This window comes from Kordia jejudonensis, assembly GCF_001005315.1.
Taxonomy (GTDB): Bacteria; Bacteroidota; Bacteroidia; order Flavobacteriales; family Flavobacteriaceae; genus Kordia; species Kordia jejudonensis.
Window position 1 is genome coordinate 115,344 of the sequence record NZ_LBMG01000007.1, and the last position, 43,274, is coordinate 158,617.

The following is a 43,274-nucleotide window of genomic DNA, read 5'->3' on the forward strand; positions in this document are numbered from 1 at the left end:
TTGGCAATCGTTTGATAAATTTATGGCCGCCGCAGGAGATTCACCAGATATTGTTACTGCTGCACAAGGTTTTAAAATGGACTTTCTAGGAAAAACAGTAGCAACACCTACAATTTTCCTTGTCATGGCGGGATTAATTATGGTTGTAACACTATGGTTTTCAAGCAAAGCAAAAGCTGTTGTGAAAACTTCACTTGACTTATCAAGTCAGGAACAAACTAAAGAACGTTTTCAGCCAAATTTCTTATCTAGAGGTTTTGTACGTATGGCCATTGGAATTTCGCAATGGACTTCCGCCATTGTGCCTGCATCTTGGCAAGTTAAGATTGACAAACAATTTGAAGTGCCTGCGCTAAAAGCATATAAAAACAAAGAAGATATTCCTGCTTTCGATATGGTTCGTGCCGCAGTAAATCTTATGGTTGCTAGTGTATTAATTTCTCTTGCCACTTCATTAGGATTGCCATTATCTACAACATATGTAACATTTATGGTTGCTATGGGAACGTCTTTAGCCGATAGAGCTTGGGGCGCAGAAAGTGCTGTATATAGAGTTGCTGGAGTATTAAATGTAATTGGCGGATGGTTTTTTACTGCCTTTATTGCCTTTCTTGCCGCAGCAATCATAGCTTTCTTATTAAATATTCACTTACCAATAATGCTTGGTGTTTTACTAACTGTAGCTTCCTTTTTATTGATTCGCAATTATGTGAACCACAATAAAAAAGCAAAAGAAGCAAAAGTTGAAGACAGTTTGCAAAAAGCCGAAAGTAGTTCTGTACAAGGCGTAATTCACGAAAGTGCAAACAATATTGCAAATGTAGTCAAGCGTGGTAATCGAATTTACACAAGTGCTATCAACGGACTGGCCAAACAAGATTTGGCAATGCTCAAGAAGAACAAAAAGAACATCGTAAAACTTTCTACAGAAATTGACGAATTGCGTGATAATATCTTTTATTTCATCAAAAATCTTGACGAATCAAGTATTGGCGCAAGTAACTTCTACATTAATATTTTAGGCTATTTACAAGATATGACTCAATCATTAGAATACATTTCTAAAGTAAGTCACAAGCATGTAAACAACAATCATAAGAAGTTAAAATTCAACCAAATAAAAGAATTAAAACAAGTTGATGAAGCCTTAGAAAACTTATTTAATAATACCAAAGTTGCCTTCGATTCAAGATCATTTGAACGAATTGGCGATATTTTAGATAACAAAAAGCAAACTTTCGATTTGGTTTCTCAAAAAATTCAAGCGCAAGTTGCACGAACTAGAACTGAAGAATCAAGTCCGAAAAACACAACGCTTTACTTTAGTTTACTATTAGAAACAAAAGATTTATTAAATGCTACGATGAATCTTTTAGAAGAATACCATAACGCACACGATGGTTCCGTAAAACCTGCAACAATTACTATTGGAAACACTACGATTGAAATGCAGCCTGAAGACAAATCTGAAGCTAAAAAAGCTGCTCCAAACGTAGCTGAAACAAAACCTACGGAAGAGTCAGATACTAATGGAGACGAAGCTTCTGATACAGAAAAATAATACCATCTTTATATAATTTAGGAAAAACACAATCGTAATGGTTGTGTTTTTTATTTTCATCTCATTCAAAATTTCTATCTTAGGCAAACCAATTTTAAAACAAAACTCATGTTCAAGTCGTTTTTTACCTATGTTCTTTTACTTTTTTCTGCTTTCGCGACAGGACAAGAACTCACAGGACCGCAATTGCTTGAAAAGGCCATTCAATACCATGATCCTAGTGGAAATTGGAACACGTTCAATGGAATCCTAAACATTACCATGGAAACGCCTAAAAATCCTGATCGGGTAAGTACTATCAAAATAAATTTACCACAAGAATACTTTTATGTAAAAGCTACACGTGGCGAAAAAACAACAGAATATACGGTTGAAAAAGACAATTGTTCTATTGGTTTTAATGGAAAAACTGAACTTTCTGATGCTCTTAAAAAAGAACACAATTTGAGTTGTGAACGCGCCAATTTATATAAAAATTATTATACGTATTTATATGGTTTACCTATGAAATTGAAAGATGAAGGTACCATCATTGATCCGAAAGTGACAAAAAAGACTTTTAAAGGCAAAGAATATTTGGTATTAAAAGCCACCTACACGGAAGATGTTGGTAAAGATACTTGGTATTTTTATTTTGATCCAACAACCTACGCTATGGAAGTATATCAGTTTTTTAAAGACGAATCTAAAAATGATGGCGAGTATATTCTGCTAACGGAAGAAGCTGTGATTAACGATATTAAAATGCCAAAAAAACGTGCTTGGTATTATAATAAAGACAACGGATATTTGGGAACGGATATTTTGAAGTAGATTGCTGCGCTTTTAGAAAGCTAGATTGTCGGATGCTTTGCTGTTAGATAATTAGATCAATCGCCAGCGCGAGTTTGCAACTCGTGATTTTGTAAAAAAAGATCGTTTATACTATTGGATTTTTAGATCGTTAGATCGCTACGCTGTTAGAAAGTCAGATTGTCAGATTCGTCATGCTCAACTTGATGCAGATCACATAAAATAGCTTTTCAAATAGTACTTCCATGTACTTCTCGATACTAATTTGCTCCACAAATTCACTCGAAGTAACGTTTGTAACTTCCTTGCTTGTCATTCCGCACTTGATGCGGAATCCAATTTAAAACACAATGGATTACTGCCTACACAGAAATGACCGTTTTATAACGATATTCGTCGTATTGCCAGATTCGTCATGCTCAACTTGATGCAGATCACATAAAATAGCTATCACAAATAGTGCTTCCATGCACTTCTCGATACTAATTTATTGCACAAATTCACTCGAAGTGACGTTTGTAACTTCCTTGCTTGTCATTCCGCACTTGATGCGGAATCCAATTTAAAACATAATGGATTCCTGCCTACGCAGGAATGACAGTTTTGTAACGATATTCATCGCATTGCCAGCGCGAGTTTGCAACTCGTGATTTTGTAAAAAAGATCGTTTATACTATTAGATTATTAGATTGTTAGATCGCTACGCTGTTAGAAAGTTAGATTGCCAGATTCGTCATGCTGAACTTGATTCAGCATCACATAAAATAGCTTTTCAAATGGTACTTCCATGTACTTCTCGATACTAATTTGTTGCACAAATTCACTTGAAGTAACGTTTGTAACTTCCTTGCTTGTCATTCCGCACTTGATGCGGAATCCAATTTAAAACACAATGGATTCCTGCCTACGCAGGAATGACAGTTCCGTAACAATATTCATCAATCGCCAGCGCGAGTTTGCAACTCGTGATTTTGTAAAAAAGATCGTTTATACTATTGGATTATTAGATTGTTAGATCGCTACGCTGTTAGAAAGTTAGATTGCCAGATTCGTCATGCTGAACTTGATTCTGCATCACGTAAAATAGCTTTTCAAATAGTGCTTTCATGTACTTCTCGATACTAATTTGCTCCACAAATTCACTTGAAGTAACGTTTGTAACTTCCTTGCTTGTCATTCCGCACTTGATGCGGAATCCAATTTAAAACACAATGGATTACTGCCTACACAGAAATGACCGTTTTATAACGATATTCGTCGTATTGCCAGATTCGTCATGCTCAACTTGATGCAGATCACATAAAATAGCTTTTCAAATAGTACTTCCATGTACTTCTCGATACTAATTTGCTCCACAAATTCACTTGAAGTAACGTTTGTAACTTCCTTGCTTGTCATTCCGCACTTGATGCGGAATCCAATTTAAAACACAATGGATTACTGCCTACACAGAAATGACCGTTTTATAACGATATTCGTCGTATTGCCAGATTCGTCATGCTCAACTTGATGCAGATCACATAAAATAGCTATCACAAATAGTGCTTCCATGCACTTCTCGATACTAATTTATTGCACAAATTCACTCGAAGTGACGTTTGTAACTTCCTTGCTTGTCATTCCGCACTTGATGCGGAATCCAATTTAAAACATAATGGATTCCTGCCTACGCAGGAATGACAGTTCCGTAACAATATTCATCAATCGCCAGCGCGAGTTTGCAACTCGTGATTTTGTAAAAAAGATCGTTTATACTATTGGATTATTAGATTGTTAGATCGCTACGCTGTTAGAAAGTTAGATTGCCAGATTCGTCATGCTGAACTTGATTCTGCATCACGTAAAATAGCTTTTCAAATAGTGCTTTCATGTACTTCTCGATACTAATTTGCTCCACAAATTCACTTGAAGTAACGTTTGTAACTTCCTTGCTTGTCATTCCGCACTTGATGCGGAATCCAATTTAAAACACAATGGATTACTGCCTACACAGAAATGACCGTTTTATAACGATATTCGTCGTATTGCCAGATTCGTCATGCTCAACTTGATGCAGATCACATAAAATAGCTATCACAAATAGTGCTTCCATGCACTTCTCGATACTAATTTATTGCACAAATTCACTCGAAGTGACGTTTGTAACTTCCTTGCTTGTCATTCCGCACTTGATGCGGAATCCAATTTAAAACATAATGGATTCCTGCCTACGCAGGAATGACAGTTTTGTAACGATATTCATCGCATTGCCAGCGCGAGTTTGCAACTCGTGATTTTGTAAAAAAGATCGTTTATACTATTAGATTATTAGATTGTTAGATCGCTACGCTGTTAGAAAGTTAGATTGCCAGATTCGTCATGCTGAACTTGATTCAGCATCACATAAAATAGCTTTTCAAATGGTACTTCCATGTACTTCTCGATACTAATTTGTTGCACAAATTCACTTGAAGTAACGTTTGTAACTTCCTTGCTTGTCATTCCGCACTTGATGCGGAATCCAATTTAAAACACAATGGATTACTGCCTACACAGAAATGACCGTTTTATAACGATATTCATCAATCGCTAGCGCGAGTTTGCAACTCGTGCTTTCAATCTTAAAAACAAAAAAAAGGAACGTCATGCAACGTTCCTTTTCTATTTTTAGTCGGTTTTTTATCTATACTTTATGAACCACACATTAAGCAATCATCATCTTCATTCTCTTTGGCTCTTGCAATCATTTCTTTCATTTCTTGCGGTGTTAACGGCTCTACGGCAATTGGAGTTGGCTTCGCGCCTACGGCTCCTGCGGCAACTTCAACAACTTCCGCTGCTACTGGTGCTTTTTTCACTGCTTTCTTTACCGTAAATTTAATCGCATCAACTGCCGATTTCGTACGTAAGTAATACATTCCCGTTTTTAACCCAGATTTCCAAGCGTAGAAATGCATTGACGTTAATTTTGCCATTGTTGCACCTTCCATAAACAAGTTCAGTGATTGCGATTGATCAATGAAATATCCTCTGTGACGCGACATATCAATGATATCTTTCATACTCAATTCCCAAACTGTTTTATACAATTCTTTGATGTCTTGTGGAATTTCATCAATATGCTGAATAGATCCATTAGCACGCATCAATTCTTGCTTTAAATCTTCTGTCCAAAGGTTTAAGCTTACTAAATCTTCTAGTAAATGCTTATTTACCACAATGAATTCTCCTGAAAGTACTCTACGTGTGTAAATGTTTGAAGTATAAGGCTCAAAACATTCGTTGTTTCCAAGAATCTGAGACGTAGAAGCTGTTGGCATTGGCGCTACTAATAATGAGTTTCGCACACCATTTTTGGCAACTTGCTTGCGCAGTTTTCCCCAGTCCCAACGACCGCTTAATTCTTCATCTTTAATTCCCCATAAATTGTGCTGAAATTCTCCTTGTGATATTGGCGAACCTTCATATGTTTGGTATGGACCTTCTACTTTTGCCAATTCCATCGAAGCGGTTACTGCGGCAAAATAAAGCGTTTCAAAAATTTCTTGATTCAGTTTTTTAGCTTCATCCGATGTAAATGGCATACGTAATTTAATGAACGTATCTGCCAATCCTTGTACACCTAATCCAATTGGACGGTGACGGAAGTTAGAGTTTTCTGCTTCCTTTACAGGATAGTAATTACGATCAATTACGGTATTTAAGTTCTTTGTTACACGTTTTGTAACACGGAATAATTCTTTATGATCAAACTCTTTTCCTTTGACAAACATTGGCAATGCAATAGACGCCAAGTTACACACAGCTACTTCATCAGGAGATGTATACTCCATGATTTCTGTACATAAGTTTGAAGAACGAATTGTTCCCAAGTTCTTTTGGTTCGATTTACGGTTTGCCGCATCTTTATACAACATGTACGGCGTTCCTGTTTCAATTTGCGATTCTAGGATTTTTTCCCATAATTCACGCGCTTTGATCGTTTTTCTTCCTTTTCCTAATGATTCGTATTTTAAGTACATTTCATCAAACTCATCACTGTGTACGTTGAATAAGTTTGGACATTCATTAGGACACATTAACGTCCATGGACCGTTTTCTTCCACACGTTTCATGAATAAATCTGGAATCCACATCGCATAGAACAAATCACGCGCACGCATTTCTTCTTTACCGTGGTTTTTCTTTAGGTCTAAGAAATCAAAAATATCGGCATGCCAAGGTTCTATATATATTGCGAACGAGCCTTTACGTTTTCCACCACCTTGATCTACATAACGAGCCGTATCATTGTACACTTGTAACATTGGTACAATTCCGTTACTTGTACCATTGGTACCTGCAATGTATGATCCTGTAGCACGAACATTGTGAATAGACAAGCCAATTCCTCCTGCTGATTGTGATATTTTCGCCGTTTGTTTTAGTGTATCGTAAATTCCGTCAATACTATCATCTTTCATTGCTAATAAGAAACATGATGACATTTGTGGTTTTGGTGTTCCCGAATTGAACAACGTTGGTGTTGCGTGCGTAAAGTACTTTTTAGACATTAACTCATACGTTTCAAGTGCCGCATCTAAGTCGTTTAAATGAATTCCGACAGAAACACGCATTAACATATGTTGTGGACGTTCGGCAATTTTACCATTTAATTTTAGTAAGTACGAACGTTCTAAGGTTTTGAACCCAAAGTAATCATATCCAAAGTCACGATTATAGATAATGGTAGAATCTAACCGATCTGCATTTTCCATAATTACATTATATACCTCATCGGATAATAATGGTGCTTTCTTTCCTGTTCTTGGATTTACATATTCGTACAAATCCACCATGGTTTCAGAAAATGATTTTTTGGTGTTTTTATGTAAGTTTGATACAGAAATACGCGCAGCTAATCGAGCATAATCAGGATGCGTAGTGGTCATTGTGGCGGCAATTTCTGCTGCCAAATTATCTAATTCTGATGTGGTAACTCCATCGTATAATCCTTCAATTACACGCATGGCAACTTTTACAGGATCTACCAAATCGTTTAAGCCATAACATAACTTTCTCACTCGTGAAGTGATCTTGTCAAACATCATTGGCTCTTTTCTTCCATCTCTTTTTACTACAAACATATGCTCGTCTATTTTTTTAGTTCTTCTGACTTTCGTTCAGAAAAGGGGTTAGTTATTTTACCAATCTTTCGGCGAAAAAATTGGTATTTCGGGTATTTTTATGTGTTTTTAAGTTTTAACTGCACGCAATTAAAAACTTATGGATTTTTAACTAGAAATCAGCGTCAAAGCTAAATTTGTCTGACTCTTCTTCTTTATTTAAGACACCTGCTTTTTGATATTCAGATACTCTTTTTTCGAAGAAGTTTGTTTTACCTTGAAGGGAAATCATATCCATAAAATCGAATGGATTTGATACATTATACTCTTTTTCACAACCCAATTCTTGTAAAAGTCTGTCGGTAACAAACTCCAAGTATTGTGTCATTAATTTAGCGTTCATTCCTATAAGACTTACAGGTAATGATTCTGTAATGAATTCACGTTCGATGTTTAATGCATCGACAATAATACCACGAATACGTTCTTTAGGAACTTTATTTACGAGGTGATTATTGTGTAAGTGTACTGCAAAATCACAGTGAACACCTTCATCACGAGAGATTAACTCGTTAGAAAACGTTAATCCTGGCATGATTCCTCTTTTCTTTAACCAATAAATAGAACAAAATGCACCTGAGAAGAAAATACCTTCTACGGCTGCAAACGCTATTAAACGTTCTGCAAAACTTGGTGAATCAATCCATTGTAAAGCCCAATCTGCCTTCTTTTTGATGGCTGGGAAGTTTTCAATTGCCTTGAATAATTTATCTTTTTCTTTTTCATCTTTCACATACGTATCAATTAATAATGAGTATGTTTCTGAGTGAATGTTTTCCATCATAATTTGGAAACCGTAGAAAAATTTAGCTTCAGAATATTGTACTTCGTTTACAAAGTTTTCTGCTAAATTTTCATTTACAATTCCGTCTGATGCTGCAAAAAATGCTAAGATATGTTTGATAAAGTAACGCTCGTCATCATTCAATTTTGTTGACCAATCTGTCAAATCTTGGTGAAGGTCTATTTCTTCCGCTGTCCAAAAACTAGCTTCAGACTTCTTATACCATTCCCAAATATCTGCATGTTTGATTGGAAAAATCACAAATCTGTCTTTGTTTTCTTGTAAGATGGGTTCTATTGCTGATGACATAAAATTATTGAGTTTTTAATGTAAAATTTGGTAAAAAGACTATTGTTTGATTTGGGAATAACAAAGATTGAAAAATGTATGCGAAAATGAAAGCCTAACTTATTCACAATGTTCGTGAGTTTTTAACAACAGTACAGTTTTTTCTTACTTTTTGACGTTTTTTCAAAATGGCATTTTTTACTGATTATCAGGTATTTACAAGAATCAATTCTTTGGTAGCAGTGATAAAACCAGCGTTTTTAAAAAAAAATGAGAAAATGAAATTTTAACTATTTAGCGACCTAATTTTTGTGCAGTCTTTTCCAATTCGGCATACCAATCTTCGCCAAATTTTCGAACTAGGGCATCTTTTACAAATTTGTAAACTGGCACTTGCAATTCTTTCCCCAAAGTACAAGCATCATCACATATTTGCCATTTGTGATAGTTGACGGCTGCAAAATCACTGTATTCTTCAATTCGAACTGGATATAAGTGACAAGAAATTGGTTTTTTCCAATCAATGAGTCCTTTATTATAAGCTTCTTCTATGCCGCACAAAGCCGTTTGCTTGTCATCAAAAATAACATACGCACATTCGGCACCATTTACTAACGGAGTTTCCAAGTCGCCATTGTCTCTTACAATATAGGTTCCTTGTGCTTCAATAGCTTCTATTCCTTCTTTTCTAAGGAAAGGTTTTACCGTATCATAAATACGATCTAGTTTTTTTATTTCATCATGATCTAATGGTGCGCCTGCATCACCTTCAACACAACAAATTCCTTTGCATGCTTTTAAGTTGCACACAAAATCCTTCTCAATAATATCTTCCGAAACGATGGTTTTTCCTAATTGAAACATGCTGCAAATATACTTTTTCTAGACTTTTTTATTCTGCTAAATTCACGATTTTTTTGAGCGTACAAAATTTACTTTAATTTAATCTAAAAAATATATGCATTTCCTTTGGTAATTAGTGGAATAATGTACTTTTGCCGCGAATTTAAAAACGTATCGAAATGGAGTTAAATTTTAAACACATTTTAACAGCAAGTATGGTACTTTTTGCTGTTATTGATATTATTGGTAACATTCCAATTATCATTGATTTACGCCGTAAAACGGGACACATTCAATCAGGGAAAGCTACGATTATTGCAGGGATTATTTTGACCGTGTTTTTATTCGTGGGACAAAGTGTATTAAGCTTAATTGGAATTACCGTAAGTCAGTTTGCTATTGCAGGTTCATTTGTCCTATTTTTTCTTGCCCTAGAAATGATTTTAGGAATCACATTATTCAAAGAAGATGATGAAGGCGCATTGAGTGATGCTTCTGTGTTTCCTATTGCATTTCCATTGGTAGCAGGTCCAGGAAGTTTAACATCAATTTTATCACTGCGTGCCGAATTTACAGTAATAAATATTGTCATTGCCATTCTAATCAACATGATTATCATGTATATTGTACTGAAAGCTTCCGCTAAAATTGAACGCTTGTTAGGACAAAATGGAATTCGAATTTTACGAAAAGTATTTGGTGTCATTTTATTAGCGATTGCTGTTAAGATTTTTACAACAGGTATTCAAAAAATATTTGCGTAATTTTGCAAACAGAATACGTATTGCGCACATCGTTGTACAAATTGATGTGCGCAGTACTCTTTTGATCCTAAATTCACACAAAATGAAACTATTTACATACATATTTATTGCAATTGCCACGTTACTTTGTATTTACAATGCAACAAAACTTGATTTTTCAAATTTGCTACAAGGCGACAGTTTGGTTGCTTTAATTAGTATTGTAGCATCACTTTGCGCAATTCTAATTTTATTAATTTTTATGACTTCAAAGAAAATTGAAGATAAAGTTAAGAAGAATAAGTAATGTTTGATGTGCTCATTATTGGTGGCGGCGTTTCAGGAATGCAATGCGCGCTTGTATTAGGTTCTGCAAAGACAAAACCTTTTGCAGTAGACAAAAAAATGGGGATTATTTTACATCAAAGGTCTTCACATTTACAAAATGCTTTGTTTAATAATGTACTCGGTTTACCAGAAGGAAAAACAGGTGCAGAAATTTTACAAGAAGGACGCGCACATTTACAAGATGTATATCCGCATGTACTTCAAATTGAGAAAGAAAAAGTAATAGAAATTTCGGGGGAAGCTGGCAATTTTCAAATTACAACAAACAAGAATACGTATCAAAGTAAAATTGTTGTCATTGCACTAAATTATGCAAAGCCGTTTACAATTGAAGGTTTAGAAGAATTTATTGCGCCGCATCCAAGAGCTGCTGCCAAAAAAGATCGGATTTATCTGAAAAACGAAGATCATTTGGTCACAAAAGGCTTGTACGTTTGTGGTACCATTGCAGGTTGGCGAAGTCAGTTTGCTATTGCCGCAGGAAGTGGTGCGCAAGTTGCAACAGATATTTTAACGCTTTGGAATGATGGAAATCATACGAAAGTACATGATAAGATATAGTTAGGGTTTAAGAATCAAAAGTAAAGAAACAAGAACATAGAAAATAGAGGCAAGACTGTTTTTGAGTACGTTTTTAACTTGATGATTCTGATCTAAATAGTTTATGGGTTTATGATTCAATTATATATTGAAAAACACTCATCTGACAAAAAAAGAAGCTTTCTAAAGAAACAAGAATATAGAAAATAGAGGTAAGACTGTTTTTGAGTACGATTTAACTTTATGATTCTGATCTAAATAGTTTATGGGTTTGTGAGTCAATAGTATATTGAAAATCACTCATCTGACAAAAAAAGAAGCTTTCCAAAGAAACAAGAACATAGAAAATAGAGGCAAGACTGTTTTTGAATACGTTTTAACTTGATGATTCTGATCTAAATAATTTATGGGTTTATGATTCAATTATATATTGAAAAACACTCATCTGACAAAAAAAGAAGCTTTCTAAAGAAACAAGAATATAGAAAATAGAGGTAAGACTGTTTTTGAGTACGATTTATATAAAGAAACAATCTTGAATTCGAAGTAAACTATAGGTTTTACAACAAAGTAGAAATGTACATCTTCATCATTTGATGCAATGCCGAATCATATGTAGCGTCACAAATTCAAAATCTACAAAAAACAAACGCTAATTATCTGAAAGTGACCAAAAAGCTTAGCTCCTAAAACGACTCAATAAAATCATAAAAAAATCCCAAACGCAATCTCATAAAAAGAATAATCCGTATTTTTAGTATTTCAAAACCAAACCAACCTAAAAATGCGATTTTTATCCTTAATTGCTGTGCTATTCCTTACTCTTGGAAGTGCCTTTGAAGCACAAGCACAAACTTTTGACGAAGCTTATTACAAAAATGTAGAATACCGACTTATCGGACCATTCCGTGGTGGACGAAGTGCCGCCGTAACTGGCGTTCCCAACAAACCAAATCTTTTCTATTTTGGCGCTACAGGTGGCGGAATCTGGAAAACAACCAATGGTGGACGAAGCTGGGAAAACATCTCTGATGGCTATTTTGGCGGAAGTATCGGCTCCATTACAGTTTCAAATAGCGATCCAAATGTTATCTATGTTGGCGGTGGCGAAAAAACCGTGCGTGGAAATGTATCTTCAGGATACGGCGTTTGGAAAAGTGTTGATGCTGGAAAAACATGGACAGCTTCCGGCTTAAAAAATTCACGACATATTCCAAGAATGGCAGTACATCCTACAAATCCTGATATTGTATATGCTGGCGTCATGGGAAATATCTACAAATCAACACAAGAACGCGGTGTATACAAAAGTACAGATGGCGGAAAAACATGGCGAAAAACACTTTTTGCTAACGCAGATGCTGGTGTTGTCGATTTACGCATCGATCCTACAAATCCAAGAATACTATACGCTTCAACATGGCGCGTCCGCAGAACACCTTACAGCTTAAGTTCAGGTGGCGACGGTTCTGCCTTGTGGAAAAGTACCGATAGTGGCGAAACGTGGACAGAAATATCAAAACACAAAGGATTTCCAACTGGTATTTTAGGAATCATTGGTGTCACGGTGTCTCCGCTAAATAATCAACGTGTATGGGCAATTGTAGAAAATAAAGACAAAGGTGGTTTGTACCGAAGTGAAGATGGTGGCGAAACGTGGAAACAAGTCAATAGTGAACGTAAATTACGTCAACGTGCTTGGTATTATACACGTTTATATGCAGATACGGAAAACGAAGATGTTGTGTACGTTTTAAATGTTCGTTACCACAAAAGTATGGACGGTGGAAAAACATTTAGTACGTACAATGCACCACATGGCGATCATCACGACTTGTGGATTGCTCCCGAAAATCCAAAACGCATGATTATTGGAGACGATGGTGGCGCGCAAATTACGTACGATGGTGGCGAAACATGGAGCACATATCACAATCAACCTACATCACAGTTTTACAGAGTGACTACTGATAATAGTTTTCCATACAGAATTTATGTGGCACAACAAGACAATTCTACCATACGAATTCCACACCGAACAGACGGACGTTCCATTTCGGATGATGATTGGGAAAGCACAGCTGGCGGCGAATCGGCTCATATTGCAGTTGATCCAAAAGACAATGACATTGTATATGGAGGAAGTTATGATGGTTTCTTAACTAGAAAAAATCACAGAACAGGAACCGTTAGAGCCATCAATGTGTGGCCAGACAATCCTATGGGACACGGCGCAGAAGGTATGAAATATCGCTTTCAGTGGAATTTTCCAATTATATTTTCAAGACACAATCCTAACAGATTATACACCTTTTCAAATCATGTACATGTTACTGAAAATGAGGGACAATCGTGGGATATTATCAGTCCAGACTTAACCCGAAATGATCCAGAAAAATTAAAATCGTCAGGTGGACCAATTACTCAGGACAATACTTCCGTAGAATACTACTGTACTATTTTTGCTGCGCAAGAATCGCCTTTAAAAGAAGGGTTATTGTGGGTTGGAAGCGATGACGGATTGATTCACGTAACGCAAGATGGTGGAAAATCGTGGGACAATGTTACGCCAAACGGAATGCCCGATTGGATGATGATTAACAGCATTGAACCCAGTGCGTTTGACGCAGGAACCTGTTATGTAGCAGGAACAAAATACAAAACGGGCGATTTTAAACCATACATTTACAAAACTACAGATTATGGAAAATCGTGGACAAAAATTACCAACGGAATCAACGCGGAACATTTTACACGTGTAGTACGCGAAGATCCAAAACGAAAAGGATTATTGTACGCAGGAACCGAAACGGGCATGTACATTTCTTTCAATGATGGAAAAAATTGGCAGTCGTTTCAGTTGAATCTTCCAATCGTTCCTATTACTGACTTAACTATAAAAGACAACAACTTAGTTGTAGCAACACAAGGAAGAAGCGTTTGGATTATTGACGATTTAACGGTTATTCATCAGCAATACAACATTACGAAAAATGCTAACATTCTCTACACACCAAAAGATTCATACAGAATGCGTGGCGGTTCGCGTAAAGGAAGCAAAACGGAAGGAACAAATCATCCAAATGGTGTGCTAACCTATTTCTATCTACACGATTATGACGAAAAAGACGAAGTAACGTTAACGTATATGGAAGCCAATGGCGATGTGATTAAAACATTCAGCACGAAAAATAAAAAGAAAGACAAGCTTGAAGTGAAAGATGGCGCCAATCAATTTGTGTGGAATATGACCTATAAAGGCACTGAAAAGCTGAAAGGAATGATTTTATGGTGGGCAAGTCTCAACGGACCAAAAGCAGTACCCGGACAATACAAAGTAAAGCTGACGGTAAAGAAAGAAGGTTCAGACGCTGTTGAAATCACAAAACCATTTACCATTTTAGCCGATAAAAGAGCCGAAAGTACGTTGGCAGACATGCAAAAGCAATTTGATTTTATCAAAGATGTTAATGCAACAATGGACAACGCACACAAATCGATCAAAAAAATACGAAAGATTAATGCAAAATTGACGTCTTTTGCAACGCAATATAAAGATGATGACAATGTGAAAGATTTGGTGGAAAAAGCCAAAGAACTCAAAAAACAATTTACTGAAATTGAAGAAGCATTGTATCAAACAAAAAACCGTAGCGGACAAGATCCGTTAAATTTCCCAATTCGTCTTACCAACAAATTAGGACATTTAAACTCATTGGTAAGTATGGGCGATTTTGCACCAACGGAACAAGATATTGCCGTGAAAAACGAATTATCGCAGAAAATCAATGCAGAATTGAACACCTTTAACAACTTGGTCGATACTGAAATTAAAGCGTTTAATGATGCGTTTAACGCGAAAAAACTAAACTATTTATTTATAGAAGACTAAATGGAATACAATTATATAAAATCATTACACCTGATATTTGTAGTGACATGGTTCGCGGGATTATTTTACATTCCGCGACTTTTTGTATATCAAATAGAAGCTTTTCATAAACCATCTCCTGAAAAGGAAATTTTAGGAAAACAGCTCAAACTTATGGCAAAACGTTTATGGTTTATCATTAGTTGGCCTTCTGCAATTTTGGCAACAATTTTTGCCATTTGGTTACTAATTTTAATGCCAGGTTGGTTGCAACAAGGTTGGATGCACGTAAAACTCGCATTTGTAGTTTTGTTATTTCTATACCATCTAAAAACACATCAAATGTACAAGCAATTGCAACGAGATGATGTACGTTACAGTTCTAACTTTATGCGCATTTGGAATGAAGGTGCCACATTTATCCTGTTTGCCGTCGTTTTCTTAGTAATTCTAAAAAGTGCCATCAATTGGATTTTTGGTGTTATCGGAATTGTAGTTTTGGGAATTCTATTAATGATAGGATTCAAACTATACAAACGGATTCGCGCTAAAAACCCTGACGCGTAACTTGGCTTGATTATTGTGATATCGATCAAGAAAAATACACATTCATGAGACCAGCAAGACTTTCATTACGTTCACGAATATTTGCCTACATGATACTACTCATCTTAGTAGCTTCTATTCTAATTGCATTGGTTAGTATTTACCAATACAGCGAACAATCGAACGATTATCATGAAAAACGCCTAGAACGTAAAGAAGATCAGGTTCGATCTAATGTAAATTACGTTATCAACAAAGAAACTACATATGTCATTAGTGAAGAAAATTTGCGCCTTATTTTTAAAGATGCCATTTATAAAATTGCGGATATTCATAATGTTGATTTTAACTTATACGATTTAAGCGGAACACTCATTAATACTTCTGACACTTCTATTGCAAGTAATGAAGTAGAAGTTCCAACCTGTTTGCCCGTTGATGTTTTAAACAAAATAAATACATTGGTTGACAAACATTATGTAGAAGAAATAAAAACTGAAAAAGGAGAATTTCAATCTTCATACACCATCATTACCGATGCAAAATCGAAACCTTTAGGAATTTTAAATCTACAATACGAACGTGACGATTCATTCAGTAACAACGAACTGAAAGAATTTTTGCTTCGCTTAGGATATGCATACATAGTAATGTTGTTAGTAGCTATTGTTTTTGCCTACTTTATTTCAAGATACATTACGCGTTCGCTGAAAAGTATTGGCGAAAAATTAGATCAAACTCGATTCAATCAACGCAATGAAAAAATCATCGTAGAAGATGCAGGAGAAGAAATATTCAACCTAATTTCGGCTTATAACGGAATGATTGACGAGCTCGAAGAAAGTGCCGTAAAACTTGCCATGAGCGAACGTGAACAAGCTTGGCGCGAAATGGCAAAGCAAGTAGCGCACGAAATTAAAAATCCGTTGACACCAATGCGCTTAAGTGTGCAAAGTTTTCAACGAAAATTTGATCCGAAAGATCCAAAGATCCTTCAAAAAGTAGATGAATATTCCAAAACTTTAATTCAGCAAATTGATACCATGAGTAGTATTGCGTCCGCGTTTTCAAACTTTGCCAAAATGCCTGCGCAGCAAAACGAAATGCTCAATGTGGTTGAAATTACGCGCTTGGCAATGGATATTTTCAATGAAGATTATATTACAGTATACTTTGAACGGGAAGAAATTATCGTGAAGTTTGATCGTACCCAACTGATCCGCGTTATTACGAATTTGGTCAAAAATGCCATTCAAGCTATTGCTAACGATCGCGCACCATTGATCGATGTACGTGTTTTTGAACGTGACGGAAACGCAATCATTACGGTAGAAGACAATGGTATCGGAATTTCCAAAGAAAACACACCAAAAATATTTGAACCAAAATTTACTACAAAAACCAGCGGAATGGGACTTGGTTTAGGAATGGTAAAAAATATTGTGGAAACTTATAACGGAAGTATTACTTTTACATCAGAAGAACACAAAGGAACCACATTCACAGTGACCATTCCGAAAAACTAATAAGCATGAACTACGAAAATATACTTGTACAGCAAGAAAATGGTATTGCAACCATTACCATCAACAGACCAAAAAAATTAAACGCGTTAAACCGTGATACCATTCAAGAGTTGCACGATGCTTTTGAAGCATTAGATACAGATTCGGATGCAAAAGTAATTGTCTTAACAGGAAGCGGAGAAAAAGCATTTGTTGCTGGTGCTGATATTAGCGAATTTGCACACTTTTCAGTAGATGAAGGTGGAAAATTAGCCGCAAAAGGACAAGAATTACTATTTGATTTTGTTCAAAATTTAGGAACGCCCGTAATTGCTGCCGTAAACGGATTTGCGCTCGGTGGCGGATTGGAATTGGCAATGGCTGCACACTTTAGAATTGCCAGCGACAATGCAAAAATGGGCTTGCCAGAAGTATCGCTTGGCGTGATTCCTGGATATGGCGGAACACAACGTTTGCCACAATTGGTTGGTAAAGGAAAAGCTATGGAAATGGTTATGACCGCGGGAATGATTGGCGCAGAAGAAGCACAACAATGTGGATTGGTAAACCATGTAACCACACAAGACGAATTGTTACCATTGGCATACAAATTGGCTAGTAAAATAATGCGAAACTCGTTAGTTGCCATTCGTGGTGCCATCAAAGCGGTAAATGCAAACTATGAAGCTGGCGTAAATGGTTATGAAACTGAAATTACCGAATTTGGAAACTGTTTTGGAACGGAAGATTTTAAGGAAGGAACAACGGCTTTCTTAGAAAAACGAAAAGCTGATTTTCCTGGGAAATAAACTTCATTTCACGATAAATATGTAATCGTGATTTATGAATAAAGACTTTTAAAAATTGAATTCTATACGTTAAAGCAGTACTTTTAGCATAGAATTTATTTTTTTATATGAGACTTATTTCTACAATTACCTTACTATTTGGATGTATATACTTTACATTTTCTCAATGCGCAATTGATCCATTCATTCAACAGAATTATGAGTTTGATGCTAAATTAATGGTGTTAAAACAGATCAGATATAATACAAATGATGCTGATTATGACAATCCATTTTTAACACAATCTCGAGTAGATTATCATTTAGAGAAGCTTTCTGCGATGTATGCAAACCCGCAAAACTCCATTGAGATAGACTCTTTATTTAATGAATTCCAATTTCATGTAAATCCAAGTGATGTGCAATATAAAAAAATGCGCTTTCGCGTAAATACGAGCGTAAGTTGGGTACAAACACTAAAAGACACTGGAACATCAGGAATAACCGATCTTGATAACTTTCTTTCGCAATATCAGTTTTCAGTTTCAAACTTTAATGATTCTTCGAGTACAGGAAAAACCTTTTTTGAGTTGACAACGGCATATGATTTTTTAAATATGTATGCACTTTTAGATGATTTACAAAATGCTTCAGCAGCTATAGAAATTATTAATGGAAATGGTTACTATGATGATAATGTATGTAATTATACAGGAGTTGATTATAGCATACCTGATGGTTCATTAATTCCAAGCTTTTATTCAGTATCAATGTGTAATATAGGAGAAAACACAAACAACAATTACTGGTTTTTTAGTTTTCTAGCTCCATGCGTAACAGTTGCGGTTACAGAATATCGTTATGTAACAGTTTCTAACGATTGTAGCACAGTTAATTTTTCAAGAACCTTATCTACAGAAGATACTGAATTGACAACGGTTGCCATCTATCCAAATCCAACTACAGACTTCGTACAAGTTCAAGGAATTACAACTATTAAAAATGTTGAAGCGTATACTATACAAGGAAAAAAGGTGCAAATTTATGTAGACAATACTTCAAGAATCAATGTGAGTTCTTTACAAAGCGGTATTTATTTTTTAAAAATAATGGATGCTCAAAATCGTGTTGCGATTCGAAAATTCATCAAAAAATAAGCATAACATAGGTATTTACTCGTGTTTTTATGAACCGTCAATAGTAAATTTTTGTTTTTAAAACATTATTATGTTCCTTTGAATTGAGTCTAAATGTTTGATTTTTATAATTTTAAAAACAATCAACGTGTTTATGCTCTCTGTACCAAAAACGAACGCTATGAAAAAACTATTACTTGCCAGCTTATTTTGCTTCTTTCTATTTTGTGTAAATGCACAATGTACTATTGCTCCTTTTATTCAACAAAATTATGATATTGATGCCAGAATTCTTGCTTTACGAGAAATACGAAGTGATGTAAATGACATTGATTATGACAACCCATTTGTTCCTGAAGCAAGAGTAAATCCATACTTAGAGCAGTTATCGGCTATTTATAACAATCCACAAAATTCACCTGAAATAGATTCTTTATTTAATGAATTTCAGTTTCGAGTTAATCCTGTTTACAGTTATGTTGATTACACAGAGTATAAAAGTCTCGTTTTCACTGTAAATACTACTGTTTCATGGGTGCAAACTTTTAAAGATACAGGCGTATCGGGAATTACAGAGTTAGACAACTTAATGAGTCAATATCAGCTAACCATCAGTAGTTTTTACGACTTTAATAGTTCAGGAAGCACGGCATTTTTTCTAACAACAGGTTTCGATTTTTTAAACATAAGAGCTTTGATAGATGATTTCGAGATTATTCCCAATATCATTTATGCAGAACCGTATAATACGTATGCGAATCCGTTAGGTCTTAATTACACAGGAGTTCCTTACAGTATTGTTTTACCTGTACTTCCTAGTGGTACACAAAATTATTCGGTTGCTGTTTGTGATATTACAGTGAACGGAAATGGTATCTATGAATTTTGGCTTTATGGTGGCGATTGTTTTTCTGGTTGCCAAGCTTCAGAAGCTCGTTATGTTTCCATTTCGAATGATTGTAACACAGTAAATTTTTCAAGAACTTTATCAACCGAAGAAGTTGAACTGACAACTGTTTCCATCTATCCAAATCCAACTACAGACTTCCTACAAGTTCAAGGAATTACCAACATTAAAAATTTAGAAGTATATACTATTCAAGGGAAAAATATAAATATTTCTTTCACAAATACCGACAAAATTGATGTGAGTTCGTTGCAAAGTGGCATCTACTTTTTAAAAGTAATGGATGCACAAAATCGTATTGCGATTCGAAAATTTATTAAACAATAATCATGAAATAAAAAAATCCTGCTCGTTTTGAGCAGGATTTTCTTTTTTTATCTTAAGAAGTCAATTACTTCTTAATTGTCAATTCTTTAATAATATTATCTGCTCCTGATAGTTTATCAACTAGCCACATAACATAACGAATATCGACGTTAATAGTACGTTGTAATTTATCATCAAAAATTACATCTCCAGCCATTGCCTCAATATTTCCATCAAAAGCCAAACCGATTAACTCGCCATTTCCGTTTAATACAGGCGATCCTGAATTTCCTCCAGTAATATCATTGTTTGTTAAGAAATTTACAGGCATGTATCCGTTTTTATCTGCATACTGACCAAAATCTTTCTTTTCATATAAATCTAATACTTCCTTAGGAAGATCAAACTCATCATCATTTGGCTTATACTTCGCAACCATACCTTTCATGGTCGTATAATTGTTAATTTTTGCATCATTACGAGAATCTTTAGGCAATGCAACTACTTTTCCATAGGTTAAACGTAAAGTAGAGTTTGCATCTGGGTACTTTACAGTACTTAATTTAGACTCACGCAATCCTTGAACAAGTTTTCTGTATGCTTTATCATAAGCTTCCTTTGCACTTGCAATTGCTTCTGGCTCTTCTCTGTATTTTGTAATTAAATCAGAAGATAATAAGAATAACGGATCGTTTTCAAGAAGTACTTTATTTGGATACATTAAATATGCTTCCAAACGCTCTTTTGATGTAAAAATACTCAAGTCAAACATAGCATCAATGTAGCTATCAAAATCGCCATCTATTTCTTCGTTGATTTCTTTTACCAATGTAGGTAATTCGTATCCAGATTTTTCAACGTATAACTTTAATTGTGCCGCCAAAACATCTTTTTCCAAAGGCATATATGCATTTTTGAATGTATCATCAATTAATTGTTGTAATCTAGGTCGTAATTCCTCACGTTTTGCTTTATTCTGCTCTGTGTAATAACTTAAATTCCTTCCTAATCTCCATGGTGCAACAGCAAAACTACTTCCGCGTAATATTCCAATTAAATAATTATCATGACGCGATTTTTCATTAGTCAATGCATAATATTTATTGATATCCGCTATCACATTACCATACGTTTCTTTATTGCGTTTTTTATTTGCCCATTTATTGAACTTTGTTTCTAATTTTCGCTTTTTATCGGCAGTTCCATGTTTGGTCAATGCATCAATCATTCCTTGTCTATTTTTCCAATAATTGGCAATTCCAGCATAGCCAGAAGCGTATTTCAGATTTACATCTTCACTTTGGTTCATATGTTTTTTCATGGCATCCATACTTGTTTTAGAAGATTCAACCCAAGCAGGATATGCATAGTTTACATTTTGAGCTATTCCTTCGGCTGGCATCCAACGATTTGTTCGTCCTGGATATCCTAAAATCATTGCAAAATCATTTTCTTTTACACCTCCTAAGTTTACAGATAAGTGTCTTTTGGGATTCATAGGAATGTTATCCTCAGCGTATTTTGCAGCGTTTCCATCTTTGTCAGTATACACTCTAAACAAAGAAAAATCTCCGGTATGACGTGGCCATTCCCAGTTGTCAGTGTCTCCACCAAATTTACCAATACTTTCAGTAGGAGTTCCTACCAAGCGAACATCTTCATAATCTTCATAAACAAAATAATAGAATTCATTTCCTTGAAAAAAGGAACGCACAGAAACGGTATATTTTCCATCTTCGTTATTTTCTTTTTCAATAACAGCAATTTCTTTGTTAATAGCAGCTTGTCTTTCCTTTTCAGTCATACTATCATTTACTTTTGCTAAAATTCGTTCACTTACATCATCCATTCTAACGAAAAAACGAACATATAAACTCTCAGGTTTCAACTCTTCTTCAAAACTTTTTGCCCAAAAACCATTTTTTAAATGATTCTTTTCTTCTGTAGATAATGCTGCAATAGCATCATATCCGCAGTGATGATTGGTGAGTACTAAACCTTTGTCAGAAATAATACTAGCAGTACAACCACCATTGAATTGTACAATAGCGTCTTTTAAACTGTTGTTATTGATACTATAAATTTCTTCTGCGGTTAATTGTAACCCCATTTTTTGCATATCTCTGTGGTTCAACCTGTCTATAAACATTAAAAACCACATACCTTCATTGGCATTAGAACTTGTAGGCATCATAAAAATGCTTACAATCATAAATAGAAAAACTTTTTTCATGTATTAATTTTTTTTGAAGGCTAAAGATATTAATAATAGTTTTAAAATAATTTTCTTTTTTGAATGTGATGATTCAAGGTAAGGAATGAAATTCCCGTAGTTGCACTCAAAACTTTGCTTTTTGGCTACAATTCACTTTGGTGAGAATTACTTTTGAAAAAAGAAATCATCAACTTGAATCATTCAACCAACATAAAAGGAAGAGGCGCGCAAAAAAATGTACACAATCGTTTTTTACAAGATGTACACGAAACACGTGCCGATTTTTTGGAATATTGTCATAAAGAAGGAGAACTCGCCGACAAAAATAAAACTACGTATATACAAACGTTTCCAAAAACAATTATCAACAAAGTAACGAGTCCTGATGTGGGAATGGAATTTTCTCTAAATCCATATCAAGGTTGCGAACATGGTTGTATTTATTGCTACGCACGCAATAGTCATGAATTTTGGGGATTTAGTGCAGGATTGGATTTTGAACGAAAAATATTAGTCAAGAAAAATGCTGCGGAACTATTAGAAGCAAAAATAAAAAAGAAAAGCTGGAAAGCCTGTCCTATAGTACTTTCAGGAAATACAGATTGTTACCAACCTGCGGAAAAACAATTTGAAATTACACGAAATTTGTTAAAAGTATTTCTAAAATACAAACATCCCGTGGCAATCATCACAAAAAATGCGTTAATTCTTCGCGATTTGAATATTTTAAAAGCGCTTGCAAAAGACAATCTTGTTAGTGTAAATATTTCTATCACTTCATTATCAGAAGAAACACGTCGTGTGTTAGAACCAAGAACAACCACCATTAAAAAACGATTGGAAACCGTACAAACGTTAGCTGAAAATGGAATTCCCGTAAATGTGATGTTGGCACCAATTATTCCATCTATCAACAGTCATGAAATACTGCCATTGGCAAAAAAAGTATCCGAATTGGGCGCAACTTCCATTGCATTTACGATTGTTAGACTCAATGGCGCTATTGGTGAAATATTCTCCGATTGGATTCATAAAACCATGCCCGACAAAGCTGCCAAAGTGTTACATCAAATTGAAAGTTGCCATGGCGGAAATTTAAACGATAGTCGCTACGGACATCGCATGCGAGGCGAAGGAAAAATAGCAGAACAAATTCGGAACTTAATCAAATTGGCTCGCCTGAAGTACTTTAAAGATAAAAAAATGCCAAGACTTAACAGAACGCTCCACGAAAAGTATAAAAACGGACAATATTCGCTGTTTTAATAACGCTTACAAAAAAAATGCTACGCTTATAAAATACATAAGACTTTTCATTCAAGATTGCTATACATTTAATCTTAGATAATCAAAAATGATTACTAAAAACATGTATAATTTAAATTCATAACAATGAAAAAAGTATTTTTATGTATCATGACGTTGGTCATGTTATCGTGTTCATCAGATGATGATAGTTCTTCTTTGCAAAACGCCATAAGTTTTAATCTTGATGGAGTCGAGTATTCCATAACGGATTATAATGTAATGCTAAATCCTACTAACACTATTTATAGAGATGTAGAGGCTTCATTTGATAATAATACTAAAAAAATCAAATTTTCTGTCTTGGTTGGAGAAGCGAATGAAATATATGAATTTGCTTTAATTATTGATGATGTATACTATCTATCCTATCCTAATTTTACTGGAGGCGAAAGAGAAACTTCCATCACAACACATACAGATTCAAAAATGGAAGGTGCTTTTGATATCACTATCGTAGATACCAATTGGGAACCTCTATATGTGTTTACAAACGGAGTTATCAATATTGACTACTAAAACTACTTTAATACAAGTTCAGTATGTAAGTGGAAGGAATTCGTAGAAATGTTTAAAAAAGCCTAACATAGTTTAAATATTGATTCTCCATCAACACTTACAAAATACACACGTTTTTTCACTCACAATTGCTATGCAGCTTCGTTCGTCAGAATTGATTACTAAAAAACAGGTTTAATTTAAAGAAATAATAATGAAAAAAGCACTTTTATGCATCATCGCATTAGTTATACTGTCCTGTTCGTCAGATGATGAACCTATTAGAACAGAAAGCGCCATAAATTTTACTCTTAATGGAATTAATTACTTTGTGACAGAATTTACCGAAACCTTAGAAACTACAGACGAGAATTGGCGAAGAATTGAAGCTTCATTTGACGACAATACCAAAACACTAGTATTTTATGTGTTAGAGGAAGAAACCAATCAAATAGGCGAGTTTTTTTTGATTGAAGATGATGTGTATTACAGCTCAGATGTAAATTTTGGCAACCGAGAAACTTCTATCACAACACATACCGATTCAAAAATGGAAGGAACCTTCAGAGTTACTATCGAAAATACGAGGAATCAGCCTATATACACATTTACAAATGGCGTGATCAATATTGAATACTAAGCATAAAAAAAGCGTAGTAATGTATACAAAATACTACGCTTTTTAGTTAGTTGAATCGCTGGTTATTTAAAAATTAATCTTCTCCGTAAACGCTCTACCTTGTGTAGTAAATATTACGGTATATTTTCCTTTTTTCTCTTTTGAAAGTTCGTAAATTCTAGAAATTATTTTCGTATTTTCAATCTCTTCAGAAAATAACAATGCTTTGTTGTTTGCAAGCGAACCTGTATAAAATAGTTCAATTTTCATTGGTTGCGCTTCAAGCGAAAGTCTGGAAACACACAACTTATTCCCCAAAAGTCTAACCGTTGGTTTATAGAGTATAGTTTCTTTTTCTTTGTCAAATTTTACAGTATTGTCAGTCACGGAAAACGGAATCGTGACAATTTTTACATCTTTTTCTAACTCAAAATAGTACGATCCATCAGGTAAATTCGTTAAATCGAAACCTTTAGAATAATCGCCGTTTTGCGTAATAGCTTCTCGGTAAAGAACTAAAAAGTTGGTGTCTTTAATCAACAATTGATGTCCTTTCTTGACATTCGGTAATGTTAAAACAGTACTTCCTTTTTTTGTGTGTAAAGAATAGTCACTGTTTGCGTAGCTTGCCATACTAACAATCATTAGTAGTATAGATACAATGTTTTTAATGCTTTTTTTCATGACTTTTATTTTTAATAGTTCACATAGCAAAACTAAGCGCGATTTCGGTAATAGAAAACAGCTATTTTGATGAATTTGTGTGTTATTTTAACCATTAAATAATTGTGAATTTTTATTTAAGTTAATATAGCATACAATTTGGGTAAAAGAACATACAATTTGAGCAGTATAAATGGTAAATTTGTACAACGCATTGCGCTACATAATGAACAATAAACCTACATACGAAAAAATAACGCCCGAATTTGGTAATTCTATTTTGGTAGCACAGAATACGAAAAAACGGAAACGTGGATTGGCATTTTGGCATTTTCATCCAGAAGTAGAATTGGTGTATGTAAACAAGGGAAAAGGAAAGTGTCACATCGGAAATCACTTGTCATATTTCAATAATAGTCAGTTAATTTTGATAGGTTCCAACTTGCCACACAATGGTTTTGCAGATCGTTTGACTTCTAAAGGAAAGGAAACGCTGATTCAATTTAAAACAGATTTTTTAGGGAAAGAATTTTATAATTTACCTGAAATGCAACATATTTCTTTGCTATTAGAAAAAGCAAAAAGAGGCATTCGTTTTAAACCCGATACTAAGAAAATTATTGGTCCTAAAATTGAAAAATTACCCAAATATGAAGGTTTTAAGCGGGTTATAAAGTTATTAGAAATTCTACATATACTTTCTTTAGCCGAAGATTATGAATTGCTAAATGTAGATGGATTTGCTTTTGAAACGCAACCGCAAGACAGCGTAAAAATTGATACGATTTTTAAATACATCAACAATAACTTTCAACGACATATCTCGCTTGACGAAATTGCCGAAGAAGTAAATATGACTGTTCCTGCGTTTTGTCGCTATTTTAAAAAAGTAACAGGGAAAACTTTTACCAAACTCGTTAACGAATACAGAGTTGTGTTTGCGACAAAGCTATTGTTGGAAAGTCAAAGTAGTATTACGGATATTTGCTATGAAAGTGGATTTAATAATTTTTCACATTTCAACAAGCTTTTTAAGGAAATTACAGGGAAAAGTGCTTCTAAATATAGAAGTGAAATGAAGTTAATGATTCAGTAAGTTTAAAATACCTTGATTACGTCATTCTGAGCTTGACTCAGAATCTCATAAACTTGCTCACTCAGATGCGATGCTGAATCAAGTCCAGCATGACGAATATGAAAAATCTATCTTTCTCCTTGCCATTCTGCATAAAATTGCTCTAAAAACTGTTCCATAAACGCATGCCTTTGTTCTGCAATTTTTCGTCCAGTTTTCGTATTCATTTTATCTTTTAACAACAGTAATTTTTCATAGAAATGATTGATTGTCGGCGCAGTAGTTTTTTTATATTCGGCTTTAGTCATGTTAAGATTTACAGGAACTGCTGGATCGTATAATTTTCGATTTTTAAAACCTCCATAATTGAAACAACGTGCAATTCCGATAGCGCCAATGGCATCCAAACGATCTGCATCTTGAATCACATTTAACTCTGGAGAAGTAAACTTTTGATCAAAATTTCCACCTTTAAACGAAATATTAGAAATGATATTTTCTACATGAATAATCACGGCTTCTTCAACCTGTATACTTTCTAAAAACGCACGCGCTACTTTTGGGCCAACAGTTTCATCTCCATTGTGAAATTTAGCATCAGCAATGTCGTGTAACAACGCACCCAAACTCACAATAAATGTATCTACAGTTTCGTCTTTTGCTATTAATAGAGCATTTTTATATACACGTTCAATGTGAAACCAATCGTGTCCGCCTTCAGCATTTTTGAGGGTTTCTTGTACAAAAGAAATCGTTTTTTCAATAAGTTGATTTTCCTGCATATTTTTAGTCTACAACGATATGATCTGTAATTGTTTTTTCGATACGTTCGAGCAATTCGGCGCGTTTATTTCGTGGATAATCACTCAGTTGAATTGGTGTATGCACATCAAGTGTAATTTTTGAACCCAATCCGTATGGAAACTTCCCGTATTTGGTTGTTTTCCAAGAATTATTAATCGTTACGGGCACAATTAATGCATTCGGAATATATTTAAACAATACTTCTAATCCTTTAGTTTTAAAAGGTTTTGGATGTCCATCTCTACTGCGTGTTCCTTCTGGAAAAATAACGGCAGATTGGTTGTTTTCATGAATTCGTTTGGCAAATTTGATAATTTCTGTAATCGCTTGTTTCGGATCATGTCTATCAATCAAAGCAGCACCTCCATGACGTAAATTGAACGAAATACTTGGAATTCCCTTTCCGAGTTCTTTCTTGCTAATAAACTTTGGATAATGTTTTTTAAAAGTCCAAATCAACGGAGAAATATCATTCATACTTTGATGATTGGATACGATAATTAAAGGTTGATCTGTGGATATTTGATGTGGATTTCTAAGAATATGGCGTGTTCCTAAAAGATTGTGACAGCGCATGAGCCAAAACTGGAGCATATTTACGCTTCTATTGTGCCACTTTTGTCCGCCTAATTTTAAAAAAATCCATTGAATGGCATGAAAAATAACTAACAACAAGCCAAAAAACAGCATGTAAATGGAAGATAGTATATACGATAAGAATTTCACTACTTGGTATTTTATAATGTGGTAAAATTATAAAACAAAACCACGTAAAAACGTGGTTTTATAGTATTTTTTTTTGATACGAATGTATTAACAATTTTCGTTGTAAGCATCTTTTAAGTTCTCAGCAATCATTTCTGCTGGTCTTCCTTCAATGTGATGACGCTCTAACATGTGTACTAATTGTCCATCTTTAAACAATGCCATACTTGGAGAAGAAGGAGGAAAAGGAATCATATAACTTCTCGCCTTATCTGTTGCTTCTCTATCAACTCCTGCAAAAACAGTTACTAAGTTGTCTGGTTTTTTATCATTATCTAAAGACATTCTTGCGCCAGGTCTTGCATTGGCAGCTGCACAACCACAAACAGAATTTACAACCACTAACGTTGTCCCTTCTTTTGCTATTGCAGTATCAACCGCTTCAACCGTATGTAATTCTTCAAAACCAACTGCTGTTAAATCTTCGCGCATTGGTTTAACCAATTCTGGTGGATACATAATCTTTTAAATTAATTTATTAATAATTGTGCAAAGATACGGATTAAATTAGTGAAACTCAATTTTGATAACGCTTTATAGAAAACGTATCATAGCAACCTAAAATAACCTTCAAAAAGCAAAAAACCTTGTCACTATTTTTTCAAATACTACCTCATAAAAGTATGATACTTTCTTTGTAGTTTGATAAAATAAGAACAAGGTTTTCTATGTGTGATAAGCTCTAAAAGCTATTATGCACAACATACTTTTACTGAATCACAGTACGTACCTGAAACATCACGTGCTTGTCTGCGAATACCACCGGCACTTTTTTCTGCTTGTAAATACGTAATGGTTTTTTTGTTGAGTTTTAATGAGGTAAGACTTCTTTTTTTCATGGTATAAATTTTAAAATTAGCACAGAAAATTACGGAAAATAAATCTATAAAAGACGAAAAGGAATGTTAAATAATGTTTTAAACTACAGCTTTTCCAGATCAAAATTAAACTCAGGTTGATGCTTTTCGCTATTGTAATTATCTTTTTCGACAATCATTTTGATGATTTCGTCAATAATTTGAATCAGCGCGCCTGTACTTTGGGTTCTTCCAAGTGTTTTACTTCGTAATGGAATTCGTCGTAGTTCTTCAAGTTTTTGCATTTCATATGAAGTGAGTTCTTCATCTGATATTTCAGAACCTTTGGAACGTAATAGTTCTTTTGTTTTTTTGAGAACTTCTATAAAAAGATCTTCATGTTGTGTGGTTTCTAAGTATTCATAAATTGCCAAATCAATTGCCCCAGGCATCAGTCCAACTCTAATCAAGTCTAGTTGATCATCGGATAATTCTAATAACCATTCAGGGTAGTGTTCTCTATGTTTTTCCACAACTTGTCGGATATATTCTGCGACTAATTCCATGAACCAATCGTTGATCCAAAAACCTTTGTCCATGTCGTCTTCCATGTAATGTATAAAACTTGTTGCCATGAATTATTTAAGTTTTATTTTCTTCTAAAAAATCAATTCCTTTTTGGGTGATTGAGTATCCAAATTCACTATTAAATTCAATAAGCTCATTTTCTTTAGATTTATTTAATAGATTCAAAAAATCTTTACCTAAGACATAATTTATTTTTTCATTATCACCTAAGAGTAATTTTGAATTATATAAAATTTCTAATCTTTTATAATCCATTTTAGATTTAGCGTCAAAACTAATTTTCAAAAATTTTAATATTCTATCAACTCCTTCAATCTTTTTCATATCTACTGGTTTAAAATTTTTATTTCTTCTAAAGTGAAAAAATCTATTTCTTCTTTTGATATTATAGTATTTCTCCATTCTAAATTTAAAATAGGTTCACCCGCATTATCTTGATCAAAAATTCGATCACTATATTTCCCAATTATTGTTAGAGTTAGTATTACGATTATTTAATGACTTGTTGAATGTATTCAGCAACTAACTTGATGAGCCAATCGTTTATCCAAAAGCCTTAATTCATCTTTATCTCTACATAATTTATTAAACTTGTTGCCATGAATTATTTAATTTTTATTTTCTTCTAAAAAATCAATTCCTTTTTGGGTAATTGAGTATTGTTTTAAATTCTTAAAAATATAGCCGTCATCAAATAATTCTTCTAATTTATTAGCTAATTTTTTACCTATAAATTCTCGTTCTCCTTTTCTTCCAAGCAAATGGTCAATATTGTTAATAGTAAGTCCTTGACTTCCTAATGTATTATTATAATTTAATATACTAAGTATTACTATTTTTATTTTCATGATTTTTGTTTTTAAGGAATATGAAAATCTATATCGTTAATATCAGGATGATATAAATTATCTATTCCGTTTTGATTGAATTCAGAAAGTTTAAAATCTTCTAATGTGGCTGTATGTGTATTATTCCAAACTTCCTCAGGGATGTCCACATTTTTAGTTTTTTCATATCCTAAATTTTTATACCGATCGTATTCTCTAATTTCGTGTGTATAGAAACGTTTGTCCCAATCGGTAATTTCGATGTCTCCGCGTTCTACACTTTCTAACCGATTAATCATTTTGGTATTAGCTGCTGTTTTATCAAATCTACTCAAATGTTTTTTCACAATAACTATTCCTTCTTTTGTTATTACTGTATTTTTCCAATTTAAATCCAATATTGGTCCACCAGCATTATCTGGGTCGAAAGTTCTTCGACTATATTTTCCAACAATCTGGCTAGATTTATTGATTGGATCTTTTACTTCATCGAGATCATCAATGTCATCTATAAAATCATCATTTTCGATATCTTCCGGTATGTCATCAAGTAATTCATCATTATCAAAATCATCTAATAAATTATCGCTTTCATCTGTTTTATCAAGAATATCATCAATTACAATATCCTCTTCTATATCATCTAAAATTTTTTGTTTTTCAGATGAAGGTAGTTCATCTAATGATCTCATTTTTTTTGGACTATAGCGTCTAAAATACCTAAAACTACGTCTCGTAAATCTAACAAAATTTTGAATGCTAACCGCAGTTCCGTATAATCCAATCAAGATAGAAATCAGATTAATTACATCAATTGCCATAAAGTAAAATAATGCTTCGGGCGATTTAGCGTTTTTATAATCTTTACCAAGTGCTTCAAGTATGGTTTCAATAATCTTTTCTTCATCAATCAGCTTTTTAATACTATCAAAAAACTCTGAAGCAAACGATTTACTATGTAAAATTTTACTTAGAAATCCTATCATTTCTGGCAAACCAGCAGCCAAATCAATGAGTCCATTAATAATTCCACAGAAAAAAGCGTTGTGAATGGTATTTCCTTTAAATAATGGATTAAACCCTTGTGCATGCGGATTCCATCGTGCTTCTGAAATTCGATACTTTTTTATAGAATCTGCCGTAAATTCTGCTGCTTTTACAGCAAAAAATGCTGTCGGACTACTTTCAAAAACTTCTTTTGACACAGGGTTTTTGGTAAACTCTTCTTGTAAAGCATATGCTATCATGGCAGAAGCCATTGCTTTATCTAATTTTTCTTCTAAATAATCATTTCCTATTACTCTTTGATCTATTTCATCTTCTATTTGAGTTATGATCAGAGTTTGAATATTTTCTTTTGTAACGCCTTTTTCAATAAAATCCTTAGCGACAGAAACACCAATTTGAATTTCCGCAGTTGGTTCGTATTTAATATAATCTTTACTAACGAGCCAAATGTAAATTTCGTTTTTTTCAGGAAATATAGGCTGTGTATCTTTTGATGTCAAAACACCTGTTTTGTACAAAATATCTTTTCTGCTTTTTTCAATAAAAACAGTTATTTTGTATTTTTCAGCAATGACAAGTTTTTCCAAATAAGAAATAAACTTTGTATTAAACGCTTGTGTGTAAGCAATAAAATCTAATACATTATTTTGTGACAAACCTAATAAATCAAATACATACAACATGTGATTTTTATGAACACTTCCGTTTTGAAAATATTTTTTAAATTCCGAAACAGACTTAGTAATTGAAGTATTTCCAATAGTATGAATATTGAAATTGGAAGTTTTAGTATGTTGTAAATATGTATTTAAAAACTTTTTAAAATTACTCCCTAACTTTAACGAAATATCTACAGATCCATTGCGATTTAGTTCTACAAAAGAACACACTTCGTTTTTTGAGAGCTGAACACTATCTTTTTTTCTTGTAGCTAATGCATCAATTGGATAAGTATATATCAATGAACTAATTAATTGACTTTCAGAAAGCTTCAGAATATTTTTGTTAGCTTTCGGAATAGTTTCAAATAATTTTGCACCATCAAAAACCATTGTATTAGTACCAGTAATTCCATGAACAAATGGCAAAAAAGTATCTGCATATTTCACACTCGTGTATACATTCCAATCTTTATTAAAAACAGGATGTGCTCTTGAATTATAAAGAATTTCTTCAAAATAATTTTGACTTATCAATTCCATGTGATATAAATATAAAATAGTAACGAAGGCATACTGTTGAGGAGTTAGTATGCGCATTTTGAAGTGACAATAAGAGGAAGGAAATTATTCTAATTAATGATAAATGTAGGAATAATCTTTTTATAAATCAAAGAGGAATCGTTAAAAAAATCATAATGGAGGCTTCTTTGGAAATTTTGATATTTTTTTCTTTGGAAAATGTATCTTTGATAAAAAACAAACAGAAACTAAATATATGAGTGGATTTGCAAGCTGGATTGGAGGCGCGTTAGGTTGGACACTTGGTGGTCCCATTGGTGCCGCTATTGGATTTGCTATAGGAACAGCCTTAGACAAAGCAACTTCAAAAGGATTATTACTAGAACCGCCAAAAGAAAAACGTGGAAGTCGTAGACAACAAGATCCTATTTACGAAAAACGCAGACGCAGAAAACCAGCTCAAAAGCGTGAACAAACCAAATCAGGTGACTTTGAAATAAGCCTGTTAGTCCTTTCCGCAATTGTAATGAAAGTAGATGGCGAAGTTTCAGAAGCCGAATTGGACTATGTACGAAGCTATTTTGTGAAAATGTACGGTAAAGAACGTGCCAATCATGCGTTTCAGTTGTTCAATGGCGTACTGAAAAAGAAAGACATTTCTACACGTCAAATATGCCAGCAGATACAAACACACATGGACCACTCGTCGCGTTTGCAACTATTACACTATTTATTTGGTGTTACCAAAGCTGACGGTCATGTAAGTGAAGAAGAAGTAGCACTCATTGAAAAAATTGCAGGATATCTCTACATCAACAATCGCGATTTTGAATCGATCAAAGCAATGTTTTACAATGCAACCGATAGCGCTTATAAAATCTTAGAAATTGACAAATCGGTTTCCGATAGTGAAGTGAAAAAAGCCTATCGTAAAATGGTGAAAAAATACCATCCCGATAAAGTACAGCACTTGGGCGAAGAACATATAAAAGGTGCCAAAGAAAAGTTTCAACAAGTACAAAAAGCATATGAACAATTGCAAAAAGAACGCGGCTTTTAAAATATAAAAATATAGTGTAAGTTTGATGCACAAACCCCAAACCTAAAAACATAATCTTATGATGAATGATTTTTTGATCTACTTCAAACTAGGACTCAATCATGTGCTAGATTTAAACGGATATGATCATGTATTATTTCTAATTGTCCTCACGGTAGCCTACACCTTTAAAGACTGGAAACGCGTGTTTTGGCTTGTCACCGTTTTCACTATAGGACATACACTTTCGCTGATTCTCTCAACCTACGGAGTCATTTCAGTAAAAGCCAATTTAGCCGAATTATTAGTCTACATAACCATTTTGGCAACCGCCTTATTTAACATATTTACGGCTGGAAAAAATAGTAACAAAACGAAATTGGTATTACTACTAATTGCGGCACTATTTTTTGGTTTAATTCATGGACTAGCGTTTTCAAACTACTTCAAAACCATCACTTCTGGCGTCAGCGGAAAATTGGTGCCAATGTTAGAATTTGCTCTTGGTGTAGAAGTTGCACAAATCATAGTAGTACTCGTTGTTTTAGTGCTTTCATTTGTGTTTCAAACCATATTCCGATTCTCCAAAAGAGATTGGGTAATGGTGGTTTCGGCAATTGTATTAGGAATTGCAATCCATATCATTGATGTTAATTTTATCTAAAATAAAAATAGAATTTTGATTCATCAAATATGTTTTCTAGCTTAGGAACGATTAACATTAAACATATCATTATGAAAAAAAGAGTAATTTCTAAATTAGGATTAAACAAAAAACAAATTTCAAAACTAACCTTTCACGATTTACGTGGAGGAAGAGCTGGCGGTGGAGAAACTGATTGTGAAGGAACCTGCACATGCAACTGTACAGAAGTACACACTTGTGACTGTGATACAGAAGAAACAGATTGCAAACCGTGTTATTCTGAAATAGTGCCAGGAATTTTGTAAAAAATTAACAACAAAGCTATTGTGATTCCAAAAGAAACCCAATATCTTCGTTAAGAAGACAAAAGCAACTCTAAGAAGTTGCTTTTTTTAGCTGTAAAAACTTTAAATTTGGTCATGCCAAAACAAAAACAAGCAAAATATGATCATGCCTATTTACGCATGGCAAAAGAATGGGGAAAACTCTCGTATTGCAAACGTAAACAAGTCGGCGCGATTATTGTAAAAGATAGAATGATCATTTCTGATGGATACAACGGAACACCTTCAGGATTTGAAAATTTCTGTGAAGATGAAGAAGGCTATACCAAATGGTACGTATTACATGCGGAGGCGAACGCTATTTTAAAAGTAGCCGCTTCTACACAGTCCTGCGTGGATGCAACCTTATACATTACAATGTCGCCGTGCAAGGAGTGTAGCAAACTCATTCATCAATCAGGAATCAGAAGAGTTGTCTATGTAGATGCATATAAAGATGATTCAGGCATACAATTTTTACAAAAAGCAGGCGTTGAAGTAGAACACATTCCTACAATTGATGCTTCCTAAAATAAAAACTTTTGAATAAAACAACACAATATCTACTTCCAGTAATCATTGCAGCAGCAGTTGCGATAGGAGTAGTTATTGGCGGAAAACTAAACTTTAGCGCTACTCCAGAAAAGCTGTTTTCTTCAAACACAAGCAAAGACAAACTCAACAAACTTATTGATTATATCGATTACGAATATGTGGATGATATTGATGTAGACAGCATTGTAGATGCTACGGTAAAAAATATCATGGAAAACCTAGATCCGCATTCGGTCTATATTCCTTCGGAAGAAGAAAAACGCGTTGCCGAAAACATGCAAGGTGATTTTGTAGGTTTAGGAATTCGGTTTGATATGGTAAATGATACATTAACCGTTATTCGAACACTAGAAGGCGGGCCAAGTGTAGCGGCTGGAATTCAAGGAGGAGATCGTATACTAACAGCAAATAAAGACACACTACACGGGAAAAATTATATCAATACGCAAATCATTTCCAAACTAAAAGATGTTGAAGGAAGTCCCGTAAAACTCAATATTTATCGTAAAAAAACTGATGAAGTCATCACAATCGATCTAAAACGTGCAAAAGTTCCCATCAAAAGTGTCATTGCAAACTATATGCTAACAGACGATTTGGGCTATATAAAAATTAACCGTTTTGCAGAAACTACGTATGATGAATTCAAAACAGCATTAAACGATTTACAACGAAAAGGCGCTAAAAATTTAGCGTTGGATTTGCGAGACAATCCAGGAGGAATTTTAGACGTAACACAACAAATTGCAGATGAATTCTTAAAAGACGGAAAACTGATTTTATTTACAAAAGATAAAAAAGGAGAAGTCGAAAAATACTATGCAACAGACGAAGGCGAGTTCGAAAATGCTGAAATTTATGTACTAATTAATGAAAAATCAGCTTCAGCAAGTGAAATCATTGCAGGCGCATTGCAAGACAATGACAAAGGAACTATTGTGGGAAGACGCTCGTTTGGTAAAGGACTCGTGCAACGTCCAATGCCATTAGGAGATGGATCTGTAGTACGACTCACAATATCAAGATATTACACACCGACTGGGCGATCAATTCAGCGTTCGTACAAAAAAGGAAACGACGATTATTTTGATGAATATTACAAACGATTCCGCACAGGAGAATTGCAATCTATGGATAGCATCAAAGTTGCCGATTCATTAAAATTTGAAACCCCTAAAGGGAAAATTGTATACGGCGGCGGCGGTATCATTCCCGATGTATTTGTGCCACTATCATTTACACCAGAAGAACTATCACTTGAAAGAGGATTACGCTCTAAAATCATTGGATATATTGAAGATTTTGTATTCAGTAAACTGGAAGCAGATAGAATAACATATAGTAATCAATCGTTTGAAGAATTCATGAATAATTTTGAAGTTGACGATGCTTTGTTAGAAGAATACACCGACTTTTTAAGCGCCAAGCGTAACCAACGTATCTACATTGAAAAATATGCAGCGCAAATAAAACGACACATCAAAGCCATTTTTGTAGAACAATTATATGGTGGAAATGGTTACCAACAACAACTCAACAAAGGAGATGCAATGTTGGAAAAAGTGATTGAACTCCATCAAAATTGATTGTTTTTGTTGATTTATCAATTCGTCAGATCAAGTGAAAATTCAGGAGGATTTTTGTATCGAGATCTGCTCGTTTCATAACATGTTTTCAAAGATTTCTCGAAAACAATTGAAATATTATTTTTCTACCTCAACGTTCGCTTAACTTCTCTGTTAAGATACCAACCTGTAAGAATGGTTGACAACAAATCTGCAATTGGAAAGGAAACCCAAACACCAAATATTCCATAATATGTTGGCAAAATAAGAATCAATGGAATCAGGAAAAATCCTTGTTTTGTGAGTGTCAAAAGCAATGCTGGAACCGCTTTTCCAATAGCTTGAAAATATCCAGCACCAATCATTTGTACAGCAATTAACGGCGTCACTAAGAAAACCCAGCGCAATGCATTTGGCGCATCTCTAATAACGACTTCATCAGTAGTAAATACAGCCGTAATTTGCTCTGGAAAAAACATAATAATAGCAAAAATAACCAACGCCAAACCTGTTCCGTATTTAATAGAAATATTGATGCTTTCGCGCACACGCGCCAACTTATCAGCTCCATAATTAAATCCTGCAATGGGCAAGAAACCTTGCGAAATTCCCATAACGGGAAACAATGCAAACATGAGCATTCGACTTATTATTCCATAAATAGTAACCGAAGTTTCGCCGCCATACGTGAATAAGGTGTGATTTAGAATAATAGATAAAATACTAACCATTCCTTGTCGTGCCAACGTTACGCCGCCCAATTCTGTAATTTCACGAACAATAGCTTTTTCTAACTTAAAACAGCGCAAACGTATTTTGAGTTCACTATATTTTGAGAAGAAAAACCAATAGATAAATACAAAACATATAAAGTATGAAATGGACGTTGCCCAAGCGGCACCAGCCATTCCCATGTCTAACACATTGATAAAAATATAGTCAAAGAGAATGTTCCCGATAGCAGGAAGAATCAAAGCGACCATTGCAAATTTCGGCTTCCCTTCTGCTCTAACCACCGGATTTCCGGTCATGCACAAAGCTAAAAACGGAATGCAATACATGATGATTTCATAGTATATTTCGGCTGGACCGAAAATTTTACCATTCGCACCAAATAATGCCAATGCCTGTTCTTTAAAAATTAATCCAATAATTACAAAGAAAACAGACAATCCTAACGATAATACAATTTGATTTCCAAACGTACGTTGTGCTTTGTCGTGATCGTCTCTCCCTAAAGCCCTAGAAATAATGGACGCTCCACCAACTCCAATTGCCATTCCAATAGAAGCAATTAAAAAAGTAAGCGGCACCACAACCGTAATTGCGGCAATTGCCATAGGACCAATCCATTGCCCAACAAAAATGGTATCAACTACCATATTTAGTGACATTACAAGTATTCCTATAGACGCAGGAAGTGCTTGTGCAATGAGCAGTTTTCCAATGGGCGCGTTACCGAGTTCGGCAGAGGCTTTGTTTGCCATTAAGCTGTTACTTCTTCTTTAGATGTTACGCTCCATTCGTTAATCCAACGTGTCATAACTTTTACCCAGCTATCGTCATCGTTTAAGCATGGAATATGTTTGTAGTGTTCTCCACCAGCTTCTTTGAATTCTTCTTCGCCTTCCATTGCAATTTCCTCTAAAGTTTCTAAACAGTCAGAAACAAATGCAGGTGTAATGACTACTAAATTCTTTTTGCCTTCCGTTGGAAACCGTTCAAATTCTTTGTCTGTATAAGGTTTTAACCAAGGATCGCCACCCAAACGCGATTGGAATGAGTTGCTATATTTGTCTGCTGGCAAGTCTAAGTATTTTGCCACTTCTTTGGTCGTTTCAAAACATTGATGTCTGTAACAATATTGATGTGCTTTTGAAGGCGTATTGCAACAGCTTCCGTCCATTTTACAGTGCGATTTTGTCGGATCGGACTTGCGAATATGTCGTTCTGGAATTCCGTGATATGAAAATAAAATATGATCGTAATCAACACCTTCCAAGTGTGATTTTATTTTTTCAGAAAGTACTCTGATATAATCTGGATGGTTGTAAAAAGATGGCAAAATAGTCAATTCCATATTTGGAAAATGCTGTTGTTGATCTTCTTTTGTTTTTTCAATAACCGTTTCTGTAGAAGACATTGCATAATGCGGATACAAAGGTACTACCAATACGTCATCAACACCTTGATCGTGTAATTCTTGCAAGCCTTTTTTGATGCTCATAGAACCGTAACGCATTCCCAACGCTACTGGAACTTTGGCGCGCGCTTTTACTTTTTCCTGAAAACGTTCTGAAATAATAATTAATGGCGAACCTTCATCCCACCAAATTTTTTGATACGCTTTTGCAGACTTTTTCGGTCGTGTATTCAATATAATTCCTTTTACTAAAAATGTACGCAACCATTTTGGAACGTCAATTACGCGTTCGTCCATTAAAAATTCGGCTAAATATCGTTTTACATCTTTAGGGTTTGGGCTATCTGGCGAACCAAGATTTATGAGTAATACACCTTTCATCTATATCTTCTTTTTAAGTTTAAAGCGTGTTTTTAGCAACGAATTTTCAAGCAAAAACACACTTGTTTTCTTTTTCAACATTTTTCTTAAACAAAAATACGACTCTCTATCCAATAAATAAATATTCAATCATAGGAAATCTTTATAACTTTATTTGAAAACGATTTTTAGGCATTATGATTCTGTTAACAGGAATGATTGATTATCTTTAGTACATTAGTATCAAATTGCCAGTAACAGCTATTGGTATTAATATTGCACCCGATTTTTATGAGAGTTTTTATATATATTGTATCCCTTTTTTGCACAACTATCCTTTTTTCACAACAACCAAATTCGCAACAGAGTCTTCTTTGGGAAGTTTCAGGTAATGGCATGGAAAAACCTTCTTATATATACGGAACGATGCATGTGAGCAAAAAAGTGGCGTTTCGGTTAGACGATGTGTTTTTTAAAGCGCTAAATGAAGTGGAAACTGTTGCCTTAGAATCAGATCCTACTACTTGGCTGGCACATAATTATGAGCGAATGACAACTAGTTCGCAAGGCAGATCGTACGGAGGAAATTTTTACACAAGTAATTTCAATCCGCAGTTTTCAAAAAAAGAAACCGTGCGCAGCATTATCCGATTTGACAACCGAATCATCAACGGCTACTTATACAGAAAGCAAGCTGGCGCAGACGATTTTGAGGAAGAAACGTATTTAGATATGTTTATTTATCAGGCTGGAAAAAAGAATAACAAACCAATTATCAGCTTGGAAGACATTGCCGAATCACGGTACCTAACGTCGCGTGCCGCTTATAATAGATTGAAGAAAAAACCAGATGAATGGCTTCAGAAAAAATTTAAAAAACGTAATAAATATACGCTGCAAGAAGATGTGTACAGAGACCGAAATATTGACTTGCTAGATTCTATCGGAGCTGCCGTAAATACAGACTTTTATCGTGAACACATGTTGTTTAAACGCAATGAAAATATGGTCATAGTAATGGATTCGTTAATGCAACACAAAACGGTTTTTGCAGGTGTTGGCGCGGCACATTTGGCAGGCGAAAAAGGCATGTTACAAATGCTTGAAGATAGAGGTTATACGGTAAAACCATTAACATCAAAACAAACGGATTTTGCGCTCAAAGCGAAAGCTGAATTGGAAGATTTGCACGTACAACCGTATTTAAATTCATACAGTACACCAGATGGATTTATCACGATAAAAACCTTTGATGAACTCCGCGAATTTGTATACAAAGAGCAAAAATTTTATCTGGCTCCAGACATGACAAACGGTGCGTATTTAACGATTACACGATTAAACACTTACGATCATTTTCCGAATGAAGAAAAAATTACGCTCGACGAAATTGATCCGCTTTTGTATGAAGACATTCCGGGCGATATTATTTCGAAAGAAAAAATAACAAGTCCGTTTCCAGGATTTAGTATTGTCAATAAAACGAAAAAAGGCGATTACCAAAAATATCATATTTACAAAACGCCGTTGGAAGTTATCATTATTAAATTTGCTGGTAAAAAGAATTTTGTATTACAATATGAAAAGGAAATATTTGATTCGGTAACGTTCCGATCGCCTTCAGATACTCTAAAAACCTATACTTCTGAATACAATAAATATAGTTTTCTATTTCCTGAAAATTTTATTTCGGACAACACAAAAAATGTTGGAAACAAGTTGCTGCAAGCAGAAATTAACGATCAGTATTATTTCTTTAAAGAAGTAATGAGCAACGATTTTACCTATATTGAAGAAGATGCGTTTGAAGCGAAATACATTCATGAAAACTTTTACAACAAGCTCGATATAAACAAAAAAGCAGGAGAATTTGTCGATTTTGGCTATCAAAGTTATGAATCGGAAGCGTTGTTGGATAGTGTCCAACAAAGTAACATTTACCTAAAAACGGTTGTAAAAGACGAAAGTTATTATCTGTTGGGCTATATTGGAAAAGACAAACAAAAAGCGACCACCTATTTCAATTCGTTCAAGCTACAAAAACCAACGTACGAAGCGTTCAAAAAAGTGATTGACACATCACTACATTTCTCCGTACTAACAAATGCAAAACAGCCAGAAACCAATCCAAGTTACGGGCGTTACAAAACCAAACAAAAAGCGTATGAGGAAGACAAAAAACTAATCGTATATACATCAAAAAGTAACGAACGTATTTTTATAAAACGCAAGAAATACCACGATTTGCAGATGTTTCATAACATAGACAGCATTTGGAATTCAATTGAAAAAGGCTACGAGCGAGAATTGGTCATTGAAGACAAAAAAACTTGGAAAACAGATGATACATTTTACAGTACATACCGTATAAAAGATACGGCAAGTGCAAAGCGTTTGTATATCAAAAACATCTTAAAAAAAGGCGTATTATATGGTTTGCTTACGCTCGAAGATTCCATTGCTGAACCTTCTGAATTTGTGAGCAATTTTTATGAAACATTTCAACCGTTAGACACCTTGCTTGGAAAAGATGTCTTTACCGATAAAACCGAAATTTTCTTTGATGGTATAAAAAATAACGATAGCATTGTTTTGAAATCGTATGCTAAAATTAAGTTTACAGACAAACATGCCGATACCATCATTTCTATCTTGGAAAATCATGAATTTCCAGAAGATCGAGAAAAAATTAAGAACTACCTAATTACTTCACTCGGAAAGCTTAAAAGCGATCGAATTCAGCCATTTTTTAAAAAATTATACATTGATGCATTTGACGATTCAAAAACACAAACTACCATTCTAAAAACGCTCATACAGCAAAAAAACAAAGCTTCTTTTCAATTGGTTTTAGACCTGTTAGAAAAAGATTTTCCTTTAGATTCTAAAGGCACAGAACGTTTATTTAATGCTGGTAAAAATAATTTAGCGCTTAAGAAAGACTTATTTCCAGAATTGTTAAAATATTCAAGTATACAAGAATACAAAACTCCTATTTATCAACTATTAACGCAATTAACCGATAGTAGTTTAATTAAACCAAAAGCATATAAAAAATACAAAAATCAATTATTGAATGATGCCAAAATAGAAATCAAACGGAACTTAGGAAAATCGACACGATACAGTTTTAAAAGTAGTAATGCGTTGCTTCGCTATGTGAAATTATTATTTCCTTTCCGAAAAGATAATAATATACAGGATTTCTTCAACAAACTAATCAAAACAGATTCAAAATCTGCATTGACAACCTACTTAGCGTTGTTGGTAGAGCAAAAAGAAATAATTCCAGAAGCATTAAAAGAAAAAACATTTTTTGATCAAAAAGCATTGGCATCAACACTATACAAACTTTCTCAAAAAAATGCATTGGCAATAGTGCCCGATTCGTTAAAAACGCAACAACGCTATGCCGAAACACGCTTGATAAATTACATCAGTTTTGATGAAGATAAAGATGAAATTTCGTTTGTAACTACCAAAAATGTAGAAAATGAAGATGGAAATATCACCATTTACTTCTTCAAAATAAAACAAGAAAATTCGTATTCAGACAGTACAAAACTATATTACATTGCGTTCTTAGACCAAGAAACATTGAACACAAAGTCGTATGCGCGCTCTGGAAAATACAGTGGTGTAAAAATATTTGATGACGAAATTGAAGATGAAGTCTACGAAAAAGCTATTGAACTTGTAAAGTACAAAAATAGAAAACGTGTTAGTGGCAGAACTAGATTTTAAGGTGTTTGATGTTTTAAAAAAGACTGCTTCGCTAGTAAATGTGAGACTTCTTAAAGTGCAAACTCACGCTAGCAATGCGATGAATATCGTTACAAAACTGTCATTCCTGCGTAGGCAGGAATCCATTGGGTTTTAAATTGGATTCCGCATCAGGTGCAGAATGACAAGCAAGGAAGTTTTAAGCGTTACTTCGAGTGAATTTGTATAACAAATTTGTATCGAGAAGTGCATGGAAGCACTATTTGTAAAAGCTATTTTATGTGATGCTGAATCAAGTTCAGCATGAAGAATTTAACATACTTTCAAATTGATTAATTGCTACATTATCTACTTCGTTAGCGCGAGTTTGTAACTCGTATCTATACTAAACTGATCAGCAACTATATTTACATAGTAGTATTAAATTTATGTCTTTTGTCTGGATACAAAAGAAACAAAAAATCAATGCTGTC

The 43,274-nt window shown here is 34.2% G+C and carries 36 protein-coding genes (1 of these 36 only partly in view); 21 read left to right on the forward strand and 15 right to left on the reverse strand.

Annotated elements, in window-relative coordinates; genetic code table 11:
- Together AA089_RS05575 and AA089_RS05580 are read left to right on the forward strand one after the other, a co-directional pair.
- Positions 1-1,561, forward strand: partial view of an inorganic phosphate transporter gene (locus AA089_RS05575; RefSeq protein ID WP_156168913.1) — the 3' portion only. It extends 1,013 nt beyond the left edge of the window; only the last 1,561 of its 2,574 coding nucleotides appear in the window; its start codon lies off the left edge, out of view; its stop codon occupies positions 1,559-1,561.
- 108 nt (positions 1,562-1,669) lie between these two features.
- Positions 1,670-2,374: a DUF6503 family protein gene (locus tag AA089_RS05580; protein WP_046755939.1), complete on the forward strand. Its 705-nt coding sequence runs from the start codon at positions 1,670-1,672 to the stop codon at positions 2,372-2,374.
- Between the two features lie 2,648 nt (positions 2,375-5,022).
- Here AA089_RS05580 and AA089_RS05585 read toward each other — a convergent pair.
- The 3 genes from AA089_RS05585 to AA089_RS05595 form a co-directional block, all read right to left on the reverse strand.
- Positions 5,023-7,458 carry a ribonucleoside-diphosphate reductase subunit alpha gene (locus tag AA089_RS05585; protein WP_046755940.1) on the reverse strand — a complete coding sequence of 812 codons (2,436 nt, stop codon included), beginning with the start codon at positions 7,456-7,458 and terminating at the stop codon, positions 5,023-5,025.
- A 151-nt stretch (positions 7,459-7,609) separates the two neighbouring features.
- Entirely contained in the window at positions 7,610-8,590 is a 981-nt protein-coding gene (locus tag AA089_RS05590) for a ribonucleotide-diphosphate reductase subunit beta (protein ID WP_046755941.1), read from the reverse strand.
- A 273-nt stretch (positions 8,591-8,863) separates the two neighbouring features.
- A complete protein-coding gene (locus tag AA089_RS05595; RefSeq protein ID WP_046755942.1) occupies positions 8,864-9,433 on the reverse strand; it encodes a DUF3109 family protein in 570 nt (189 codons plus the stop codon).
- Between the two features lie 158 nt (positions 9,434-9,591).
- Between AA089_RS05595 and AA089_RS05600 the strand changes: the two genes are divergently transcribed.
- The 9 genes from AA089_RS05600 to AA089_RS05640 all read left to right on the forward strand — a co-directional run bounded on the left by AA089_RS05600 (position 9,592) and on the right by AA089_RS05640 (position 20,123).
- Positions 9,592-10,176, forward strand: coding sequence for a MarC family protein (locus AA089_RS05600; protein ID WP_046755943.1), 585 nt, complete (start codon positions 9,592-9,594; stop codon positions 10,174-10,176).
- Between the two features lie 82 nt (positions 10,177-10,258).
- Positions 10,259-10,462: a hypothetical protein gene (locus AA089_RS05605; protein WP_046755981.1), complete on the forward strand. Its 204-nt coding sequence runs from the start codon at positions 10,259-10,261 to the stop codon at positions 10,460-10,462.
- Positions 10,462-11,064 (forward strand): FAD-dependent oxidoreductase, encoded by a 603-nt coding sequence (locus tag AA089_RS05610; protein ID WP_046755944.1) that lies wholly within the window; start codon positions 10,462-10,464, stop codon positions 11,062-11,064. The genes AA089_RS05605 and AA089_RS05610 overlap by 1 nt, the downstream gene beginning before the upstream one ends.
- A 763-nt stretch (positions 11,065-11,827) precedes the next feature.
- The gene (locus AA089_RS05615; RefSeq protein ID WP_046755945.1) at positions 11,828-14,935 is read left to right on the forward strand and encodes a WD40/YVTN/BNR-like repeat-containing protein; all 3,108 of its coding nucleotides are present in this window, start codon (positions 11,828-11,830) and stop codon (positions 14,933-14,935) included.
- The gene (locus AA089_RS05620; protein ID WP_046755946.1) at positions 14,936-15,481 is read left to right on the forward strand and encodes a CopD family protein; all 546 of its coding nucleotides are present in this window, start codon (positions 14,936-14,938) and stop codon (positions 15,479-15,481) included.
- A gap of 44 nt (positions 15,482-15,525) precedes the next feature.
- Complete coding sequence (locus tag AA089_RS05625; protein WP_082113207.1) at positions 15,526-16,986, forward strand: sensor histidine kinase; 1,461 nt, start codon at positions 15,526-15,528, stop codon at positions 16,984-16,986.
- Positions 16,987-16,991: 5 nt separating this feature from the next.
- Positions 16,992-17,774 carry an enoyl-CoA hydratase/isomerase family protein gene (locus tag AA089_RS05630; RefSeq protein WP_046755947.1) on the forward strand — a complete coding sequence of 261 codons (783 nt, stop codon included), beginning with the start codon at positions 16,992-16,994 and terminating at the stop codon, positions 17,772-17,774.
- A gap of 107 nt (positions 17,775-17,881) precedes the next feature.
- Positions 17,882-18,910 (forward strand): T9SS type A sorting domain-containing protein, encoded by a 1,029-nt coding sequence (locus AA089_RS05635; protein ID WP_046755948.1) that lies wholly within the window; start codon positions 17,882-17,884, stop codon positions 18,908-18,910.
- Between the two features lie 160 nt (positions 18,911-19,070).
- Positions 19,071-20,123 (forward strand): T9SS type A sorting domain-containing protein, encoded by a 1,053-nt coding sequence (locus AA089_RS05640; protein ID WP_162200413.1) that lies wholly within the window; start codon positions 19,071-19,073, stop codon positions 20,121-20,123.
- Between the two features lie 64 nt (positions 20,124-20,187).
- Here the strand turns inward: AA089_RS05640 and AA089_RS05645 are convergent, their stop codons facing one another.
- The gene (locus AA089_RS05645) at positions 20,188-22,335 is read right to left on the reverse strand and encodes a S46 family peptidase (RefSeq protein ID WP_046755950.1); all 2,148 of its coding nucleotides are present in this window, start codon (positions 22,333-22,335) and stop codon (positions 20,188-20,190) included.
- A gap of 174 nt (positions 22,336-22,509) precedes the next feature.
- Between AA089_RS05645 and AA089_RS05650 the strand changes: the two genes are divergently transcribed.
- The 3 genes from AA089_RS05650 to AA089_RS05660 all read left to right on the forward strand — a co-directional run bounded on the left by AA089_RS05650 (position 22,510) and on the right by AA089_RS05660 (position 24,760).
- Complete coding sequence (locus tag AA089_RS05650) at positions 22,510-23,583, forward strand: PA0069 family radical SAM protein (protein ID WP_046755951.1); 1,074 nt, start codon at positions 22,510-22,512, stop codon at positions 23,581-23,583.
- A 126-nt stretch (positions 23,584-23,709) separates the two neighbouring features.
- A complete protein-coding gene (locus AA089_RS05655) occupies positions 23,710-24,141 on the forward strand; it encodes a hypothetical protein (protein ID WP_156168914.1) in 432 nt (143 codons plus the stop codon).
- A gap of 193 nt (positions 24,142-24,334) precedes the next feature.
- Positions 24,335-24,760, forward strand: coding sequence for a hypothetical protein (locus tag AA089_RS05660; RefSeq protein WP_046755953.1), 426 nt, complete (start codon positions 24,335-24,337; stop codon positions 24,758-24,760).
- A gap of 66 nt (positions 24,761-24,826) precedes the next feature.
- On the opposite strand, the gene AA089_RS05665 is transcribed toward AA089_RS05660, so the two are convergent.
- Positions 24,827-25,423 (reverse strand): hypothetical protein, encoded by a 597-nt coding sequence (locus AA089_RS05665; protein WP_046755954.1) that lies wholly within the window; start codon positions 25,421-25,423, stop codon positions 24,827-24,829.
- 205 nt (positions 25,424-25,628) lie between these two features.
- Between AA089_RS05665 and AA089_RS05670 the strand changes: the two genes are divergently transcribed.
- Positions 25,629-26,498: an AraC family transcriptional regulator gene (locus tag AA089_RS05670; RefSeq protein ID WP_082113210.1), complete on the forward strand. Its 870-nt coding sequence runs from the start codon at positions 25,629-25,631 to the stop codon at positions 26,496-26,498.
- Between the two features lie 107 nt (positions 26,499-26,605).
- Here the strand turns inward: AA089_RS05670 and AA089_RS05675 are convergent, their stop codons facing one another.
- From AA089_RS05675 to AA089_RS25475, 8 genes are all read right to left on the reverse strand, one after another.
- Positions 26,606-27,259: an HD domain-containing protein gene (locus AA089_RS05675; RefSeq protein WP_046755955.1), complete on the reverse strand. Its 654-nt coding sequence runs from the start codon at positions 27,257-27,259 to the stop codon at positions 26,606-26,608.
- A 4-nt stretch (positions 27,260-27,263) separates the two neighbouring features.
- Entirely contained in the window at positions 27,264-28,007 is a 744-nt protein-coding gene (locus AA089_RS05680) for a lysophospholipid acyltransferase family protein (RefSeq protein WP_082113208.1), read from the reverse strand.
- Between the two features lie 87 nt (positions 28,008-28,094).
- Positions 28,095-28,505, reverse strand: a complete 411-nt coding sequence (locus AA089_RS05685; protein ID WP_046755957.1) for a BrxA/BrxB family bacilliredoxin — start codon at positions 28,503-28,505, stop codon at positions 28,095-28,097.
- A 233-nt stretch (positions 28,506-28,738) separates the two neighbouring features.
- Complete coding sequence (locus AA089_RS24595) at positions 28,739-28,885, reverse strand: hypothetical protein (RefSeq protein ID WP_156168915.1); 147 nt, start codon at positions 28,883-28,885, stop codon at positions 28,739-28,741.
- A gap of 83 nt (positions 28,886-28,968) precedes the next feature.
- Positions 28,969-29,478 carry a hypothetical protein gene (locus AA089_RS05690; RefSeq protein WP_046755958.1) on the reverse strand — a complete coding sequence of 170 codons (510 nt, stop codon included), beginning with the start codon at positions 29,476-29,478 and terminating at the stop codon, positions 28,969-28,971.
- 7 nt (positions 29,479-29,485) lie between these two features.
- Complete coding sequence (locus AA089_RS05695) at positions 29,486-29,755, reverse strand: hypothetical protein (RefSeq protein ID WP_046755959.1); 270 nt, start codon at positions 29,753-29,755, stop codon at positions 29,486-29,488.
- Positions 29,756-30,039: 284 nt separating this feature from the next.
- On the reverse strand, positions 30,040-30,279 hold the full coding sequence (locus AA089_RS05700; RefSeq protein ID WP_046755960.1) for a hypothetical protein: 240 nt from the start codon (positions 30,277-30,279) through the stop codon (positions 30,040-30,042).
- 11 nt (positions 30,280-30,290) lie between these two features.
- The gene (locus tag AA089_RS25475; protein WP_193786561.1) at positions 30,291-32,468 is read right to left on the reverse strand and encodes a hypothetical protein; all 2,178 of its coding nucleotides are present in this window, start codon (positions 32,466-32,468) and stop codon (positions 30,291-30,293) included.
- A 235-nt stretch (positions 32,469-32,703) separates the two neighbouring features.
- On the opposite strand from AA089_RS25475, the gene AA089_RS05710 reads away from it, so the two are divergent.
- The 5 genes from AA089_RS05710 (at position 32,704) to AA089_RS05730 (ending at position 36,596) form a co-directional block, all read left to right on the forward strand.
- Positions 32,704-33,507 (forward strand): TerB family tellurite resistance protein, encoded by an 804-nt coding sequence (locus AA089_RS05710; protein ID WP_046755961.1) that lies wholly within the window; start codon positions 32,704-32,706, stop codon positions 33,505-33,507.
- A 61-nt stretch (positions 33,508-33,568) separates the two neighbouring features.
- Complete coding sequence (locus AA089_RS05715) at positions 33,569-34,150, forward strand: HupE/UreJ family protein (RefSeq protein ID WP_046755962.1); 582 nt, start codon at positions 33,569-33,571, stop codon at positions 34,148-34,150.
- 71 nt (positions 34,151-34,221) lie between these two features.
- Entirely contained in the window at positions 34,222-34,437 is a 216-nt protein-coding gene (locus tag AA089_RS05720; protein ID WP_156168916.1) for a hypothetical protein, read from the forward strand.
- A 114-nt stretch (positions 34,438-34,551) separates the two neighbouring features.
- Entirely contained in the window at positions 34,552-34,986 is a 435-nt protein-coding gene (locus AA089_RS05725; RefSeq protein ID WP_046755964.1) for a deoxycytidylate deaminase, read from the forward strand.
- 11 nt (positions 34,987-34,997) lie between these two features.
- Positions 34,998-36,596 (forward strand): S41 family peptidase, encoded by a 1,599-nt coding sequence (locus AA089_RS05730; protein WP_046755965.1) that lies wholly within the window; start codon positions 34,998-35,000, stop codon positions 36,594-36,596.
- 125 nt (positions 36,597-36,721) lie between these two features.
- Here AA089_RS05730 and AA089_RS05735 read toward each other — a convergent pair whose 3' ends face one another.
- Together AA089_RS05735 and hemH are read right to left on the reverse strand one after the other, a co-directional pair.
- The gene (locus AA089_RS05735) at positions 36,722-38,062 is read right to left on the reverse strand and encodes an MATE family efflux transporter (protein ID WP_046755966.1); all 1,341 of its coding nucleotides are present in this window, start codon (positions 38,060-38,062) and stop codon (positions 36,722-36,724) included.
- Complete coding sequence (gene hemH / locus AA089_RS05740) at positions 38,062-39,099, reverse strand: ferrochelatase (RefSeq protein ID WP_046755967.1); 1,038 nt, start codon at positions 39,097-39,099, stop codon at positions 38,062-38,064. Before hemH ends, AA089_RS05735 begins: the two co-directional genes overlap by 1 nt.
- Positions 39,100-39,369: 270 nt before the next feature.
- On the opposite strand from hemH, the gene AA089_RS05745 reads away from it, so the two are divergent.
- Positions 39,370-42,822, forward strand: a complete 3,453-nt coding sequence (locus AA089_RS05745) for a TraB/GumN family protein (RefSeq protein ID WP_046755968.1) — start codon at positions 39,370-39,372, stop codon at positions 42,820-42,822.
- Positions 42,823-43,274: the final 452 nt, after the last annotated feature.

Excerpts from the sequence above, each read along its gene's own strand:
- AA089_RS05580 (WP_046755939.1), top strand. The coding sequence starts at position 1,670 with ATGTTCAAGTCGTTTTTTACCTATGTTCTTTTACTTTTTTCTGCTTTC.
- AA089_RS05585 (WP_046755940.1), bottom strand. The coding sequence starts at position 7,458 with ATGTTTGTAGTAAAAAGAGATGGAAGAAAAGAGCCAATGATGTTTGAC.
- AA089_RS05590 (WP_046755941.1), bottom strand. The coding sequence starts at position 8,590 with ATGTCATCAGCAATAGAACCCATCTTACAAGAAAACAAAGACAGATTT.
- AA089_RS05595 (WP_046755942.1), bottom strand. The coding sequence starts at position 9,433 with ATGTTTCAATTAGGAAAAACCATCGTTTCGGAAGATATTATTGAGAAG.
- AA089_RS05600 (WP_046755943.1), top strand. The coding sequence starts at position 9,592 with ATGGAGTTAAATTTTAAACACATTTTAACAGCAAGTATGGTACTTTTT.
- AA089_RS05605 (WP_046755981.1), top strand. The coding sequence starts at position 10,259 with ATGAAACTATTTACATACATATTTATTGCAATTGCCACGTTACTTTGT.
- AA089_RS05610 (WP_046755944.1), top strand. The coding sequence starts at position 10,462 with ATGTTTGATGTGCTCATTATTGGTGGCGGCGTTTCAGGAATGCAATGC.
- AA089_RS05615 (WP_046755945.1), top strand. The coding sequence starts at position 11,828 with ATGCGATTTTTATCCTTAATTGCTGTGCTATTCCTTACTCTTGGAAGT.
- AA089_RS05620 (WP_046755946.1), top strand. The coding sequence starts at position 14,936 with ATGGAATACAATTATATAAAATCATTACACCTGATATTTGTAGTGACA.
- AA089_RS05625 (WP_082113207.1), top strand. The coding sequence starts at position 15,526 with ATGAGACCAGCAAGACTTTCATTACGTTCACGAATATTTGCCTACATG.
- AA089_RS05630 (WP_046755947.1), top strand. The coding sequence starts at position 16,992 with ATGAACTACGAAAATATACTTGTACAGCAAGAAAATGGTATTGCAACC.
- AA089_RS05635 (WP_046755948.1), top strand. The coding sequence starts at position 17,882 with ATGAGACTTATTTCTACAATTACCTTACTATTTGGATGTATATACTTT.
- AA089_RS05640 (WP_162200413.1), top strand. The coding sequence starts at position 19,071 with ATGAAAAAACTATTACTTGCCAGCTTATTTTGCTTCTTTCTATTTTGT.
- AA089_RS05645 (WP_046755950.1), bottom strand. The coding sequence starts at position 22,335 with ATGAAAAAAGTTTTTCTATTTATGATTGTAAGCATTTTTATGATGCCT.
- AA089_RS05655 (WP_156168914.1), top strand. The coding sequence starts at position 23,710 with ATGAAAAAAGTATTTTTATGTATCATGACGTTGGTCATGTTATCGTGT.
- AA089_RS05660 (WP_046755953.1), top strand. The coding sequence starts at position 24,335 with ATGAAAAAAGCACTTTTATGCATCATCGCATTAGTTATACTGTCCTGT.
- AA089_RS05665 (WP_046755954.1), bottom strand. The coding sequence starts at position 25,423 with ATGAAAAAAAGCATTAAAAACATTGTATCTATACTACTAATGATTGTT.
- AA089_RS05670 (WP_082113210.1), top strand. The coding sequence starts at position 25,629 with ATGAACAATAAACCTACATACGAAAAAATAACGCCCGAATTTGGTAAT.
- AA089_RS05675 (WP_046755955.1), bottom strand. The coding sequence starts at position 27,259 with ATGCAGGAAAATCAACTTATTGAAAAAACGATTTCTTTTGTACAAGAA.
- AA089_RS05685 (WP_046755957.1), bottom strand. The coding sequence starts at position 28,505 with ATGTATCCACCAGAATTGGTTAAACCAATGCGCGAAGATTTAACAGCA.
- AA089_RS24595 (WP_156168915.1), bottom strand. The coding sequence starts at position 28,885 with ATGAAAAAAAGAAGTCTTACCTCATTAAAACTCAACAAAAAAACCATT.
- AA089_RS05690 (WP_046755958.1), bottom strand. The coding sequence starts at position 29,478 with ATGGCAACAAGTTTTATACATTACATGGAAGACGACATGGACAAAGGT.
- AA089_RS05695 (WP_046755959.1), bottom strand. The coding sequence starts at position 29,755 with ATGAAAAAGATTGAAGGAGTTGATAGAATATTAAAATTTTTGAAAATT.
- AA089_RS05700 (WP_046755960.1), bottom strand. The coding sequence starts at position 30,279 with ATGAAAATAAAAATAGTAATACTTAGTATATTAAATTATAATAATACA.
- AA089_RS25475 (WP_193786561.1), bottom strand. The coding sequence starts at position 32,468 with ATGGAATTGATAAGTCAAAATTATTTTGAAGAAATTCTTTATAATTCA.
- AA089_RS05710 (WP_046755961.1), top strand. The coding sequence starts at position 32,704 with ATGAGTGGATTTGCAAGCTGGATTGGAGGCGCGTTAGGTTGGACACTT.
- AA089_RS05715 (WP_046755962.1), top strand. The coding sequence starts at position 33,569 with ATGAATGATTTTTTGATCTACTTCAAACTAGGACTCAATCATGTGCTA.
- AA089_RS05720 (WP_156168916.1), top strand. The coding sequence starts at position 34,222 with ATGAAAAAAAGAGTAATTTCTAAATTAGGATTAAACAAAAAACAAATT.
- AA089_RS05725 (WP_046755964.1), top strand. The coding sequence starts at position 34,552 with ATGCCAAAACAAAAACAAGCAAAATATGATCATGCCTATTTACGCATG.
- AA089_RS05735 (WP_046755966.1), bottom strand. The coding sequence starts at position 38,062 with ATGGCAAACAAAGCCTCTGCCGAACTCGGTAACGCGCCCATTGGAAAA.
- hemH (WP_046755967.1), bottom strand. The coding sequence starts at position 39,099 with ATGAAAGGTGTATTACTCATAAATCTTGGTTCGCCAGATAGCCCAAAC.
- AA089_RS05745 (WP_046755968.1), top strand. The coding sequence starts at position 39,370 with ATGAGAGTTTTTATATATATTGTATCCCTTTTTTGCACAACTATCCTT.